56 protein-coding genes, 1 pseudogene and 1 other annotated feature (1 of these 58 running past the window's edge) are annotated in these 57,671 nt (G+C 29.1%); of the genes and pseudogenes, 31 read left to right on the top strand and 26 right to left on the bottom strand.

Annotated elements, in window-relative coordinates; translation table 11 throughout:
• Positions 1 to 97: 97 nt before the first annotated feature.
• From B3N22_RS17015 to B3N22_RS17030, 4 genes are all read right to left on the bottom strand, one after another.
• Complete coding sequence (locus tag B3N22_RS17015; RefSeq protein WP_286908910.1) at positions 98 to 1,240, bottom strand: glycerate kinase; 1,143 nt, start codon at positions 1,238 to 1,240, stop codon at positions 98 to 100.
• 22 nt (positions 1,241 to 1,262) lie between these two features.
• A complete protein-coding gene (locus B3N22_RS17020) occupies positions 1,263 to 1,775 on the bottom strand; it encodes a PTS sugar transporter subunit IIA (RefSeq protein ID WP_286908912.1) in 513 nt (170 codons plus the stop codon).
• 80 nt (positions 1,776 to 1,855) lie between these two features.
• The gene (locus B3N22_RS17025; RefSeq protein WP_286908914.1) at positions 1,856 to 3,178 is read right to left on the bottom strand and encodes a 6-phospho-alpha-glucosidase; all 1,323 of its coding nucleotides are present in this window, start codon (positions 3,176 to 3,178) and stop codon (positions 1,856 to 1,858) included.
• 65 nt (positions 3,179 to 3,243) lie between these two features.
• Positions 3,244 to 4,803 carry a PTS transporter subunit EIIC gene (locus B3N22_RS17030; RefSeq protein ID WP_238904351.1) on the bottom strand — a complete coding sequence of 520 codons (1,560 nt, stop codon included), beginning with the start codon at positions 4,801 to 4,803 and terminating at the stop codon, positions 3,244 to 3,246.
• Between the two features lie 239 nt (positions 4,804 to 5,042).
• Between B3N22_RS17030 and B3N22_RS17035 the strand changes: the two genes are divergently transcribed.
• Positions 5,043 to 5,813 (top strand): MurR/RpiR family transcriptional regulator, encoded by a 771-nt coding sequence (locus B3N22_RS17035; RefSeq protein ID WP_286908917.1) that lies wholly within the window; start codon positions 5,043 to 5,045, stop codon positions 5,811 to 5,813.
• Between the two features lie 11 nt (positions 5,814 to 5,824).
• Here B3N22_RS17035 and yeiL read toward each other — a convergent pair whose 3' ends face one another.
• Positions 5,825 to 6,499 carry a transcriptional regulator YeiL gene (gene yeiL / locus B3N22_RS17040; protein ID WP_286908919.1) on the bottom strand — a complete coding sequence of 225 codons (675 nt, stop codon included), beginning with the start codon at positions 6,497 to 6,499 and terminating at the stop codon, positions 5,825 to 5,827.
• Between the two features lie 134 nt (positions 6,500 to 6,633).
• Here yeiL and B3N22_RS17045 point away from each other — a divergent pair, with 134 nt between their 5' ends.
• Positions 6,634 to 7,056 carry a DMT family transporter gene (locus B3N22_RS17045; RefSeq protein WP_073021126.1) on the top strand — a complete coding sequence of 141 codons (423 nt, stop codon included), beginning with the start codon at positions 6,634 to 6,636 and terminating at the stop codon, positions 7,054 to 7,056.
• A gap of 12 nt (positions 7,057 to 7,068) precedes the next feature.
• Positions 7,069 to 7,524, top strand: a complete 456-nt coding sequence (locus tag B3N22_RS17050; protein ID WP_414632242.1) for a DMT family transporter — start codon at positions 7,069 to 7,071, stop codon at positions 7,522 to 7,524.
• Here B3N22_RS17050 and B3N22_RS17055 read toward each other — a convergent pair.
• The 9 genes from B3N22_RS17055 to B3N22_RS17095 form a co-directional block, all read right to left on the bottom strand.
• Positions 7,516 to 8,610 (bottom strand): GerAB/ArcD/ProY family transporter, encoded by a 1,095-nt coding sequence (locus tag B3N22_RS17055; RefSeq protein ID WP_073021129.1) that lies wholly within the window; start codon positions 8,608 to 8,610, stop codon positions 7,516 to 7,518. The two genes, B3N22_RS17050 and B3N22_RS17055, sit on opposite strands and share 9 nt — an antisense overlap.
• Positions 8,611 to 8,621: 11 nt before the next feature.
• Positions 8,622 to 8,753 (bottom strand): hypothetical protein, encoded by a 132-nt coding sequence (locus B3N22_RS17060; RefSeq protein WP_278335142.1) that lies wholly within the window; start codon positions 8,751 to 8,753, stop codon positions 8,622 to 8,624.
• Between the two features lie 20 nt (positions 8,754 to 8,773).
• Positions 8,774 to 9,952, bottom strand: coding sequence for a Ger(x)C family spore germination protein (locus B3N22_RS17065; RefSeq protein ID WP_286908923.1), 1,179 nt, complete (start codon positions 9,950 to 9,952; stop codon positions 8,774 to 8,776).
• Positions 9,942 to 11,462, bottom strand: a complete 1,521-nt coding sequence (locus B3N22_RS17070) for a spore germination protein (protein ID WP_286908925.1) — start codon at positions 11,460 to 11,462, stop codon at positions 9,942 to 9,944. The genes B3N22_RS17065 and B3N22_RS17070 overlap by 11 nt, the downstream gene beginning before the upstream one ends.
• Positions 11,463 to 11,590: 128 nt before the next feature.
• Entirely contained in the window at positions 11,591 to 12,949 is a 1,359-nt protein-coding gene (locus B3N22_RS17075; RefSeq protein ID WP_286908927.1) for a DUF4179 domain-containing protein, read from the bottom strand.
• Positions 12,942 to 13,496, bottom strand: coding sequence for an RNA polymerase sigma factor (locus B3N22_RS17080; protein ID WP_286908928.1), 555 nt, complete (start codon positions 13,494 to 13,496; stop codon positions 12,942 to 12,944). The genes B3N22_RS17075 and B3N22_RS17080 overlap by 8 nt, the downstream gene beginning before the upstream one ends.
• A 130-nt stretch (positions 13,497 to 13,626) precedes the next feature.
• Positions 13,627 to 14,364 carry an ABC transporter permease gene (locus B3N22_RS17085; RefSeq protein ID WP_286908930.1) on the bottom strand — a complete coding sequence of 246 codons (738 nt, stop codon included), beginning with the start codon at positions 14,362 to 14,364 and terminating at the stop codon, positions 13,627 to 13,629.
• A gap of 2 nt (positions 14,365 to 14,366) precedes the next feature.
• Positions 14,367 to 15,122, bottom strand: a complete 756-nt coding sequence (locus tag B3N22_RS17090) for an ABC transporter permease (protein WP_286908932.1) — start codon at positions 15,120 to 15,122, stop codon at positions 14,367 to 14,369.
• Positions 15,122 to 16,033, bottom strand: a complete 912-nt coding sequence (locus tag B3N22_RS17095) for an ABC transporter ATP-binding protein (protein WP_286908934.1) — start codon at positions 16,031 to 16,033, stop codon at positions 15,122 to 15,124. Before B3N22_RS17095 ends, B3N22_RS17090 begins: the two co-directional genes overlap by 1 nt.
• A gap of 151 nt (positions 16,034 to 16,184) precedes the next feature.
• Here B3N22_RS17095 and B3N22_RS17100 point away from each other — a divergent pair, with 151 nt between their 5' ends.
• The 8 genes from B3N22_RS17100 to B3N22_RS17135 all read left to right on the top strand — a co-directional run bounded on the left by B3N22_RS17100 (position 16,185) and on the right by B3N22_RS17135 (position 25,068).
• Positions 16,185 to 16,898: a response regulator transcription factor gene (locus tag B3N22_RS17100; RefSeq protein WP_073021141.1), complete on the top strand. Its 714-nt coding sequence runs from the start codon at positions 16,185 to 16,187 to the stop codon at positions 16,896 to 16,898.
• Positions 16,898 to 18,307, top strand: a complete 1,410-nt coding sequence (locus B3N22_RS17105) for a sensor histidine kinase (RefSeq protein ID WP_286908936.1) — start codon at positions 16,898 to 16,900, stop codon at positions 18,305 to 18,307. Before B3N22_RS17100 ends, B3N22_RS17105 begins: the two co-directional genes overlap by 1 nt.
• 114 nt (positions 18,308 to 18,421) lie before the next feature.
• Entirely contained in the window at positions 18,422 to 20,347 is a 1,926-nt protein-coding gene (locus B3N22_RS17110; RefSeq protein WP_286908938.1) for a U32 family peptidase, read from the top strand.
• Positions 20,348 to 20,362: 15 nt separating this feature from the next.
• Positions 20,363 to 21,631, top strand: coding sequence for an aspartate aminotransferase family protein (locus B3N22_RS17115; RefSeq protein ID WP_286908941.1), 1,269 nt, complete (start codon positions 20,363 to 20,365; stop codon positions 21,629 to 21,631).
• An 81-nt stretch (positions 21,632 to 21,712) separates the two neighbouring features.
• Positions 21,713 to 22,582: a UbiA-like polyprenyltransferase gene (locus B3N22_RS17120; protein WP_021804076.1), complete on the top strand. Its 870-nt coding sequence runs from the start codon at positions 21,713 to 21,715 to the stop codon at positions 22,580 to 22,582.
• A gap of 20 nt (positions 22,583 to 22,602) precedes the next feature.
• Positions 22,603 to 23,553 (top strand): ABC transporter substrate-binding protein, encoded by a 951-nt coding sequence (locus B3N22_RS17125; RefSeq protein WP_286908943.1) that lies wholly within the window; start codon positions 22,603 to 22,605, stop codon positions 23,551 to 23,553.
• 19 nt (positions 23,554 to 23,572) lie between these two features.
• Positions 23,573 to 24,328, top strand: coding sequence for an ABC transporter ATP-binding protein (locus tag B3N22_RS17130; RefSeq protein WP_286908944.1), 756 nt, complete (start codon positions 23,573 to 23,575; stop codon positions 24,326 to 24,328).
• Positions 24,325 to 25,068 (top strand): ABC transporter permease, encoded by a 744-nt coding sequence (locus B3N22_RS17135; protein ID WP_286908945.1) that lies wholly within the window; start codon positions 24,325 to 24,327, stop codon positions 25,066 to 25,068. Before B3N22_RS17130 ends, B3N22_RS17135 begins: the two co-directional genes overlap by 4 nt.
• 64 nt (positions 25,069 to 25,132) lie before the next feature.
• On the opposite strand, the gene B3N22_RS17140 is transcribed toward B3N22_RS17135, so the two are convergent.
• On the bottom strand, positions 25,133 to 25,300 hold the full coding sequence (locus tag B3N22_RS17140; protein WP_286908946.1) for an aspartyl-phosphate phosphatase Spo0E family protein: 168 nt from the start codon (positions 25,298 to 25,300) through the stop codon (positions 25,133 to 25,135).
• Between the two features lie 155 nt (positions 25,301 to 25,455).
• Between B3N22_RS17140 and B3N22_RS17145 the strand changes: the two genes are divergently transcribed.
• Positions 25,456 to 25,839, top strand: a complete 384-nt coding sequence (locus B3N22_RS17145; RefSeq protein ID WP_073021149.1) for a helix-turn-helix domain-containing protein — start codon at positions 25,456 to 25,458, stop codon at positions 25,837 to 25,839.
• A gap of 81 nt (positions 25,840 to 25,920) precedes the next feature.
• Here the strand turns inward: B3N22_RS17145 and B3N22_RS17150 are convergent, their stop codons facing one another.
• The 4 genes from B3N22_RS17150 to B3N22_RS17165 all read right to left on the bottom strand — a co-directional run bounded on the left by B3N22_RS17150 (position 25,921) and on the right by B3N22_RS17165 (position 29,248).
• Positions 25,921 to 26,403, bottom strand: a complete 483-nt coding sequence (locus B3N22_RS17150) for an Hsp20/alpha crystallin family protein (RefSeq protein WP_073021150.1) — start codon at positions 26,401 to 26,403, stop codon at positions 25,921 to 25,923.
• A gap of 123 nt (positions 26,404 to 26,526) precedes the next feature.
• On the bottom strand, positions 26,527 to 27,804 hold the full coding sequence (gene serS, locus B3N22_RS17155; protein ID WP_286908947.1) for a serine--tRNA ligase: 1,278 nt from the start codon (positions 27,802 to 27,804) through the stop codon (positions 26,527 to 26,529).
• Positions 27,805 to 27,873: 69 nt separating this feature from the next.
• Positions 27,874 to 28,080, bottom strand: a binding site (T-box leader).
• A gap of 62 nt (positions 28,081 to 28,142) precedes the next feature.
• Positions 28,143 to 28,328 carry a capping complex subunit for YIEGIA gene (locus tag B3N22_RS17160; RefSeq protein ID WP_286908948.1) on the bottom strand — a complete coding sequence of 62 codons (186 nt, stop codon included), beginning with the start codon at positions 28,326 to 28,328 and terminating at the stop codon, positions 28,143 to 28,145.
• Positions 28,328 to 29,248 (bottom strand): YIEGIA domain-containing protein, encoded by a 921-nt coding sequence (locus tag B3N22_RS17165; RefSeq protein ID WP_286908949.1) that lies wholly within the window; start codon positions 29,246 to 29,248, stop codon positions 28,328 to 28,330. Before B3N22_RS17165 ends, B3N22_RS17160 begins: the two co-directional genes overlap by 1 nt.
• Positions 29,249 to 29,535: 287 nt before the next feature.
• Between B3N22_RS17165 and B3N22_RS23655 the strand changes: the two are divergent.
• The 4 genes and pseudogenes from B3N22_RS23655 (at position 29,536) to B3N22_RS17180 (ending at position 33,052) form a co-directional block, all read left to right on the top strand.
• Positions 29,536 to 30,662, top strand: a pseudogene (locus tag B3N22_RS23655) (xanthine dehydrogenase family protein molybdopterin-binding subunit).
• A gap of 53 nt (positions 30,663 to 30,715) precedes the next feature.
• Positions 30,716 to 31,765, top strand: coding sequence for a xanthine dehydrogenase family protein molybdopterin-binding subunit (locus B3N22_RS23660; protein WP_349676650.1), 1,050 nt, complete (start codon positions 30,716 to 30,718; stop codon positions 31,763 to 31,765).
• On the top strand, positions 31,762 to 32,595 hold the full coding sequence (locus B3N22_RS17175) for an FAD binding domain-containing protein (RefSeq protein WP_286908950.1): 834 nt from the start codon (positions 31,762 to 31,764) through the stop codon (positions 32,593 to 32,595). The genes B3N22_RS23660 and B3N22_RS17175 overlap by 4 nt, the downstream gene beginning before the upstream one ends.
• Positions 32,588 to 33,052, top strand: coding sequence for a (2Fe-2S)-binding protein (locus B3N22_RS17180; protein ID WP_286908951.1), 465 nt, complete (start codon positions 32,588 to 32,590; stop codon positions 33,050 to 33,052). Before B3N22_RS17175 ends, B3N22_RS17180 begins: the two co-directional genes overlap by 8 nt.
• A gap of 52 nt (positions 33,053 to 33,104) precedes the next feature.
• On the opposite strand, the gene B3N22_RS17185 is transcribed toward B3N22_RS17180, so the two are convergent.
• On the bottom strand, positions 33,105 to 33,374 hold the full coding sequence (locus B3N22_RS17185) for a hypothetical protein (protein ID WP_286908952.1): 270 nt from the start codon (positions 33,372 to 33,374) through the stop codon (positions 33,105 to 33,107).
• A gap of 192 nt (positions 33,375 to 33,566) precedes the next feature.
• Here B3N22_RS17185 and B3N22_RS17190 point away from each other — a divergent pair, with 192 nt between their 5' ends.
• The 6 genes from B3N22_RS17190 to B3N22_RS17215 all read left to right on the top strand — a co-directional run bounded on the left by B3N22_RS17190 (position 33,567) and on the right by B3N22_RS17215 (position 40,765).
• Positions 33,567 to 34,058, top strand: a complete 492-nt coding sequence (locus B3N22_RS17190; RefSeq protein WP_286908953.1) for an RNA polymerase sigma factor — start codon at positions 33,567 to 33,569, stop codon at positions 34,056 to 34,058.
• A complete protein-coding gene (locus tag B3N22_RS17195; protein ID WP_286908954.1) occupies positions 34,051 to 35,190 on the top strand; it encodes an anti sigma factor C-terminal domain-containing protein in 1,140 nt (379 codons plus the stop codon). Before B3N22_RS17190 ends, B3N22_RS17195 begins: the two co-directional genes overlap by 8 nt.
• Before the next feature lie 280 nt (positions 35,191 to 35,470).
• Complete coding sequence (locus B3N22_RS17200) at positions 35,471 to 36,019, top strand: PadR family transcriptional regulator (RefSeq protein ID WP_286908955.1); 549 nt, start codon at positions 35,471 to 35,473, stop codon at positions 36,017 to 36,019.
• Positions 36,020 to 36,284: 265 nt separating this feature from the next.
• Complete coding sequence (locus B3N22_RS17205; protein ID WP_286908956.1) at positions 36,285 to 37,520, top strand: L-lactate MFS transporter; 1,236 nt, start codon at positions 36,285 to 36,287, stop codon at positions 37,518 to 37,520.
• Between the two features lie 235 nt (positions 37,521 to 37,755).
• A complete protein-coding gene (locus tag B3N22_RS17210; protein WP_286908957.1) occupies positions 37,756 to 39,750 on the top strand; it encodes a methyl-accepting chemotaxis protein in 1,995 nt (664 codons plus the stop codon).
• A 259-nt stretch (positions 39,751 to 40,009) separates the two neighbouring features.
• Positions 40,010 to 40,765: a phage replisome organizer N-terminal domain-containing protein gene (locus B3N22_RS17215; RefSeq protein ID WP_286908959.1), complete on the top strand. Its 756-nt coding sequence runs from the start codon at positions 40,010 to 40,012 to the stop codon at positions 40,763 to 40,765.
• A gap of 206 nt (positions 40,766 to 40,971) precedes the next feature.
• On the opposite strand, the gene B3N22_RS17220 is transcribed toward B3N22_RS17215, so the two are convergent.
• From B3N22_RS17220 to B3N22_RS17235, 4 genes are all read right to left on the bottom strand, one after another.
• Positions 40,972 to 42,015, bottom strand: a complete 1,044-nt coding sequence (locus B3N22_RS17220; RefSeq protein ID WP_286908961.1) for a Fic family protein — start codon at positions 42,013 to 42,015, stop codon at positions 40,972 to 40,974.
• Between the two features lie 461 nt (positions 42,016 to 42,476).
• Positions 42,477 to 44,837 (bottom strand): AAA family ATPase, encoded by a 2,361-nt coding sequence (locus B3N22_RS17225; protein WP_286908963.1) that lies wholly within the window; start codon positions 44,835 to 44,837, stop codon positions 42,477 to 42,479.
• Position 44,838: 1 nt separating this feature from the next.
• A complete protein-coding gene (locus B3N22_RS17230; RefSeq protein WP_286908965.1) occupies positions 44,839 to 45,528 on the bottom strand; it encodes an ABC-three component system middle component 1 in 690 nt (229 codons plus the stop codon).
• The gene (locus B3N22_RS17235) at positions 45,521 to 46,939 is read right to left on the bottom strand and encodes an ABC-three component system protein (RefSeq protein WP_286908966.1); all 1,419 of its coding nucleotides are present in this window, start codon (positions 46,937 to 46,939) and stop codon (positions 45,521 to 45,523) included. Before B3N22_RS17235 ends, B3N22_RS17230 begins: the two co-directional genes overlap by 8 nt.
• A gap of 374 nt (positions 46,940 to 47,313) precedes the next feature.
• Here B3N22_RS17235 and B3N22_RS17240 point away from each other — a divergent pair, with 374 nt between their 5' ends.
• The 3 genes from B3N22_RS17240 (at position 47,314) to B3N22_RS17250 (ending at position 49,922) form a co-directional block, all read left to right on the top strand.
• Entirely contained in the window at positions 47,314 to 47,949 is a 636-nt protein-coding gene (locus tag B3N22_RS17240) for a DUF3990 domain-containing protein (protein WP_286908968.1), read from the top strand.
• A complete protein-coding gene (locus B3N22_RS17245) occupies positions 47,930 to 48,151 on the top strand; it encodes a hypothetical protein (protein WP_286908970.1) in 222 nt (73 codons plus the stop codon). The genes B3N22_RS17240 and B3N22_RS17245 overlap by 20 nt, the downstream gene beginning before the upstream one ends.
• A gap of 442 nt (positions 48,152 to 48,593) precedes the next feature.
• Positions 48,594 to 49,922, top strand: a complete 1,329-nt coding sequence (locus B3N22_RS17250; protein ID WP_286908972.1) for a rolling circle replication-associated protein — start codon at positions 48,594 to 48,596, stop codon at positions 49,920 to 49,922.
• A gap of 233 nt (positions 49,923 to 50,155) precedes the next feature.
• Here the strand turns inward: B3N22_RS17250 and B3N22_RS17255 are convergent, their stop codons facing one another.
• Positions 50,156 to 51,010, bottom strand: coding sequence for a hypothetical protein (locus B3N22_RS17255; protein WP_286908974.1), 855 nt, complete (start codon positions 51,008 to 51,010; stop codon positions 50,156 to 50,158).
• Positions 51,011 to 51,428: 418 nt separating this feature from the next.
• Here B3N22_RS17255 and B3N22_RS17260 point away from each other — a divergent pair, with 418 nt between their 5' ends.
• Positions 51,429 to 53,156, top strand: a complete 1,728-nt coding sequence (locus tag B3N22_RS17260) for a P-loop NTPase fold protein (RefSeq protein WP_286908976.1) — start codon at positions 51,429 to 51,431, stop codon at positions 53,154 to 53,156.
• A gap of 152 nt (positions 53,157 to 53,308) precedes the next feature.
• Here the strand turns inward: B3N22_RS17260 and B3N22_RS17265 are convergent, their stop codons facing one another.
• Entirely contained in the window at positions 53,309 to 53,539 is a 231-nt protein-coding gene (locus tag B3N22_RS17265) for a helix-turn-helix domain-containing protein (RefSeq protein WP_286908978.1), read from the bottom strand.
• A 152-nt stretch (positions 53,540 to 53,691) separates the two neighbouring features.
• Here B3N22_RS17265 and B3N22_RS17270 point away from each other — a divergent pair, with 152 nt between their 5' ends.
• The 5 genes from B3N22_RS17270 to B3N22_RS17290 form a co-directional block, all read left to right on the top strand.
• Positions 53,692 to 54,411 (top strand): hypothetical protein, encoded by a 720-nt coding sequence (locus tag B3N22_RS17270; protein WP_286908980.1) that lies wholly within the window; start codon positions 53,692 to 53,694, stop codon positions 54,409 to 54,411.
• A 32-nt stretch (positions 54,412 to 54,443) separates the two neighbouring features.
• Positions 54,444 to 55,520 (top strand): hypothetical protein, encoded by a 1,077-nt coding sequence (locus tag B3N22_RS17275; protein ID WP_286908982.1) that lies wholly within the window; start codon positions 54,444 to 54,446, stop codon positions 55,518 to 55,520.
• Between the two features lie 233 nt (positions 55,521 to 55,753).
• The gene (locus tag B3N22_RS17280) at positions 55,754 to 56,377 is read left to right on the top strand and encodes a recombinase family protein (RefSeq protein WP_286908984.1); all 624 of its coding nucleotides are present in this window, start codon (positions 55,754 to 55,756) and stop codon (positions 56,375 to 56,377) included.
• A gap of 4 nt (positions 56,378 to 56,381) precedes the next feature.
• The gene (locus tag B3N22_RS17285) at positions 56,382 to 56,903 is read left to right on the top strand and encodes a hypothetical protein (RefSeq protein WP_286908986.1); all 522 of its coding nucleotides are present in this window, start codon (positions 56,382 to 56,384) and stop codon (positions 56,901 to 56,903) included.
• A gap of 112 nt (positions 56,904 to 57,015) precedes the next feature.
• A protein-coding gene (locus B3N22_RS17290) for a hypothetical protein (protein ID WP_286908988.1) crosses the window boundary here: on the top strand, positions 57,016 to 57,671 show its 5' portion. It continues 187 nt past the right edge of the window; only the first 656 of its 843 coding nucleotides appear in the window; it begins with the start codon at positions 57,016 to 57,018; the stop codon falls past the right edge of the window.

Genomic DNA, 57,671 nt, shown 5'->3' on the forward strand with positions numbered 1-57,671 from the left:
CATTAACTTAATGACATTGGCATAACATGTCTCTTTTTTTTATTCTTTAGGTATAGTTCATATCTATTAAATGACTTTTATAAAGCTGAAAAAGCTTCTACAGCAATAATGTGTGTAGCTTAACTATTCTCATTATTCTCTCAGCTGTATCTTCTAATAAATTTTCTGCATTTTCCATAGCTTCATCTAAAGTCATAGGTTTATCTACTATTGAAAAAATACTATCTATCCCTTTGTTATAAAGGTCTGATGCATCTTTACCTATTCCTCCAGCTATAGCTATTACTGGTTTACTGTATTTTTTACTCGTCTCCGCTACCCCAAAAGGAGTTTTACCAAATTGAGTTTGATAATCTATCATTCCTTCTCCAGTTATAACCAGGTCACTGTCCTTAATCTTTTCTTCTAAATTTGAGGCCTCTATAACTATATCTATTCCCCTTTTAAGTTCTGCATTTAAAAAGGCTAAAAGTGCAGCTCCAAGTCCACCTGCTGCTCCTGCCCCTGGGTAATTAAGTACTGATATATTAAGATTTTTCTCAAGTAAATTTCCATAATGCTCTAAATACTCATCTAGAACTTTAACCATATCTTCATCTGCCCCCTTTTGAGGTCCAAAAATATGGGAAGCTCCTTTTTCTCCGACAAGAGGATTCTCTACATCACAGGCAGCTATAAATTTACATTCTCTTATTTTTTCATCAAAAGTAGATAAATCTATAGTCTTAAGTTTTATTAATCCTTCTGCTCCTAAAGGTATATCTTTACCATCTTTATCTAGAAGTTTTGCTCCTAATGCCATGGCCATACCAGCTCCACAATCATTTGTAGCACTTCCACCTATTCCAATTATTATATTTCTACAACCACTATTTACTGCATGTTTTATTAACTGTCCTGTGCCATAAGTAGTAGTTTTCATAGGATTTCTTTCTTCCTTTTTTAGTAGTGGTAGGCCTGAGGCCTGAGCCATTTCAATTACTGCTGTTTTATTATCACCTAATATCCCATAAACAGCCTCTATTTCTCTCATTAAAGGGTCATTAACCTTAACTTTAATATATTTTCCTCCTGTAGCTTCTACCAAGGACTCTACAGTTCCTTCTCCCCCATCTGCCATTGGAATCTTAACTGTTTCTATGCTTTTATCAACTTTTTTTATTCCTTTTTCAATGGCATTTGCAACTTCCGTAGCTGATAAACTTCCCTTAAAAGAATCTGGCGCAATAGCTATTTTCATTTTAATCCCACCTTATCACAAACTATTTTTTAATTATAACAGCTACAGCCTGCTCTGCAAGAGAAACTTGTTTGTATTTTTCTACTACAATTTTTTCATCCTCTTTTAGATTAGCTATGACTACTGGAGTGATAATTGATGGAACCTTATCTTTAATTTTTTCTATATTTATTTTTAGTAATTCATCACCTATAGAAACTTTCTGCCCCACTTCAGCTAAAACCTCAAAACCTTCTCCATTTAAGCTAACTGTTTCTAATCCAAAATGTATTATTATTTCATATCCTTCTTTTGATGTAAGCCCAATAGCATGTTTTGTTGGAAATATACTTCCTACTGTTCCTTCTATAGGAGAGACTATTATGCCAATGGTAGGTTTAATTGCAAAGCCATCCCCCATCATTTTCTCTGAAAACACTGGATCTGGAACTTCTGTTATAGAAACCAGCTCACCCTCTAGTGGTGCTGCTAAAATTAGCTTAGGCTTAGCTTGAGGTTCTTTATTAGAAAATATATTTTTTATAGTCTTAAACATTTTAAAATCCTCCTTTTTAAATAAGGAAAAAATCCAGCATAGCTGAATTTTTTCCTTCATTGTACATTCTAAACTATCTATTACTTAAGTTCTGGCCAATATCCATTATTAGCTTCGATTAAAGCATCTAATACTTGTCTTGCTTTTTTAGCAGAGACTATAGTTCTGTTTAAAGTTAATGCTTGTAAAGCCTTGTCATAAGATTCTTCAAAATAAGCATCTACTGCAAGTTTTTCATAAGCTAATTGAGATTCCATTAAACCTTTGTAGAAAGTTCCTATTTTTCCTACAGCTAGAGGACGTGGTCCATTTGAAGTCATAACTGCTGCTACTTCTACCATTGCATCATCTTGAATATTAGATATTATTCCGTTATTCTCAATAATTACAATATATATGCGTTGTTTGTTGTATGCTATAGATTCTGCTAGTTCTATTATAAACTCACTATGAGCATCATTGTGCACAAGCACTGAACCCTCAGAAGTCCCAACTTCTGCTACTCTCTTGCACTCTTCAAATATTCTCTTTTCTCTTCCATTCATAACCTCATTTGCACGAGTATAATTAGGATCTAAATGTGATACTTTATAGTCTGGATAATAATAGTATTGTAAATAAGTGTTTGGTAGGTATTCTGGAAAATCGTCTAACATATCTTTAACCATTCCATAAGTATCTAACCAAGACTTGTCTCTTTGCTCTGCATCTACTGGTTTAAAGCCATTTTCTCTTATAGTGTCTCTTAATTTAGGTAATAAATCATTTCCTTGTCCATCATAAAGATTAGTAAACCAGCCAAAATGATTAAGCCCAAAGTATACTGGTTCAAACTGACTATCATTCATTCCTAATATTCTTCCGTAAGATCTTAATAAGTTTACAGGCTGATCGCATATGTTTAGAATTCTCTTATCATCATGGAACACTCTATTAGTAGCTTCTGCAACTATAGCCGCTGGATTTGTGTAGTTTAATATCCATGCATTTGGAGAATATTTACGTATATCCTTTATAGTCTTTATCATATCTCTTATAGACCTAAGGCCATATGCAAATCCTCCTGGACCACATGTTTCTTGTCCTAATACCCCAAGACTTAGTGGAATTTTTTCATCTAGCTCACGCATCTTATATCCACCAGTTCTCATTTGCATAAACACAAAATCTACATCTAAATAAGCCTCTTCAACCTTTGTAGTGTAGCTAAAATCTAGTTCTGGGTAATTTTCTTTAAATAATATCCTTGCAAACTCACCTATAGTTGCTTGACGTTCTTCATTTACATCAAACATAACTAGTTTCTTTAGAGGAAAGCTATCCTTCATTTTGCATAAACTTTGTAGAAGTCCTGGTGTCCAAGTACTACCTCCACCTACTATTGTTATATTAAATTTCTTCATTATGAAATCCTCCTATGCTTCTAAAACTATATTATTTGTGTTGCTGTATTTATGTTAAAATTTAATTATGACTTTCTCTTAAGCTCTTTTGCTACTGAAGCTTTTATACTTGAAACTGAAGGTCCATATATTACTTGAATATCTGTTTCACTTGGTTTTATAACCCCAGCAGCTCCAGTTCTCTTAAATCCACTCTCTTCAACTAAACTCATATCTTTAACTACTACACGAAGTCTAGTAAAGCAATTGTTAACTGTCTCTATATTGTCTTTTCCACCTAAATACTTAATTATTTCTATAGCTTTTCCATCAAAATCACTATTGTCTAAAACTAAATTTTCTTCGTCAAGTTCTATATCATCTTCTCTACCTGGAGTTTTTAAGTTCATCTTTAATATTACGAACTTGAAAGTAAAGTAATATATAAATGCATAAGCTATCCCTATTAATAATGTTATAAACCATTTGGTGTTAGGTTGAAGCATACCGAAAACTACTAAATCAATAGCGCCTCCTTGAGTATTACCTATTGCAACTCCTAAAATATGATTTAACATAAAGGATATTCCTGATAGTACTGAATGAATTCCATATAATACTGGTGCAACAAATAAGAAAGAGAATTCTAGTGGTTCAGTTATTCCTGTAACCAGTGATGCTAAAGCTCCTGCTGTAAGTATTCCTTTTATTCTATTTCTATTTACAGGATTTGCAGTTCTATACATTGCAAGGGCTGCCGCTGGTAAACCAAACATCATTATTGGTATTTTTCCTTGTGCTAAAAAACGTGTTGCTTCAGTTGAAAATGATGTAGTATTAGGATCAGCAAGCTGAGCATAAAAAATATTTAGCGCTCCTGCTATAGAGTTTCCTCCTATAACCATTTCTCCACCAACAGGTGTAAATCTAAACATTGCATTTAATATATGATGTAACCCAAATGGTATAAGAAGTCTTTCAAGTAATCCAAATAAGAAGGTTCCAAAGTATCCTAACCTAGCTATTGTATATCCTAACCCTTGAATTCCAGCTCCTATTGGAGGCCATATTACTGGAATAAGCAATCCAACTACTGTAAATGCTAAAGTTGTTATAATTGGTACAAAACGTGTTCCTCCAAAGAATCCTATGTAGTCAGGAAGTTTTATTGTATAGAACTTATTATGAAGCTCTGCCACAATTATCCCTACGATTATTCCTCCAAAAACACCTAGCTCTATTGATTGAATACCTAAAGTCATTCCTTGACCAGCTGATCTTAAATTTTCTGCTGTTGCTAAGGTTTTGCTACTTATAAGAAATGCATTTATTGTTATGTGCATTACTATATATCCAATAAATCCTGAAAATCCAGCTACAGCTGTTTCATCCTTTGCAAGACCTATAGCTAAAGAAATAGCAAAAAGTACTGGTAAGTTACTAAAAAGTACTCCTGTTATTGCTTTTGTAAATACAAATATTAATTGTAATATTTCATTGCCTAAGAAAGGCATTTTTGCTATAACATTAGGATTTGAAAATGCTGAACTGATTCCTAGGAATATACCTGCAAAAGATATCAATGCTATAGGAAGCATAAAGGCTTTACCTAGGCGCTGAAAATAATTATTCATCTTTTTTAACATTTGAGATCCTCCTCTTAATTCATATTGTTTTGAATCTAGTTATTAAATATAATTTGTTATAAATCCCTTTAATTTGTCGACAAATTTATTGATTAATTATATTATATATATGATAACGTATTTAAGAAACCGTTTCAGACCATTCAGTAATTATGTTCAAAGGTTGAATTTTTTTCACTTTCTGAAATTTTTTTCACCACTTTTTCTTTTATCGTTAATTATTGAAACGAGGTGTTATTTTGAATTTTTTTAATTATATTGAAAAAACAAGAGTAAATTTAAATAAAAATGAAAATGAACTGTTGCAGTATTTTATAGAAAACGCAAGCTCTGTTAAAAGCATGAAAATTCAAGACGTATCAAAAAAGACCTTCGTTTCTACAGCTGCAATAATAAGATTTTGTAAAAAGCTAGGCTTTAGCGGCTATTCAGAATTTAAAAATACTTTATATCATACTGTGGAAAACCAAGAAGATAATAATAAACTTCAAAGTCCTAAAAATATTGGATCACACTTTGATATATTTGATGATATATTGAAAACTAAAAACCTTATTAATAATTCGGTTATTGACGAAATAGTAGATTTAATCTATGAAAGTAATAGATTAGAGTTTTATGGGGAAGGTTCCTCAAGAATAGTTTGTGAAGATATGACTAGACGATTTAGATTGGTGGAAAAACAAGCATATTATTATGATGATACAAGTCTTATGTATTTATCCGCATCTAATTTAAACTCAAAAGATTTAGCATTTTGTATATCTATGTCTGGAGAAACATCTCAAATCGTTAAAGCTGCAAATATTGCTAAAACAAAAAAAGCTACTGTAATATCAGTAACCACTATGAGCAATAATACTTTATCTAACATTGCTCACAAGCCTCTATTTGTATGCTCTACTAGATATTCAGTCGGAGAGATGAACTTTGTTTCAAGAATTCCTGCTACTACTGTATTAGAATATATATTTAATAAATACCTTCATAAATACTCTAATCCTCAGTAAAAAGCGGAGATTTACTCATATAAATCTTCCGCAAGCCCTCTTAATACATCTTCATCTATAATTTCATAATAATTTTTCTTCTTTCTTATTATTGATTTACTACATAAAGAGTTTAGGGTTCTTAATAAATGTCTATAACTAGATCCTAAAAGCTCTGCAGTTTCTGTAAGATTTTCTTTAAAGGTGTTTTTTTCTTTATTAGATAATATATAACTAGCCACTCTATTTTCTAAAGGGTACAATAAATTAATTGAACTATACTTACTTAACCTTGTAAGTTTTTCAGCCAAACCATCACATATAAATCTTAAAAACTTACTATCTTCAATGGAGTATTTTCTTATATGTTCAAAAGCTATTCCAACACAGTAGGTTTCTTCAATAGCTTGAACACTACAGTCAGCTTTATTAAAGTACATAAATTCAACATCACCTATTACCTTAAATGGTGTATAAAAACACAATAACAGAGACTTTCCATTGCTCATTACAGTGTAAACTTTAGCTTTTCCACTAACAAAAAAATATAAATACTCTAAATCCTCTTGTACTCTACATATATGCTCACCTTTATTAAACTTAAATAAATGCATATAGGGTTTCATATCATTACTGAAAACCTCGTCTATTTGATATTTATTTATATAGTTTTCTAAAATCTTCTTATCAATAATCTTTTCTCCCATATATTAACTCCACCCTCAATTTTACTCCAATAATAACATTAAAATTATAGCATAAATTCATATGACATATGTCATAATATCATTTATCTAATCTATGATAAATTTATATTAATCGTAGAAAAAGGAGAAATGTTATGTATAAAATATATTCTGCTCTAATAGGTATTTTAATTACTATAATGATTGTTTTTAACGGAAAACTCTCTTCCTCTTTGGGTAATTATACTGCTATTATAATAATTCATCTCACTGGACTTATTGCAATGATTATTTGGGTTATAGTAAAAAAACAAAAAATATCTTTTGATAAAAACATTCCACTTTATATCTATAGTGCCGGTTTAATAGGAATTTTTACTGTTTTATTTACAAATATGAGTTTTAATTATTTAGGAGCTTCTCTAACTCTTTCTTTAGGCCTCTTGGGTCAATCTGTAGCTTCAATACTTATAGATCATTATGGTTTTCTTGGAGCTGAAGTTGTTAAATTTAATAAACAAAAGCTTATTGGATTAATTGCTATTTCTTTAGGTATTTTTATAATGAGCGTATATTAAGGGGGATTATCTATGATTTTAATTATAATATTATCTATACTAGCTGGTGCCTCTACGGTAATTGCTAGAAATATAAACTCTTCTTTAGCAGAAAAAATAGGACTAGTTCAAGGAACCTTTTATAACTATGTCACTGGACTTGCTGGAGGAATTCTTGTTTTCCTTATAAGCAGAGAATTTATAAATTTTTCTACTGACACCTTAAAATCTGTACCCTTTTGGGCATATTTAGGTGGATTAGTCGGTGTACTGGTTGTATCTTCATCAAATATAGTTACTCCCAAGGTTCCAGCTTTTTATCTAACCCTATTAATGTTTATAGGACAACTTTTTTCAGGAATGGCTGTTGATTACTTTAAAGACGGATTGTTGTCTAAAGGTAAGTTGATTGGTGGTATTCTTATATTAATAGGTCTTACCTATAACTTGTTTGTTGATAAAAAAGCATCAGAAGAAGAATTAGTTTAACTGACTAATTCTTCTTTTTATTATTGTTATAATTAATAAAAGTATAGGAAGTATATAAAACAATGGTAGCCACAAAGTAAATGGTATTATTTTAGTTCCAACTTCTAGGTGTTCCGCTGCCGATGTTGACATATTTAACGACATATATAAAACTAAAGCGCATATTGGAATAATAAATTTTCTATAATTTTTAGAATAGGTTAGTATTTGAATAGACTTCAAAGCACAATATAAATGAATATATAACTTAAAGAAAAGCGTAGTTAAAAAATATAAAACATTTATGGCATCCAAATTTTCAATAAAATGACCTACATTTATTACCCTTACTAGTCTATACATAGGAAAAATGGAGCTAGAAAATGTTGTTTCTCCAAAAACTGATACAGCTATAATATCTAAAAGCGCTATAAATAGTCCAGCTATAGTTATCCCTTTTATTGTGCTTTTAAATATATTACTAGAATCTTTTACTATAGGCCAAATCATTGCAAATTCTATACTTTGCCCAAATGTTTGAGTAATTCCTAAGGGAAATACTGCATCTTTAATATCTTCCCACCCTTTTCCAAAGAAAGGTTTAATATATTGATAATTTATAACATCTGATTGTGCTAGTAGTATAATTTCAATTATTGATAATATAGCCATTATGGGGAAAAATAATTGTGAAATCCTCGCAACAGTTTTTATTCCACTAAATAGTGCATACATTATTACTAAAATAAATATCAATTCAACTACAAACATAGGCGTTTTAGGTAAAATAGTTGTGGGTATTAATATCTGTAAATCACTTAAAGCTCTTCCACCATCATAAATAAATTCTAGGGCATATATCCATGCTATTGGTGTTCCTATAAAAAAGCCTAATTGAGCTGGATACCATTCAATTAATGTTAGTCCAGAATTAAGTTTCATTAGGGTGTAATATACAATGTTAATTAAAATGCCGATTAATGTGGATAAAAGAACAGATGCCCAAGCAGCTCTACCTGCATGAGTAGAAAAACCAAATATAATTGTACTACCTATTTCAAATAACAGCAGCATTGAGAATAATTGCTTACTTGATATCTCTTCCATAACAAAACTCCTTATTCAATATATTTTCTTATAAGCCAAGAAAATACAGACAACAAAATTCCCAGAATTAAAATAAATATAGGCATTATTTCAGGATAGTCTAACATGTATTCTGATTTCCAAGGAAATAAATATTTACTCATATTCTCTTACCCTCCATTTATTAATTACTTTTTTCCATTATTGATTTATTATCAAAACCAGTTCCCTTTATCTTCACCTTAGAATTTACATTAATATTAATAGTTTTCCATAACTCATCCCAATTATCTTTATATAATGAATGCCACTGCTTTGGATATTTTCCATGTATTATAGTTCCAAAACCAAAAACATCTACCCCGCAGTTATGTTTTACATATTTGATTGTGTCATTTACCAAGTTTTCAATGTCTTTAGAATATAAGTTCTCTATGTAGTGTATATTTTTAACTTCACTAAAATCTAATCCTGCACTACTGTCTATAATATTTGCCTCCATAAAAACATCTATTTCTATAGATATCTCTCCATTATCAATGGTGGGTGTAACCCTCGTTTTTACTTTAGTAATTTCTCCTGATACCTTGCCTGATTTTTTTAACTTATCAGCATTAACACATATATAATTTTGACGAAGCTTATTTTTTACTATCATGATACCTTTAAGCTCTTTAATCCCTATAAACTTAATCAATTTATCTTCATTAAACACAGCTCCACCTATAACCCCAACTGTCTTCTCGTTGTTTTCACAAGAATCTCCTATAATATCATACTCTCCAACAACACAAATACAAGGCTGAATACCGCTTTCATTTATCATATAAATAAAATCCTTTATATACATTTTAGTCGCTGTATTTAAATCTCTGAGCTTATCAATCTTTTTAACTGAATTATACTCTAAATAGCTCTTCAAACTTAGAGCATCTATTGCTTTTCCTTTTGAAAAAGTTATAAAAGCTTTCATAGGTATCTCAGGCATACGTGGAAAAAAATCTAAAACCTCTTCTAATCCATTTTTAGCCATTTCTTCTCCAATTATTATACCCTCAAGCTGTGAAAAAACTAATTTCCTTGACAATTTTTTTGATATCTTACTGCATATATCAACCATACCTTCTCCCTTTTCTGATATCAAAATAAATTCATCCAGTGGAGAGCTACTTAAATTAGACCCTGAACTCTTATTAGCTTTAGGATAGGTTGATAGCAAAGTCAATTTTATTTGTCCATCCTCTAGCTTATCAATTCCTACTCCAGAGACTATAAAGACAAAATCAAGTTCTTGTTGATCCCAACAACCCGTTAAAGTGAATGAAATTATAATAGCTACAATGAAAATCCTCTTAATCTTCATTCTTTTTATTTCCTCCTTCACTTATTCTTGAAACATCTTTTTTTGCAATAAATGAAGGTCTTTTTTTCATCAACCACCATGGAGCTCTAAAGAACACATCTTTTAATGATTTTGAATCAAGGGGTGCTAAAGGTGATAAATATGGAACCCCAAAAGACTCAAGTTTAGCCATATGTATCAGCATAATCAAAATCCCCATAAAGACCCCATATAAACCAAATGCTCCAGCTAAAATCATGAAACTAAATCTTAATACTCTGATCGATAACCCTAAATTATATTGAGGAATAATAAATGAAGAAATACCTGTCACTGAAACTACTATAACCATTGATGCAGAAACAATTCCTGCCTGCACTGCTGCCTGACCAATAATTAAAGCCCCAACTATACTTACCGTCTGACTAGTCGTCCTGGGCAGCCTTACTCCCGCCTCTCTCAAAGCTTCAAAAAATATCTCCATGACAATTGCTTCAACAAATACAGGAAAAGGAACATCTTCTCTTGATGCCCAAATATTTAGAAGCAACGCTTTTGGAAGCATCCCGGGGTGAAATGTTAACACAGCTATATAAATCGATGGTAGAAATAAAGCTGTAGTTAAAGCTAAATATCGTATTATCCTAATCATTGCACTAGGAATATATCTTTCATAATAATCTTCACTTGACTGTATAAACTGAATAAATGTTTGTGGAGCTATAAGTACTATTGGTGTATTATCAACAATTATTCCAACTTGACCTTCTAGTAAGCATGCAACTAATCTATCTGGTCTTTCAGTATATCCAATTTGAGAAAATATTGAATATCTATTATCTTCAATAAGCTCTTCTATATATCCGCTCTCTAAAATACCATCAATATCAATTTTTAAAATTCTTTTCTTTATTTCATCTATTAAATGTTCCTCTGCAATTCCATCAATATATGTGATTATAACGTTAGTTTTTGTAAGCTTACCTACCTCCATTTTATTTACTTTCAATCTAGGAGTCTTTAATCTTCTTCTTATTAACGTTATGTTGGTCTCAATAAATTCTGTAAATCCTTCCCTTGGTCCTCTTGTTGCAGGTTCAGTAACAGGTTCCTCTATATTTCTTGTTTTAAAATTACAAACATCTATTATAAAACCTTCATCAATTTTATCTACTAATAAAATGACTTTCCCACATAAGACATTATTAAGTATGTCTTTAATCAATGAAGTAGTTTTAATATCTGAAACCAAAATCTCTTGTTTTATATGGTTTTTAAGAAGCGTATTTTCTTTTTCACTATAATCATGTGCAAATTTATTTAACGGCTTTAATATATATGAATTAATTTCTTCATTGTCACTAAAACCAACTAGAAAAAATATAATAGCTGAATACTTATCGTTAATCATAAACTCTCTAAATATAATATCATTATTTAATAACCCTTCTAATTTTTTATTTTCAGCTAACCCATAATATTTTTCTAAATCATCTATATTTTCTTTTTTCTTCCTTGATAATTTAGACATAATATACCTCCACACTAAAATATTTACACTGGTTATAGTTTTTTCCGCAAAGCAAATAATATACTGGATATATGTGGGGTGCTGTAATATAAAAAGGCAACCTAAATAGGTCGCCTTTACCGTTCATATTATTTTAAATCTACTTTTATTTTCTGATCTTCTAATAACTTCATATTTCCAGTATAAATTACTGATAATTTCGCATATTTCGAGAAATCCTCAACATCCTTATACGATGTATAAGTAGTAGTATATACCCCCGTTGTTCTATCGACAAAATGCTCTAGTACCCTATCATTATAAATAACTTCATTACCCTCTTTATCATAAAACTTAAATTCATCTGATAATGGAACTATCCCGCTTTTTCTAAATTTAACCTTTATCTGATTGTTAGAAAATATAATATCATCTATTATTATACTTCCATACTCATTTATTTTGATAGTTAAAGGAAGGTTTTTAATATCAATCTTTTCACTATCTGTAGCTCTTCCTATATTAGAATCTATTGGTATTATATTAATGTAATCTGTGTCTTTGTCTATCCCTATAAATTCAAAACTGTTTGTAATTTTACCCCCATCTGTCCCTATAAAGCCTTGACTAAAAGCGGCTGTACGGTTTCCTTTTGAGTCCTCAATTGCAAAGCTATTAAATGAATAAGAATCCTCATCTGTATATTCTGTTATAACAATCTGATTTCCTAATGGAGAAAATACTACCTTATCTATATTGAGATTATTATTTTTAACTCCATTATTTACAACAGTAGCTTTATTAGGAGTAATTATTCTACTAGCTGCTACTGTTTTACTTTTATCTATTGATGTCTTTATACTCCAGTTGCCTTCTGTTTTTAAAACTCTATCTGTAGATATCTCTATATTAAACTTACTATCTATTTTTTCTTGAGATATATCAAATCTACTTATCCCTCTCAATACCTTATTGGATTCAAGATATGCTTCTCCAACATTATTTGATCCTCCATTTACAGTTTCTTTTCCATTTATTTTATATCCTAACGAAGGCTGAGCCTCAAAAGCTGACAAATAATCCTCATACTCTGACCTAGGTATATCTTCTTTACTTTCAGCAGTATAAAAAATATTTAAAAAGTTATCATCTGCTACTATGTTGTCTATAGTAAGTTTAATCCCCTTATCTTCGGCACTTATTCCTATAGAATTATTAAACTCTAGAAAGGCACTTGCTTCTCCTACATACTCGGAGTTTTTATTTATATTAAAGTATTCTATAACATTGCTAACTGCTGCCTTAACCGAAGAAGAGTTAAACGCTAATAAAATTGTTAAAGTCACCACTGCAGCTACGGCTATTTTTCTATAACTTCTACTATTCACTCTCTTAGGTTCGCTAGGTAATTCATCAATAAGTTCACTTAATTTATCATCTAATGTCTTAGGCACTGCCCAATCTTCTTTATTAATTTTATTTTTAATAAGTTCGTCAAAACTACTCATTATATCCACCCCATTCACTATTTTCTAAAAGTTTTTTAAGTTTCTCTTTTGATCTACTGAGCCTTGATTTAACTGTCCCATTAGATATTTCTAAAACTTCGCTTATACTTTTTATACTCATATCTTCATAATAAAATAAGGTCAATATTACTCTTGAGTCTTTGTCCAACTTGTTTATATAATCAATCATATCACCTTTATGGTTGTCTTCATAAGTTATATCATAAACACCCATATCATCTTGAAGATCCACCCTTTTTTTCTTGTTTAATAGACTATAGCACTCATTTACAAGTATTCTCATAATCCATGCCTTAAAATTGTTTTTATCCTTCAGTTTGTTTAAGTTTTTAAATGCCTTGAGAACTGATTCACTTACTGAATCTTCAACATCATATTCATTTCTTAATATCCCCTTAGCAACCCTGTATAGAGACACTTTATAAGTTTCAATAAGTGCTGCAAACTCTTCCTTGTCTATTTCTTTCGTTTTTTCTCTTTTAAGTCCCATATTATAAATACTTATTACGTTCTCCCCTACTTTCAAATTATTCACCTCCTACACTACTAAGATAAACTCATATGTATAAAGGTTCCATTTTTGCATCAAGTTCATTATAAAACAAAAAGAACCGTTATACACGGCTCCATTTATCTTATACTTTTATATCACTTACCTAAGCTACTACATCTATCCTTTTCATTTTTCTTATTGTAACTCTGCTAATTAAAACAATATAAAAAAGATTTACCATAAAAAAGATTATCCACTGGATTCCTGAAATACTTTGCTGGCTTATTATTCCCATACCAATAGATAATAATGAGTAAGGAAAAATCATACCTAGCTTTACTACGTATAATCCAAGACCTATAAAAGAAAAACATAAGCCAATACCTATAGGAACAGCAAAACTCTTCATTCTAATTGATAAAGCTAGCTGAATTGTACTTATTGTTAAAGATGCTAAACATCCACGTATAAACCATCCATATATCTCTATAGGTAAAGGACTGTTAAGACCTATAAGCTTCCCACTAAGGTAATATAGTGCAAAAAATAATCCTTGAATAAAGAAAGTTATTATTCCTGCCATAATAAGTTTTGACAAAAAAACATTACCTATAGGTATAGGCGTAGTCATTGTCATGTTCCAATTTCTATTTAAATGTTCTAATCTACATAAGTAGGCGCAACATATACCAATCAAAATAGGTAAAAAGAACTCTCCATAAAATAAGCCTACTTGAGACCACAAACTATACCACTCTTTTTGTAAAACTCCTATATTCATAGAAAAGTTTGCACATCCAATTAACACACTTATACTTGGTAATGCAACCATTACAATCCATATATGCGAATGCTTTATTTTTATAAATTCTGCTATAATACTGTTTTTTAAACTTCTCACATTTACACCTCCTGACTCTCTATATACATACTTCCTAAGAAATAAATGATTATTCCCATCATAGCTATTATTGCTAATAATGAAGCTGAAGCTCCTATGTTTCGAACTGCAAAACTCATTTTCTCATTTTCATAAACTTGGATAATAGGGCTTAATCCACTATAGTAAGACCATATAAATATTCTTCTTATAATTATAGGAAATAAATCTGCTGATAGTCCTATAAATCCGCCAATCATCCCAACACATAATGAAAAAGCTTGATTACTAATAGCCATAGATACCCATTGCTGTAAAGCTATTATTACAGCATTTACTATAAATATGCCTATGAAATATCTAATTAGTAAAGGTATAGGTAGCGGTTGTGTAAAACCACTCTTTTTCCCATAAATAGCTACAGCAAAAACTTGAATAAGAGCTGCATAACTCATGATTATACATGAACATATATATTTAGCTTTGTAGATATCTCCTCTCTTTAGTGAAACAGATAATAACATTTTCCATGTATTCCCCTTATTCTCCATATCACAAATCCTAGATACTACAATAGCGCAAAGTATAGGTAAAAAAAGCCCATTCATTGATGATAACATAGCAATTACAGGTTCCCACCCCGCTGTTTTAGGATTACGCGCAAAGGACATACTTGCTGCCATAAAGGCCCAGGCTATCTCCCCTAACATAAACATTGTAATCATACTAAATAAATGTTTATGTCTTAATTTATAAAATTCTAAACTAATAGCTTTCATTATAAGCTCTGCTCCTTTCCAGTAAGACTAAGAAAAATGTTTTCTAAACTTTTCTTATGTTCCTCTATACGCAATACACCAATATCATGATTAGTTAATTCTTTATTTATTTGAACTACTTGTCTATCAATAATATCCCTAAGCATTAAAAAATTGCCTTCTTGAGTATTTACAATCCCTCTTCTGACTAATATATCCTTAGCTAATCTATTATTATCTGTCTTAATTGCTATAGTTGACTTACTTTTCATCTTAAGCTCATCCATTTCTCCTTGAAAAAGCATTTTTCCGTTATTTATTATACCTACAGATGTGGCTATTTGTTCAATTTCAGAAAGAAGATGACTGGATATTAAAACAGTGATTCCATATCTTCTTGGCAAAGTTTGAATTAGCTCTCTAATTTCACTAATACCAGCAGGATCAAGTCCATTTGTAGGTTCATCTAATATTAGTAATTTAGGAAATGCTAAAAGTGCCATAGCTATCCCTAATCTTTGCTTCATTCCAAGTGAATAATGAGAAACCTTTTTATCCTTTTGATTTTCTAATCTTACTATTCTTAATGCTTCCGCTACATTCTTATCCGGAACTTCTCTTAATCGCTGCATCACCCTTATATTCTCTATTCCACTAAGATGTCCATAGTATGAAGGTGATTCAATTAAAGAGCCTACCTCTTTTAAAATACTACTTCTATTACTCTCAAATTCTTGATCGAAAATCTTAAAAGTTCCACTTGTTGGTTTAACTAATCCTAAAAGCATCTTTAAAGTTGTCGATTTACCAGCTCCATTAGGCCCTAAGAAACCATAAATATCTCCTTTTTTTACGAATAAATCAATATCCTTAACTCTATAGATATCACCATATTTTTTAGATAGTTTACTTGTAGAAACAATGTTATTCATTATTTACTCCATCCTTCCTAATGTTTTTATAGGTTAAGTATATATATCTTATATTTCTTTAATCTAACATCAACATTACGCTAACCTTAAATAATTACCAAGAATGTTTATAACATCTTATAACTGATATACTATTTTTAGGTGATTTAATATGAATGATTTAAAAAACAAAAAGTTACTTATCGTTGATGATGAGTTTGAGATAAGAAATATGCTTCATGGTTTCTTACGTAAAAATGGATTCAATAGAATATATGAAGCATCTAATTGTTCGGAGGCTTTAAAGATATTTTATGAAATAAGTCCCGATATTGCTGTTTTAGATATAATGCTCCCTGATGGAGATGGATTTTCTCTTTTATCAACTATTCGTAAAACTTCAAGTATACCTGTAGTTTTTCTGTCAGCAAAAGGAGAGGATGAGGATCGTTTATTAGGACTTGGTCTGGGAGCTGATGATTACATAGTTAAGCCATTTTTACCACGTGAATTAGTTTTAAGATTAACATCAATTCTACGAAGAGTTTATTCTCCAATTGTTCAAGAAAAGAAACCTATTTTTGAATTAGGAAATCATAAAATAGACTTAGAGAGTGGAATTGTATCATATGATGATAAAGAATGTCCTTTTACCGCAAAAGAGCTTATTTTATTAAATAAATTCTACGAAAATAAAAATCGTATCGTTACTAATGATGCCCTTTGCCAAGTTACCTGGGGTGATGATTATTATGGATATGAAAATACCTTAGCAGTTCATATACGTAGAATTCGTGAAAAGATTGAATCCAATCCCTCAGACCCCAAATATCTAGTTACAGTTAGAGGTTTAGGCTATAAGCTTTTAATAAAGGAGAATTCTTAATGGAGGGTGCTATAAAAATTTTAAAGAGATTTATTGGGTCAACAATATTTATTGTTATATTTATATTGTTACTTAACTTTTTTTTGCTTTTTATCTGGTTATCTAAAGGTATGAACTCAGGTCACTCTCCTTCAATTGTAGTAGAAGAAATATCAAAGGATATATACAAAACAAATAATGATTTTTATTTATCCACACCCTCAAAAGAACTTTTAGATAAAAATTCTGCTTGGGCAATGTTACTTAATAATAGCGGGGAAATATTATGGAGTTATGCTCTCCCTACTGAAACTATTAAAAATTATTCAATAACTGATGTAGCTAAATTCTCTCGAGGTTATCTTATGGATTATCCAGTCTTTGTTTGGGAAAATAATTACGGTCTAATGGTAGTAGGATACCCAAAAGATACCATAGCTAAATATCAGCATGTTCTTCCCTTTAACTGGATAAAAGATCTTCCTTTTAGAATCTTACTTCTAATCATGGGTAATATTTTTTTAATACTGATTTTATCATTATTAATAGGTTCAAAACTAATTACATCTATTCGTCCTCTTACTAAGGCTATAAAATCTTTGGAGGAAGATAAAAATGTATTTATAGAACCAAAAGGTGTTTTATCTAATCTTGCTGAAAGTATAAACCATGCTTCCTCATTATTAAGTGATAAAAACTCAGCTCTAAAATCTAGAGATGAAGCAAGATCTAACTGGATTGCAGGTATTTCTCATGATATACGTACTCCATTATCCATAATTCTAGGATATGCCAATGACTTAGAAGAAAATTATAATCTTTCAACTGAACAAAGATTGCAAGCAGGCATTATTCGTAAACAAGCTGAAAAATTAGGTGCTTTAGTTAGCGATTTAAATCTTGTTTCTATGCTAGAATATGAAATGCAGCCACTAAATAAAAAAATAGTCAGATTATCTTCCTTGGTGAGATATGTAGTATCAGATTTTTTAAATAATGATTTAAATGAAAAATTCATTCTAGAAATAGATGAACTTGATGATAAATCAACTATAAAGGGAGATGAACGTCTATTGATTCGTGCTATTACAAATCTTATACAAAATAGTATTCATCATAATGAAGACGGCTGTCATATTCATCTAAAAGTCTCTTGTGATTCAATTTGTAACATAGCATCTCTTTCTATATACGATAACGGAAAAGGAGTTAACAGAGACTCTTTAAATGACTTACTTGAACTTCCTTTTTCATCTAAAAGAAAACATCAGATTCACAATGGTCATGGACTTGGCTTACCCATGGTTTCAAGAATTATAAAAGCTCATGATGGTATATTAACTTTATCAAGCGATATAGAAGAAGGCTTCTATTCAAAAATAGAACTTCCTTTAATAAATTCTTATAGTGGAAATTTACAAGAAAGATAGTTTTATTTTTAAACTATCTTTTGTTTATATTCCATTAATTTTGATTTGTGATAATATTATCTATATGATTATTTTATAAAATATAACTAATGAGGCATTTATATAGGAGGAAAAATGGCAAGATATTTTAATGGTAAAAAAGTAGAATTACTAGCTCCAGCAGGAAATATGGAGATTTTTAAAAGTGTGGTAAATGCAAATTGTGATGCCATCTATCTAGGTGGGAAATCACTTAACATGAGAATGATGAGAAAAGGATATAATTTCTCAAACGAAGAGATTAAAGAAGCCTTAGATTTAGCTCATGAACAAGATAAAAAAATCTATATAACAGTGAATAATATGATGAATGATTCCGAAGTTGATGAAGCTATCGAATACTTAAGGTACTTAAATGATATTAAAGTAGATGGATTAATAGTTCAGGATCTAGGTATTCTTCAAATTTGTAAAGAACATAATTTCAACAATTTTGAGATACATTCTTCTGTTATGATGAACGTTCATAATATAGAATTTGTAAATGCTCTTAAAGATCTTGGAGTTACAAGAGTCGTATTATCAAGGGAAATGGATTTAAAAACTGCTAAAGCTCTTCAAATTGCAACTGGAGTAGAAACTGAATATTTCATGCATGGAGATATGTGCACTGTAAATGGTGCTAATTGTTATTATAGCTCTGTAGTTTTAGGTAATAGCTCTAATAGAGGAAGATGTTTTAAACCTTGCAGATGGGCTTATACTATAAAAAAAGATGGATACGCTTACCCCTCAGAATACCCTTTAGCTGCAAAGGATATGTATATGTATGAACATATTCCTGAACTTATTGAGGCAAACATAACTTCATTTAAAGTTGAAGGACGTATGAGAGATACAGATTTTATTGTTAATTTAATAAACACTTATGGTGAAGCCATTGATCGTTACATAGAAGATCCATTAAGTTTTAATCGAAAAAAACATGCTCAAGAATTATTTGAAGGCAGAAAACGTGATTTTACTACTGCCTACGCCTTTTCAAAACCTGGTTTAGATTTCATAAATACTCGCTATGAAGGTACTGGAAAATTCTACTCTACCGGAAAAGTATTTTCTTCCCCAACAGAAGAGCCTGAAATTACTGACACTTCTATTGAGAAAGTTTTATCTGAATTAAATATTCCTGATTCTAAGTCTAACCTGAAACATAATTTATCTGTAAAGGTAAATAGCTTTGAACAAGCTAAGCTTGCTATAGAAAAAAATGTAGATAGGATTTATTTGCCTAGTGAAGTTCTTCTTCCTGATGAATTCATTAATTTAGATGAACTTAACACTTTGATAACTATAAAAAACTCTACTAAGATTTATTTGGAACTACCTCAAATGATGAATGAACTTCAATTTGATATTATAGATCAATATTTAAGCAAACATGGTCACCTATTTGATGGATTACTAGTTTCTAACTTAGGTGCTATAAAGAAGTATGCACATAAGTATAAAACTATTTCAAATTATAACTTAAACATTTATAACCATAAGGCTCTAGAATTCTATAAAAATCTTGGAGTTAATGAATTTACCTTATCCATTGAGACAAGAAATAATGAACTTGGTTCTTTTATTACCTCTACCAAAGAGCCATTAGAGATGATTGTTCACGGCCCAATAAAGGTAATGTATTTAGATCATAATTTATACGACAATATAGATAGTCTAAAACCTATAGAAAAAGCAGATAATTCTTATGTAAATAATAGTGTATTAGTACTTATGACAGATAAAGGCGAAAACCCAGTATATATAGATCAAAATGGGAAAAATCATTTATTTACTGCCAAGGAACTATGTTTATTACCTATTTTAGAAGGAATAAATAACTCTGTAAGCTTACGTATTGAAGGAGAAACATACTCAACCCAAGAACTTGAGAGTGTAATTGATGTTTATAAAAAAGCTATAGAAGACACTAGTAAATCTAAAGATTTATTTAATGAATTAGAAACACTTAGAGCAGGTTTCACTCTTGGTGCCTTAAACTTTAAAGCTATTTAGAAGGGAGATTATATTATGACTTTTATAGGACCTCAAAAGATATTAGAAAAAAGAAGAGAGTACTTTTTTCCAGCTACTGCACACTTTTATAAAAATCCACCACAAATAACAGCTGGAAATATGCAATATTTATTTGATGAAAACAATAAAAAATATACTGACTTTTTCTCTGGTGTATCGGTTATGAATTGTGGTCATTCGAATCCAGAAATACTTAAGTCAACAATAGAGCAGTTAAATACTCTTCAGCATACAACAACGCTGTATTTAACTCAACCTATGGTAGACCTAGCTGAAAAACTTTCTGAGATATTCCCAGGAAATATTAAAAGAACTTTCTTTTGTGCTACTGGTTCAGAAGCTAATGAAGGTGCTATGGCCTTAGCAAGACTACATACTAAAAAAAATGGATTTATAGCTTTAAATGGAGGATTACACGGTAGAACTCACTTAGCATTAAGTGTCACAGGAATACCAATGTGGAGATTAGATGATAACCTAGTTAAAGAGAATATCTTCTTTATAGAAAGACCTTATTCCCCTGATACAAGTTATGAGGAAGCCATGGAAAAGTCTTTAACTCAATTGGAACAAGTGCTAAAGAAAAACGGAGATAAAATAGCTGCCATGATGCTTGAACCACTTCAAGGAAATGGCGGCATAATTCTATATCCCTTTGATTATGTAAGTAAAGTCAAAAGCCTTTTAGAAAAATATAATGTTTTACTAATTGTTGACGAAGTTCAAACTGGATATGGAAGAACAGGAAAGATGTTCTGTATAGAACACTATAACGTAGTTCCAGACATAATTGTAACTGCGAAAGCTCTAGGTAACGGCATTCCTATATCAACATTTTCTACTACAGATGAGATAGCTAAGTCTTTTGATAGACCTTCTGCTTCAACTTTAGGAGGAAATCCAGTGGCTGCTTATACAGCATTAAGTGTGCTTAATTATATTGAGAAGAATTCCTTAGTTAAAAAGTCCGAGGAACTGGGTTTTTATTTGAAGTCAAAGTTAGAAGAACTATCATCTCCAGTTATTAAAGAAATTAGAGGTATTGGTCTTATGCTAGGAATACAAACTCAATCAAGCAATAACCTTACTTCTGCAGAGATCACAGACATTATATTAGAAGAAATGAAGGACTCTGGATTCTTTATTGGGAAAAATGGTTTAAATAGAGATGTTATAGCCTTCCAGCCTCCTTTAGTTATAACAAAGGAAGATATACACAATATGTTATTTGCTTTGAAAAACATTCTCAAAAAATTTGATTAACTAGTTACATTCATACTTTAGTTGTGCTATACTTTCATTTGTGAAAATTTACGTAGCATAATTGCCGAAAGGAGCATTAAAATGGTACTTAATAAAGCTATAAAAAAAGCCCATGATTATGGAGTATTAGTTATGTTTTCACATACAATATTCTCTTTATCCTTCGCATTAATATCCATGTTGCTTGCAAGTAAGGGACTTCCTTCTCCCTACGTTATATTTTGGATATTAGTAGCCTTCATGGGAGCTAGAACTGGTGCAAATGCTATTAATAGAGTTATAGATGCTGAAATAGACAAGAAAAATCCACGTACAGCTACTAGACAATTACCTCAAGGACTTATGAAAAAGAAAGAGGTAATATTATTTTCTTCTCTATGTTTTTTAGTAATGATTATAGGGGCTTATATGCTAAATCCTCTATGCTTAATACTTTCACCTATAGCACTATTTTTATTAATTATATATTCATATACTAAACGCTTTACTTGGGCTTGCCACTTGGTTTTAGGCATAACCTCAGCAGCTGCCCCTGTTGGAGCTTGGCTTGCAGTTACAGGAAAAATATCTTGGCTTCCTCTTTTTATTGGAGCAGCTAACACATTATGGGTTGCTGGTTTTGACATAATATATGGATCTCAAGATTATGACTTCGATACAGCTAACGGAATTAATTCCATTCCTGCAAGATTCGGAGTTAAAAATGCCCTACATATTGCAGCTTTTTTCCATGCTATAACATTAGTAATATTAATCATAGTAGGATTATTAAGTCCACAACTTGGTTTAATATACTTTATTGGTATAGGAATCATTTCAGTTTTATTTATTTTAGAACACAGAATGGTTTCCCCAACTAATTTATCAAATGTTAAATTAGCTTCTTATAGCATAAATCAATTAATAAGTATTGTATTTTTAATCTTTGGCGTTATTGACGCATTAATTTAAAAAAATAGGAGAATTAGAAAATGACTAAACTAAAAAAATTATTAACTATATTAACCTCAGCAGCTGTATTATTATCGCTTACAGCTTGTTCAAAAACTGAAGAAACTAAAACACCTGAAAAACAAAGTTTAACTTTTGGAATGATGGGTTCTATAGACTCAGTACCTTTCGTAATTGCTAAAGAAAAAGGTCTTTTTGAAAAAGCAGGTGTTGATGTAACAATTGAAACCTTTAAAAACTCAAAAGACAGAGATGCAGCTTTTCAAGCTGGAAGCTTAGATGGAGTAATATGTGATGAAGTAGCTATATCCCTTTATCAAAATGCTGACTTTGATGTTAAAATAACTGGAATTACAGATGGTGATTTTATGCTTGTAGCTGGAGCTAAATCTGGAATAAAGTCCTTAAGCGATCTTAAAGAAAAAAGTGTAGCTATATCAGAAAAAACTTCAATAGAATACACTCTAGATAAGATATTAGAGAAAAATTCTATGAATCCTAAAGATGTAAAAAAATCAGTAGTTCCCGCTATACCAACTAGACTTGAGATGCTTAATAATGGTAACGTAGATGCTGCTTTACTTCCAGAACCATTCTCTTCAATGGCAATAAATAGTGGTGGAATTCTACTAGGAAGCGCTAGTAACTTAGCTTCATACCCTTCAGTATCTGCTTTCACTCAAAAAGCTATAGATGATAAATCTAGTGAAATACAAGCTTTCTACAAGGCATATAATGAAGCTGTTGAATATATAAATAGCACATCTGTTACTGAATATGAAGACTTAATTATAAAAACAGTTGGTTATCCAGAAGATATGAAAGGTAAAATTAAATTACCTACTTTTAGAAAAAATATGCTTCCTAAAGATGAAGAAGTTCAAGAAGCTATAAATTGGTGCAAGGATAATAACTTAATTACTAAAAACTTAACTCCTAAAGATGTTACAAATAATATAGGCGTTAAATAAATTTCTATGGAGGTCTCTTATGCTAAATATAAATAATCTTACAGTTAATTATAAATCAAATAATCAAATAATTAATGCATTAGGACCTATAAATATGACTATAGCAGAAGGGGATATCTATGCTATCATAGGCCCTTCTGGCTGTGGTAAATCCACTCTACTTAATGTCCTTAGTGGTATCATTAAAAGTTCTACCGGGGATGTTCTTTTGAATGATAAATCACTAAACCCAAAGACTCATAATATAGGACTTATTCCTCAAAATTTTGGACTTCTGCCTTGGAAAAGTGTACAAAAAAATTGCCTATTATCTCTTAAAATAAAAGGAGTAAAAATTGACTCCTCTTTAACTGAAAGAATAGAGCATATTCAAACTAAACTAGGCATAAATGAGCTAAAAGATAGGTATCCTAATGAATTAAGTGGTGGTCAAAAACAAAGAGTTGCCATAGCAAGAGCTTTTATAATGAATCCAGATATACTGCTTATGGACGAGCCATTTTCTGCACTTGATGCTTTAACTCGTGAAGAAGCTCAAGAACTTTTCATAAACATATGGAATCAATATAAGCTTACAACCTTATTTATAACTCATAACATAGAAGAAGCCATATATATGGGAAAAAAGATAGTTATAATGTCTCATTGTCCTGGAACTATAGTTGAAATTATTGATAATCCATTATTTAATACAGAGAACCTACGAGAGGATGAAAGATATTTAAAACTATCTTCATACTTAAGAAGCATTATAAAAAGAGGTTGGAAAATATGAAAATTAGAAAAAAACTATTAGTATTCATACAAGGATTCATTACCTTTAATTTGTTATGGTATCTTTTTTCACTAAAAGTTAATATGAAAATTCTTCCCCGCCCTACTGAAGTATACTTAAATATGTTCAAGTTATCTAATCAAGAGCTTTATAAACATGTTTTCGTTAGTCTCTATAGGGTTTCAAGTGGAATTATAATTTCCTTAATTATAGGATCATTGATTGGATTACTTATGGCTTACTCTAAAATGTGGAATAAAATTTTAAACCCATTGGTTTATTTCACCTACCCCATTCCAAAAACTGCTCTACTTCCTATAGTAATGCTGTTATATGGATTAGGAGATAAATCAAAAATTATTATTATAGTTCTTATTTTGGTATTCCAAATTATTGTGGCAGTAAGAGATGCAGCTCTTAATATACCCTATGAAACCTATAATCCTATACGAAGCCTTGGTGCCTCAAAACTTCAAATATTTTCTCACATAACATTACCAGCTATATTGCCAGAGCTACTTACAACCTTAAGATTATCTATAGGAACAGCACTCTCAATATTGTTTTTTGCAGAAGGTTATGGAACCAAATATGGAATAGGTTATTATATATTAGATGCATGGAGCAGAATCAGTTATTTGGAAATGTACACAGGAATAATAATCCTTGGTCTATTGGGATTTGTTTTGTTTATGTTAATAGATATACTTGAAGAAAGTTTATTTAAATGGAAATCTTAATAATTAGATGAGCATATTAATAAGCTTAATATGCTTATTCTTATTATAGATCAGGAAATATGTACTACAACTCATCTTTATCTTTATCATTATTCTTCTCTTTATTATTAATAAACTCCGCTATTAACTTGTCTAGTTCAACGCTTGTCTTTAATATTTCATTATAATCAGCATTTTCATTTATCAGCGAATGTAATTCATCTCTTAATTCGCTTATTTCTCTTTTAATCATCAACTCTCCTCCACCTTAGCTTTAACTATCAGTAAATATTTAACATATATAATTTTACTGAACTACTATGCTATTTGCAAACAAAATATAATAGCTCTCTGCTTATTTATCTAATTAATTTTTATGTATAGAGTTATCTTGAGGAGTGAACTAAATTGAAGAATGAATTACTAAATATAGATAATAAAGCCATCGGGCATAGAATAAGAACTGAGCGAGAAGCATTAAGCCTGACTAGAGAGAAATTTGCTGAGATTGTTGACTTTTCACCCTTATATATTGGACAACTTGAACGTGGGGAAAGACAGATGAGCCTTATCGCTTTAGTTAAAATATCTAATTGTCTCCATATATCTACTGACTATTTGATATATGGAAATAAATACACTGATACTGCTAATGTGATTTTAAGAGAAGATTTAGCGAATTACTCTGTACAGAGTAAAAACTTAATATATGACTTAATTAATAAATGTTCCACTAAAGAACTACATTTAATTGAGGACATTATAAAATTAATACTACCTTACATAAAATAATAGCTTAATCTAGCCTTTTATTATCTTTAACAAAAAACCTCCTATGCACCCTATTTTTTTTGCAAAGGAGGTTTTTTTATTTCACTCAACTTCATAACTATCTACATCTACTATTATTGGAGTTTCCTCTTCCTCATATTTTTTTATCATCTTTTTCTTAGGTAAAGTTAATAGAAGTATACTTCTATCAAATGCTGCACCTATCTTGCTTTTATCTATCTCTTCTATATTGAAAGTTTTAATTAAATTACCGCCAGTCTCAACTATACTCATCATTACATTCAACCCATTACTATATACTTGTCTTCTTCTGATAGTTAAAATAGCTCTATTCCTTTCAAAATCTATACTTATATCTTTAGGTGAAACCCCTGGTAAATACCCTTTTAATAGATAATAATCTCCATGATCTTTCATCTCAACACTATAATCCTGCTCCCTTGGTCTTTCATTAACTAAACTACTCGCTAAGACTTGATTAATCATATTATTAAAAAATGTATCAGTAAACATACCACTGAAAATATTAATTCCGTTAAGCATAAAAGGAAACATTCTAAACATATATGCCATCCTTTCTAAAATATACTTTTACTATATAAGTATTAATATTTTCCTATTTTTGACACTGCTTTACCAAATAAATATAGCGCATTGAATTAAATAAATTCAATGCGCTAATATATACTATTTAATTACTTCATTATTACCCATATATGGTCTTAATGCTACAGGAATATTTATAGAGCCATCTTCATTTAAGTTATTCTCTAAAAATGCAATTAGCATTCTTGGAGGAGCCACTACTGTATTATTTAAAGTATGTGCAAAATATTTACCATCTTTTCCATCTACACGAATCTTTAAACGACGAGCTTGTGCATCACCTAAATTGGAGCAGCTTCCAACTTCAAAGTATTTCTTTTGTCTAGGAGACCAAGCTTCAACGTCAACTGACTTAACTTTCAAATCTGCTAAATCACCTGAACAACATTCTAATGTTCTTACTGGAATATCTAAAGAACGGAATAAATCTACAGTATCTCTCCATAATTTATCGTACCATTCCATGCTTTCTTCTGGTTTGCATACAACAATCATCTCTTGCTTTTCAAATTGATGAATTCTATATACGCCTCTTTCCTCTATACCATGAGCTCCTTTTTCTTTTCTAAAACAAGGAGAATAACTAGTTAACGTTTGTGGAAGTGAAGTTTCAGGCAATATAGTATCTATGAACTTTCCAATCATAGAATGTTCACTTGTTCCGATTAAATATAAATCTTCGCCTTCTATCTTATACATCATAGCTTCCATCTCTGCGAAACTCATAACCCCAGTTACAACTTCACTACGAATCATAAATGGAGGAATACAGTATGTGAAGCCCCTATCTATCATGAAGTCTCTAGCATAAGAAATTACTGCTGAATGTAGTCTTGCAATATTACCCATTAAGTAGTAGAAACCATTCCCAGCTACCTTTCTAGCACTATCTAAATCTATTCCTTGTAATTTTTCCATTATCTCTGTGTGATATGGAATCTCAAACTCTGGTACAAATGGATCACCATAACGTTGAACTTCAACATTTTCACTGTCATCTTTACCTATTGGTACACTTGGATCAATTATATTTGGAATTACTAGCATAATATTTCTTACTTTTTCTTCTAACTCAGCTTCTTTTGCTTCTAACTCAGCCAACTTTTCAGATTGCTCAGTAACCTTTTTCTTCATTTCTTCGGCTTCATCTCTTTTTCCTTGAGCCATTAATCCACCTATTTGTTTAGAAAATTTATTTCTATCAGCTCTTAGTCCATCGGCTATTACCTTTGCCCCTCTAAGCTCTGCATCTAACGCAATAACCTCATCTACTAATGGAAGTTTGTTATCTTGGAATTTATTCCTTATATTTTGTTTAACTAACTCTGGATTTTCTCTAACAAATTTTAAATCTAACATTTTTTATCCTCCTGATACATTTAATATAAATTGAAATAAAAAAAACCATCCCATATATAAAAATATATATATTGGGACGGAGATATCCGCGTTGCCACCCAACTTGCTAGTCTATAAAGCAACTAGCCACTCGACAATAGTACAATAAAGAGTACAAACCTTTCGATTCATCACCGACAGCTCCAAAAGTGGAAAGATTTAACCTTTCACCGATTCACACCAACCATCGGCTCTCTTAAGAAATTTATAAATCGTAGCTTTTATAATCACTGTTTTCCATATATAACTATTATGTACTAATTATATATGCATTTATTCCGTTCTTCAAGATTTTTCTTTTATTTCTTTATAACTATGCAATCACCATTTGAAAGCTTTAATATATATGCTACAAAAGCCTCCGCAAGGGCTTCAGATATATCTGATAATTCATTTTCATCTTTTGCTAATAAAGATAACGGATTTCCTCCTAAGTATCTCTCCTTATCAAGAGTAACATATGCAATAATATTATTACTGTCCATTACTTACCCTCCTTTTTTATATTAAGAAGTTTAGAATTTTTCTTCACAGTCTCTAGTAAGGGAGTTAATAATATTGTCTCTTTTAATAACTCAAAGCTTTTAATTACAGGAACAACGACAATAATTAACTTTCCACTATTTATATCCTGCACACTATATATTTTTCTCTGTCCTAATCTTCTTGTTACCTCAAAGAGAATTGCCTGCCTCTGTCCTGGATTCATTATGGGAATTTGATAATGCTCGTGATTAGGTTCTATACAAGCAGCTATTCCATCTTTCACAAACCACTCCTTTGCCTCATCTCTACCCATTATGTTAGAAACAAACATACCATTAACATATAAAGTTGAATTTTTAACTTCTATTTTTCCTTCTGTTACAGTTGCTATATCTTCCAACCTATGACTTTTCGTAAATATTTTAATCATATAAAAAACTAAAAGTCCTACAATTGAAGATAGGATAATTTCTATAACCGTAGGAGTATTAGTATAACTTTGAATAATTTTGATCGTAATCCCTGTAGCCAATGATACTATTAAGGCTATATAATTCCTAGATTCAAATGTCTTTGAAATACCATCTATATAAGCTTCTCCTCGACTTGTATATTCCTGGCCTTCTAGATCTAGAAGACTTTCTCTCTCAACTTTTCTAACATCTCTAAAATGTTGTACTCCTAAAGCTAAAAAAGTTACAGCAGTAAACTGCTCCTGAACTATTGCAGGTACAATAAATGCTCCTATTGCAGAAGCTAGTGCCCCTGTCACTATATGTATTAAATATGCATTTGGATAATTAGGATATTGTCTATAGTCTATTTGAATCATAAATATCCTTGCTAAGGTTCCTATTAATGTAGCTGTTGTAATAAGGGTTAATAGCTCATATGAAATAGTTCCATTCTCATTTGGCATAAAAAAACTCCTAACTATGTTTTATTTATAAAAATTCTAAAATAGGCTTAATTCCTACTCTATTATATTTTCTAAAATCACCGGTTTTATACTCTCTGCTATTTAATGTATTAAATCCTTTAAGTATAAATTAATCTATCTGGACTAATAATAAACATTAGAGTAAATATTGTGAAAAGGAGGAAAGTTTCATGAGCTGGATTCTTGAACAAAGCGTTCATCGTAAAGATGCACTAGAGAAAGTAACTGGTGCAGCTAAATATACCGCTGATTATTCAAGCAAAGATATGCTTCATATAAAACTCATAACAAGCCCCTATGCACACGCGAAAATAAAAAATATAAATTCTTCAAAAGCATTAGAGATACCTGGTGTACGTACGATTATATTAGGTCAGCCTTTTCCATTAACCGGAGAAGAAATTAAAGATAGACCTCTTATTGCTTATGAAAAAGTAAGATATCACGGGGAACCAGTTGCTGCAGTGGTTGCTGATACTGAACTTCAAGCAAAAATAGCTTGTGATCTTATTGAAGTTATATACGAACCTTTACCTGTTGTAAACTCTCCTAAAGATGCACTTTTGCCGAATTCAGTCTTGGTACATGAAAACTTGGGGGTGTATGAGAAGATAGAGCACGTTTATCCTGAAGCAAATAGTAATATTGCAAACCGTGTTAAAATTCGAAAAGGCAACCCAAATGAAGCTTTTAGTCAAAGTGATGTAACCATAAGTTCAAACTTTTCGTTTGCTCAATCAGATCATATCTCTATGGAAACAAGATGTGTTATTGCAGAAACTCATCCTGATGGGAGTGTTATATTTACATCATCCACTCAAGCCCCATATATTATAAAAAATTGATGAGTGACTATTTTGGTCTTGATGAAGGAAAAGTAATAGTTAAAACTCCATTTGTAGGTGGAGGATTCGGAGGAAAGGCTGCTGTTCAGTTAGAACTCATTGCGTATATGGCTACTATAGCTGTTGGTGGTAGACCTGTGAAGTTAATGCTGACTCGTGAAGAGGATATGATATCATCTCCAGTTCATATTGGTTTAGATGCAAATATAAAGCTTGGAGCCACAAAAGATGGAAAACTTACATCTGCAGAAATTACATATATGTTTGATACTGGTGCATACTCTGATAAAGGTACTACTATAAGCAGAGCTGCAGGAGCCACATGTATAGGCCCCTATAATATAGATAATATTTGGTGTGACTCTATGTGTGTTTACACAAACCATCCTTATGTTACAGCATATAGGGGGTTTGGTCACTCTGAGATTTTATTTGTCTTTGAAAGAGCAATGGATATGCTTGCAAAAAAACTTAAAATGGATCCCTTAGATCTTAGAAAAAAAATTCAATTAAGCCAGGTGATACAACCCCAACTCAAATACTCCTAAACAGAAGTACTGTTGGAGACCTGCCTACTTGCATTGAAAGTTTAAAGCAAAGTATGAATTGGTCAGAAGGTCAAATTATTTATGTAGATGATAGAAAGATTAGAACAAAAGGGATAAGCTGTGTTTGGAAAACTTCAACTATCGGAAGTGAATCTGGTTCTGGTGTTATATTAACATTTAATGGTGATGGCAGTATAAATGTTAACTGTGGCATAGTTGAAATAGGCATGGGAACAAAAACCATACTCGCTCAAATACTAGCTGAAAAATTAAAAATGGATATAAATAAAATACATGTAAAAATGGATGTTGATACGCAAACTTCTCCTTCCCATTGGAAGACAGTTGCAAGTAGAGGAACTCTCATGGCGGGAAGAGCATTATTAAAAGCAGCAGATGATCTAATTTATCAGCTAAAAGATATAGCATCTAGAATACTTATGTGCTCACAAGATGATCTAGATATAGGAAATGAAATGATTTATGTTAAAGATGAACCTGATATATTTATAACAGTTAAAGATGTATGTTGCGGTTATAAATACCCTAATGGTTACGGGATAGGAGGTCAAATAATTGGTAGAGGATACTACACTTTAAGACACCTAACTCATCTAGATTATAATACTGGCGTAGGTAAACCAGGTCCAGAATTTACAGTTGGAGCACAAGGTGTTGAAATAGAGTTCGATATAAGAGACTATACATACAAAATTTTAAGAGCTTATTCTATTATAGATGCAGGTAAGATTTTAAATTTAAAACTAGCTGAGGGTCAAATCATAGGTGCAATGGATATGGGATTAAACTTAGGAAGCAGTGAGACTCTATTATTTGATGATAATGGCATTGTACTCAATAATAGACTTCGTACATACACTCCTTATAGATACGGTGAACATCCAGAGTATATTGTACAGTTTATTGAAACCCCCCATATTGATAGTGCTTATGGCGCTCGAGGACTTGGAGAGCATGGTCTTATAGGCATGCCTGCGGCCTTAGCAAATGCATTATCAGTCGCTTCCGGCATAGAATTAACTAAACTTCCCATAACTCCCGAACTAATATGGAGTGAAAAGAATGGAGTGAATAAAAGTTGATTAGTTACAATTTTGAATACCACAAACCTAAATCACTTAATGAAGCTATATCCTTATTTCAAGATTTAGATAAAAATAAAAAGTCTCCAATATATTTTTCAGGTGGTACAGAAATTATTACTTTAGGAAGGGTTAATAAAATTAATACAGGTGCTGTCATTGACATTAAAGAAATTCCCGATTGTTTATTGTTAAGAAAAGATAAAGGAATAATTACTTTAGGTGCTTCCCAAACCTTGAATAAAATTAAAGAGTCACAATATTTTCCCTTCCTAGGCAAATCCATAGTTGAGATAGCTGACCATACAGCAAGGAATAAAATTACCCTTGGCGGAAATATATGTTCAAATATTAAATATAGAGAAACAATTTTACCTCTATTATTAACTGATAGCAAAGTGTTAATTGCTGGTCCAAAAGGTTTAAAACTATCTCCAATAGAAAATGTTTTTAATAAAAATTTGAATTTAGATAGGGGCGAACTTTTAGCTCAAATAGTTATAGAAGAAAAAGAGCTTGAATCTCTTTCTCTTTGCATAAAGAAACGAAAACACTGGGATGTTGGTTATCCTTTAGTAACAGTATCAGCTAATAAAAAAGATAACTTTATAAGATTTGCCTTTAGCGGTTTATGTGCCTATCCTTTTCGTAGCAAAGAAATGGAAGAAAATTTAAATGACAGGTATCTATCTCAAGATGAAAAAATAGAAAAAGCAATAAATAATATACCTGATACTGTGTTAAATGATGTTCATGGCTCAGATGGTTATAGAAAATTTGTTCTTAAAAATACTTTAATAGATATTTTAAGGAGTGTAGAGAATGAATAAATCAGAAATTATTTTAAACGTTAATGATGAGGAGAGAATAGTCTACGTACGCCACTCTGATACATTATTGGAGGTTCTTCGTGAAGAATTAGGTTTAACTGGGGCTAAACCTGGATGCTTAAATGGTGATTGCGGAGCTTGTACTGTAGATATCGATGGAGAGTCTATAAAGTCATGCCTGATGTTAGCCATAGAAGCTGTAGGAAAGAAAATTATCACCGTTGAAGGACTTAAAAACACCGCTCTTAAAACTGAGTTTATTAAAAATTTTGCCTTTCAATGCGGTTACTGTACTCCAGGATTTCTTATGAATTGTAATTCACTCATTAATAACTATCCAAAAGCAAATGATACTGAAATAAAAGACTGTCTAGAATCTAATATCTGTCGTTGTACTGGATATAAAGAAATTCAAGATGTAATAAAATCACTAATTCCCACAGATTCCACTACATAGAATTCATATTAAATACGTTAAATAGACACCTATTTTTCAGGTGTCTATTTTATTACTCATTTCCTAATTGAATGGCTTGTTGAACTTGTTGAAGAGCCTGCTGCAACAATTGTTGTACATGATGGAATTGTTGTTTCTGAGCAGGGGTTGCTGTATTTCTAGCATCCTCTAATTTTTTTGTTGCCTCTTGTAATTGAGATTGTGTATCTATAACCGCCTGTGGATTTGCAACTTGTGTGGCTTGTTTAATTGAATATAATGCTTTTTGGATTGTTTCCTCCACTAACTGAGCCGCTTGTTGAGTTTGTTGATTTTGTTGCATCTTGTAAACTCCTCCTAATAAGATTTCTGTTATATAATATAATTCCAACTTTAAACTATTATTATACTAAATAGGACAACTTGCCTTATTATATAAATTAGAACACTTTATTTTTATACAATAGTGCGATAATTGGCTAGATAAATCGTATATATAATGACAGACTTTAAATAAAAGTATGGAGGTGACTGATTGAAGAGGGACTCATTTATTAAAATTTATAAAGAATATTTTCCTTATGTATATAGATACCTTTATGGACTTACCTATAGCCACCAAACAGCAGAAGACTTGACTCAAGAATCTTTTGTTAAGGCTTTAAGTATTCTTCAAATTTCTAATGAAAGCATAAAATCCTGGCTTCTCACAGTGGCTCATAACCTCTACGTAGACTATGTTAAAAAAAATAGTAGATTAAGCTTTCATGAAGATAACTTTTTAAATAAAATAAACATACAAGATTTTACAGACAAGTTAATGCTTAAGGAAAGTGTCAACTCTGCTTTTATATTAATAAAACAACTTCCAGAGAATCAACGACAGGTAGTGCTGTTATGCCTAGTAAACGAGTTATCTTATCATCAAGCATCAGAAATTTTAGGTATAAGCGTTTCAGCAGTTACTAATTTAATCTACAGAGCCAGAAAAACACTTAGAGAATTAAGGAGGGAAATTGATGAATAGCGAATTCCAAGAAAAACTCAAGTTATATAAAGAAGGTAAATTAAATAAAGAAGAAGTTTCTGAAATACAATCCTCTATTGATAAATTCATTGCTATATCAGATTATCTTAATAGTGATGAAAAGGATTTTTTTGAAGAACTTAAACAGCAAAATATATCTGAAGGTAATATAACAGATAAATCATTAAAACTTAGAATAAATTTAAGAATTATACTAATAACCGCATTTTCATCTATTTGTGTTTTTTTATTTTTTATATTTCTATATTTTACTTCATCTAAAATAATTACATCTTTGTTTGGATTAGACTATAAGGAGTTATATGTAAAAAGAGAGATTATAGTTCAATTTGCAGAGATGTTTCAACCTCAATATAAATCAAATCGTAGCGGAGTTAGCTCATCACTTTTTGCACAACAAAATATCGATATCTCTCTTGAAAATACTATCGGAAACACTAAAATAGATGAAATGGATTTAAATGTAAAATACAGTTTTGGTGAGCCTTCTAAATCAAAAGAAACAACGGCACCTCAACTAATATTTCAAGAATTCACTCCTTTTTTTGATCATGAATCTGATCCAAAAGCTGGTTTTAATGTACTTGAAAATGCTCCTCAAGGAACTAAAGCAAAAATATTTATACAATTTAATAAACCCTTAACCGCTGAAGAAATAAAAGAATCTTTTGTTGATAAGCTTGACTCTACAGATGCCGATATGTCAACCTTTGATATCTCACCTATAGCTGTATTTAACTCAAACTTTGTATTAGCAAATCCTTCTTATTTTCTACGTACAACAGTCTTTCCATATGACAATAAGAATGCAAAACAACTAGAGAATAACAGAGGAAAACAAACTCAATATGAAAATATGGATAACGAAGCTCATAAAGAATCTCTTATAGGAAATCTATCTCTTATAAAGAACAATCTAAGCCTTCTGAGGTCTATGTACTATCAGGATATGTTTGAAAATATTAATATTGACGATTTAATTAAAGAAACTGAAGATAAAGGTGCTGAATATGCTGGTATGTATATATCTGCTGACAGTAAAGATCTATTAAAACTTAAAGATAGTTCTTTTATTCACTGGGTTGGAGTTCAGAATATAGTTATCTGGTGAATTTAAGCATTTGATCAAAGTGTAAAAGATTATTTGTGAGATATCCTTAACCTATTAATAATCGAATAACTTTATTAAAAACATCATAATAATTATTTATGTGATATAATATACAGGTAATAATTTTACTGTTTACAAGATAAGAAATACTAAACTAAAGATTCGAATTTGATAAAGGTGTTACCAAAACAGTAACACCTTTATATTGCTATAAAAATATAAAAATTATTTCTAGATAATCAAATATGAAAAATAATTTTTAAAGTAATGGAGGATAAATATGAGAGTTCTTAAACACGCTATTTTAGGTCTACTAGATAGAGGCGAAATGAGCGGTTATGATATTATGACTGAATTCAAAGATAAAGAAATCAGACACTTTTGGAGTGCAAAGCATAGTCAAATATATCCAGAATTAAAAAAATTAACAGATGAAGGTCTAATAGAATTCAAAATAGAAATACAAGGCGAAAAATTAGAAAAGAAAGTTTATTCAATTACTGATGCGGGGAAAAAAGAGTTAAATAAATGGTTAAGTACACTAGAGCAAGAATTTATTACTTTAAAAGATGAGTTTATGTTAAAGGCTTATTTTATTTCATCTATACCCAAAGATGAGGCTAGAGAACAATTTTTAAATGAGTTAGAAAAACATAAAAAGAGGCTATCTTTTTTAGAAGAGGAGTTTGAAAAACTAAAGGTAGTTATAGGTGATGAAATTACATATGAGTCAAAAGAGTTTGGAAATTACTTAGTTTTAACCAATGCTCTAAAACGGGAAAATAGATACTGTGAATGGTTAGAAGACTCCTTACAATTGATGAAATAAATCATTTAAATTAATATCATTTTTATAAAAGCAATTAGTTTTAGCTAATTGTTTTTTTTTTAACAAAAATATATTGATTTAGATCAAAATATATGATATTTTATACATGTAAATAGTGACATGTATAAAATTCCTATGTATTCATAGTCTCTTGTTTTATATATTACTATTTGTGAGAAATATATACAAAAATATTTGTTAAAAATATAATTATAGAGCAAATAAAATTACAAAAATATACATAAAAAAGGGAGAATGATTAGTAATGGTAGATAAAAAGATTAATCGTAATTTAGTTCTTTTAGCATCTGTAATGGTAAATTTATGTGTAGGTGCAGTTTATGCTTTTAGTGTACTTGCAGGACCACTTGGTGAAAAGTTTGGATGGTCTAAGGCGGTAGTAATGACAGCTTTTACTATAAACGCAGCAATATCACCAATTCCAATGATTTTAGGTGGAAAACTATTAGACAGAGGGTTAGCAAAACTATCTATTATAGGTGGTGGAGCACTGTTTGGTTTAGGATTTATGCTAACAGGTTTTGTGAAAGAACCTATACATCTATACTTAGCATATGGAGTACTTGGAGGTTTAGGACAAGGTATAGCATATTCAGGTACTATAGGTAATACTGTTAAACTATTCCCAGATAAGAAGGGATTAGCGACTGGTATAGTTACAGCAGGTTTTGGTGGAGCTACAATTCTAGCCGCTCCAATAGCTAATAACTTAATTCAAAATAGCGGAGTTTTATCAACATTTAAAATCATGGGAATAGCGTATATGGTGATTACAGTAGTTTTTGGTCTACTTATAACAGCTACCCCAGCAGGCTATAAACCAGAAGGCTGGAATCCACCAACTCCTAGTTCAGCTAATGGATCAAATGTAAATATCAATTGGATAGATATGATAAAAACTTCAAAATTCTATATAATTGCATCTATGTTTACAATTGGAGCTTTATCAGGAATGATGATAACATCTAATGCTTCAATTATTGGACAAACAATGTTTGGATTATCAGCAGCGGTAGCAGCATTATATGTAAGTCTATACTCATTAAGTAACTGTATGGGCCGTATATTCTGGGGAGCTGTTTCCGATAAACTTGGTCGTTACAATGCATTAATTTGTATATATACTGTTGTAGCTGCTATGTTACTAGTTCTTGCTACAACACACTCTGTAGTTGGATTTGCAATTGGATTAATAGGAATAGGTTTATGTTTTGGTGGAACCTTAGGTATTTTCCCTTCAATAGTAGCTGAAAAATTTGGTATGAAATATTATGGAGTAAATTATGGAATCACATTTATAGGATACTCCGCAGCAGCATTTTTCGGACCTAAAATAGCAGTTCAAGTTGCTGGTGCTAATAATGGTAGCTTTACAAATGCATTTTATATAGCATTAGCACTTAGCTTAGTAGGTATAGCATTAACAATATTATTTATAAGAATAGAAAAAAAATCAGCAAATAAAAAACTTGCAGCATAAGTTGTTACATCAATGTTTTAAGGTTAGATTATCTTAGTATGAAAAAGAGCTAATAAGACTTCGAAAGTGGTTTTATTAGCTTTTTTATGATTATATTAACAAATTTGTTAAAGTTTATATTATTATCAGTCGAATATACTTATATAATGTAAATTTTACAGATAAAAGCTGATTATAAATTATAACTAAAGATGGCTAACCATCTTTAAATACATATATCTAAAAAGGAGATATTATGAAAAGTTTAAAATCAAAATTAATGGTATTATTCGGATCATTAGTTTGTGTTGTGTGTATAGGATTAGGTATAATTTCTTTTATTAACTCATCAAATGCTCTAAAATCTAACTTAAATAACACTATGCCTAGAATTGCTGAGCAAACAGCTAGTAATATTCAAAGTAAGCTTCAAGGAGAATTAAATACACTAGAAGCTATTGCTGCAAGATCAGATATAAAAGATCCAAACAATTCAATAGATAATAAAATATCAATTCTTACAGATGAATCTAAAAGAATTGGAAGCATTAGTATGGGTATTGTTGATATTAATGGAAATTCAATCCTTACCGATGGTTCAAAATCAAACTTTAATGAGAGGTCATATTTTAAACAAGCACTGGAAGGCAAAGCTAGTGTATCCGACCCAATAGTTAGCAAAACAGACGGTATGATAATCGTTGTATATGCAGTTCCAATTAAAAATAATAATAAAGTTGTAGGAGTACTTGTTCAAGCTAGAGATGGTAATTATTTAAGTGATATGACTGATGAAGTAAAAGTTGGGAAAACAGGCACTGCATTTATGCTAAATAAAAACGGAACTTCTATTGCAAATAGTAATAGAGATTTAGTTATACAAATGTCAAACATAATAGAAGAGTCAAAAAAAAATTCCAATTTTCAAGCCTTAGCTGATGTACATAAAAAAATGCTTGCAAAAGAAGCTGGCCTAGGTGAGTATGAATACGGTGGAGAAGAAAAATATGTTGGGTATGCTCCAGTAGGCGGAACTGATTGGTCCGTAGGAATCTCTGTAACTCAAAATGAAATATTATCAGAATTAAATAGTTTAAAAACTTTAGTTATACTAACGTCAATAATATTTATTGTAATAGCGTTTATCATAATTTACATAATCTCTAATGCTTTATCAAAAGGAATAAAATCAGCTTCAAATCATCTGAGATTATTATCAGACGGAAATTTATCTGTGGAAGTTCCTACTAAGTATTTGAATTCAAAAGATGAAATTGGGGTTATGATTAATTCTATGAAATCAATGCAGGCTTCACTAAGAACGATGATTAAAAAAATTAAAGACAATTCCCTAACTATTAATACTCAATCAGAAAACTTATCTGCCATTTCAGAAGAGATATCAAGCGTATCTGAAAGTTCTGTACAATCAACAGCTGAAATAGCTCAGGGTATAAATACTCAATCTCAAGATTTAATGCAAATGACAGAAATTCTAAATGAGTTTGGTAATAAGCTATCAGAGATGCTTGGAGAAATAAAAGTTGTAGACTCAAATTCTAGAGAAATAAGTATAATGGCTAATGATAGTAGTACTGAAATGAATGGATTAAATCACTCAGTAAAAAATATAAGCAATTCATTTAAGGCTTTTAATTCAAAAATAATGGATCTTGGAAAAGATATAAATGAGATAAATGAGATTACAAATATGATCAATAGTGTTGCAGAACAAACTAATTTATTAGCACTAAATGCAGCTATTGAGGCAGCTAGAGCTGGTGAGGCAGGCAGAGGGTTCACAGTAGTCTCTGAGGAAATAAGAAAACTTGCTGAACAATCAAAGGCTTCATCAGAAAACATTAGTAATTTAATAAATGTAATATCAAATAATACATCTATTATAGTACAAGAAGCTGTAACAATGGATGGTGAGATGATTAATCAAGCTGGAATTATTGACAAGACTATAGTTTCCTTTAAGCGAATAATACAAGCTGTGGATGAGGTAATTCCTAAAATAGAAATAGTTAAAAGTTCAGCTGATAATATAGATAACGATAAGGATATTATTCTAAATAGAATAAATACATTATCATCAATCTCAGAGGAAATTTCAGGGTCATCTGAGGAAATCTCAGCATCCTCTGAGGAGCTTAATGCCTCCATAGAAGAAGTAGCCTCCTCCGCTCAAGACCTTAGTAATATGACTAATAAAATGATAGAGGAAGTTAATAGATTTAAAGTTTAAATTATTATTTATAGAAAAAGACGATTTACTACTTGTAAGCCGTCTTTTTTTTATAGAACCAATACTTAATCCAATACGGAGATTGAAAAGTTATTGATGGAGCTTGCAAATTTATTTATTTTTTAAAAAATTACTATAATACCCGCTAATTATTTCAATTATTGTATATATATTAATTGTAAGGATTTCTTCTATCTTAATTTGCAGTGCAAAGACAAGAAAAGTTTCCTTTTACAAAAATATTAGGAGGGTGAAAAACATGAAAGAGAGAAAATATGTAAAATTAAGAGTAGATATGTATGAGGATACTAAATTTAAAATAATTGATATGAAGCCGGAAAGAGATGTTATTTATTATATCTGGAGCAGAATTTTGCTGTTAGCAGGTAAAGTTAATTTGGAGGGGGAGCTATATCTTTCTAAGAGTATACCATATACTATGGAGACATTCTCAATAGAGTTTAATAGAGATATTGCTCAAATTAAATTGGCATTAGATATATTTATAGAATTAGAAATGCTTGAACTTACTTTAGATAATGTTTATAAGGTGAGAAACTTTGCTAAACATCAAAATATCAAGGTGAAAGAAAAAGAAATATCTAAGAATAAAGAATCTGAGGTTAAGGATAATCCAACGTTAAGTGAAAACTTAACCCCTGAAATCCTTGATACAAAAGATAATAAGTTAGAGAATAAAACAAGTGAAAACAAATCATCCATTAGTGAGGATGTTACTGGATTAAATTTAGATATTATTAATGAAAGTAAAGATACTGCTACATTAACAAATAGTAAAGATAATAATATTAAAGGAAATAGTACCCTTAAAGATACCCAACTATTATTTGATACTATGAAAAGCAAAAAGAAAACTAGAAAAAAGAAAGATACCGTAGTAGATATTATTGATACAGATGAAGGGTTTATAGATGAGGATATAAGTAATTTTATCGATGTTTATATACCTTTAGATAATGATGATAGCATCGTTTCAAAGTGGAGCTTTGGGTAAAAGGGGGCAATAATTTCAGTTGTTTTATAATAAAAACATTTGCCTTTTTATAAAATGCTTTATAAATAAAGCATTACTTGTGATATAGTTTTTACACAAAAATAGCCTTAACCAAGTAAATTCTATAGTTAAGGCCAAAACTTGCGCTTATCTATGATATCATTTGAGAGCGAAACTTTTCCATTTTAATTATATACCTCTTATCCCTATAGCCTTTTCCATTTAGAATTTCTTCCCCTGCCTACAACCTCTATTTTCTTTTCAACTCTCAGCTTTTCAAATACTCTATTTATAGTGGCTTCTCCCACATCAGGACATACAGTTCTTATTTCATTCTTAGTAAAGTAGCCTAACTTTCCTTCTATAGCCATTTCTATTCTTTCGCTCTTACTTCCCCTAGTATTGTCAATACATCCTACTCTATCCTCTAATTCCTTATATGCCTTTATAATAACTCCAAGAAAATATTCAAACCATATATATAAATTATTTTTCCCATCATGCCATAACATTGATGATTTATGCAATGCTTCGTAATAGGTTTCTTTGCTATCCTCGATAATTTTTTCTAAACTAATAAATCTTCCAACCTCAAAACCACTTTGATACAAAAGTAAAAGTGTTATTAATCTAGACATTCTTCCATTTCCATCATTAAAGGGATGAATGCAAAGAAAATCTAATATAAATGTGGCAATTAAAACTAATGGATCTACCTCTTCTTTCACAAACTCTTTTCTATATTCTTCGCACAGTTTCTCCATATATATTGTGGTACTAAAAGCATCTACAGGCTTAAATCTTATATATTTAGTTCCATTAGGCAATACTTCTTCAATCACATTATCAGTATTTTTATAGCTTCCACCCTTAGCTGATGAAAACTTATATAAATCTCTATGCAATTGTAACAATACAGATGATTTTACAGGTATAGCATCAAAAGCATTATGAACAGTATTTAATACATCTCTATAACCAGCTATTTCACTTTCACTTCTATCCCTTGGCTCTATTTTATTATCCATTATTTCACGCAATCTTTTATTCGACGTATAAATACCTTCTATTCTATTAGATGATTCTGCACTTTGTATAATTGCTACATCTTTAAGTGTTTTTAATATTTGAGGAGATTGTTTTTTATACAAATCTTGCTTCCCCTTATATTCATTTATAGTAGTTAACATTCTCACTATATTCATTGGTAATGCTAAGTTATTTAATTTATTATTTTCAAAAGAAATCATTATGTATTCTCCCTCATTTATATTATTCTTTATTCTTTATTCTTTATTCTTTATTCTTTATTCTTTATTCTTTATTCTTATCATTTTATCATAAATATAATCATTTTTACTAAAACGATCATGTTTTTTATTAAAACATTATATTAAAATATAATAAACCTTATCATTTATCCATAAATAATAAGGTTTATTCCTAATATGAATTATTATTAAACTTTCACTTTATTAAATTATAAAAGGAAACTCGACTCACATTCGTTCGCTGAGTAAGTTCGAGATACCAAATATAAAATTTGGGCCCTCACTTATGGTACGGTTCTCCGTAACGGGTATAACGTAGACCTCCTTGAAAATAGAAAAAGGAGTACCTATAGTTCATATTACTCTAAGTACTCCTCTTCTTTGTCACAGCGTTATAATATATATTTAACTTTATATTTATTACTGTTAATTAAAATTTTTTATTGAACTTTTAATTCTTCTTTTACATTATATCTTATTGTCTTTAGATTGAATTTTTCAAACTTATATCTAATATATCTTGAAATACGTTCATCATGCGTAGAAAGTATTATTTGAGATTTTCCGAATTCATTTCTTAACAACTCTACAAATGATGTCATATTTATATCGTCCATACTTTGAAGTGGATCATCAATTAATAAAGCATTAAAACTATTATTAGAAAATACTTTATTTAAAGACAGCATAATGGATAATATTACCCCTGACAATTGACCCGAACTAAATTTATTAAGTAAGTCATGTTTAGACTCATTACTATTAACAAATTTCAATCTTATTTGTTGTTCCCCACTTTCACTTCTTATAAATACTCCTAATCCGCATTGATAATCCTGTATTATTTTCCCACTATATATGTAGAGAGGTATTTGAAGTATTTTGATAATATTATTTGAGTAATTATCAATACATTTTTTATATACTGAAGCTATATCTTTACATTTATTATATTCATCGTCCAATCTCAAATATTTCTTTTTTAGTAATTCTTTTTCTTTTATCTTTTTACTTCGTTTAATGTTTTCTTGCCCACTACATATGTTGTCTATATATAATTTTTTATTAATTATATCTGTAATAGTTAAACTTCTAACTCTTTCAATCTTGCTGTCAAAAATATTAGAAAAAGTTATATCAACTTCTTTCTTATTAATAAGAATCTCTTCATTTTCTAATTTTCTTTTTTTAGACTTTAATTCTTCCTTCAATAAATTTAAATTATTTTCTTCTTTTTCCTTCGTATATTTTTTTCTCTCCAATGCATATTTTTTTAAATCTATATTATTTTCATTACAAAACCGATTAAAATTATTTATCCTTACCTCATTTAAATTGGCTAAATCCAACAACTTCTTATAATCTCTGTCTATATCTTTCTCATTTATTTCTTTTTCTAAAAATTCTATTATTGGAGTTATAAATTCTTCCTTAGTTTTTTTAATTAATTGGTCTAAACTCTTATTACTATTATCAAGTTGATTAGAGAAATATTCTTCTTTCTCCAGTATCTTATCTGTTAATTTAGTGTCTAATTTAGTATAATCATATCCACATAACGGGCATATATCTTGTTCTTTATTTTTTAAATTATACTTTTCATATTCATTTTCTAGATTTTTTCTGATAGAATTAATATTTATTATTAATGAATCCAAGTGGCTTGCATTCTTATTACTCGTCTCAATATTCGAAATATCATCATAAAATTTATCTATATCAAATTCCTTTTTCAAATCGCTTTTTAATTCATTATCTTCTTGTAAGATTTCTTGTATAGATTCATAATTATCCGATTTTAAAAATTTAACAAATCTCTTATACGAATCACATAGCTTTATATCTTTCATTATTTGGCTATACTCTGCCAATTCTTCCTTAAGTATAAAACCTCCTCTTAATACATCTTCTTGCCTTGTATTCAATGCAAAATCTATTCTATTATTATACAGAATTGATTCGTAATCTTTTAAATTTTCTCTTAATAATTTTATTCTATCTAATTCCATTATTGATTTCTGAAAAGTATCATAATCTAATTGCAATAGTTGATTATCCCATATAATACTTTTGTCTTCTATAAGTCTTTTATATTCTACATCGATAACATCTTTAACTTTTATTTCATTTATTTCCTTATTCAGCTTAGCAATTTCTCCGCCTTCTCCATTTGTTCCACCAATTTCTTTTCTTTTTGAATTAAGTTTATCTCTTAACTTAAGTATTCTACTTTGTTCCTTACATTCTTTCTCCATATTAAATAGAGTATTTAATATTTCTTTTCTTTTATATTCATTCTCCTTTAAAAAAAATAATGTTTCTTCTTGTTGTATATAATACATTAAATTATAAATATCTTCATTAGGATATAACCCCAATATATCATTTATATACTCTTGTGTAATTTCTTCTCCTTCATATTCTTCAAAATTATTCAACTTATATGCATTAAATCTATCTTTTAACTCACTTATCTTTCCTATATTCGCAGGATCCTCTATTATTCTTTCTACTATAAACTTCTCTCCAACTTCATTAATAAATTCGCCTTTCAATATAATAGGCTTATTTTTATTGTATGCGTATACTACTGGCTTATCACCATCCTTATACTCTGAATTAAAAGCTTGATCTAAATTTCTACTTCCTTTTACTAATATTTCTATTGCATCAAATATACTAGTCTTTCCATATCCATTCGGTCCATCTAATACAACTAAATCACATTTAGAAAAATTAATTATTTTCTTATCTTCAATTAACTTAAAATTATTAATTTCTAATCTATTAATGGAATACACTTTATTCACTCTCCTTTATCTCTAAAAGCATCCTTTCTATATAACCATCAATATCATTTTCATCTAAAGATATAACCTTTTTATGATAATCTAATTTATCGTCCTTTACTTTCTCTTGTATCTCTTTAATTCCTTCTATAATACTCTCTCCCAAATTAGTTATTTCTTTTTTATTAAATATATCTCTACAAGACAAATGTGGAATCTTTATGTATATCTTCAAAATTAAGCTATAATATGATATCTCATTACTTACTTTAAATTTTTCAAATTTATCTGTATCATTAAGGTTTTTCGCCATAAAATTTATTATATTATCATATTCTTTTAATTTATTATAAAAACTATTAACTTCATCATTTAAATAAGTAATTACATATTTCTTAAAAAAATATTTATCTTCTTCTAAATCTAGAATTTCTTCTTGAATATTCTTCTTTTCACTATTTTCATTTAATTTAATCAATATAATAAATGAAGTGTTCTTTTTTATTTCATTTCCATTTTCTAACCCAGTTATATGATCATATAAATTATCTTGGTCTTCATATATTTTTTCTTTAAATTCCTTAATGCTATCATAACTTTTATAGACATAAAACATACGTTTTTTATTATTACTTGCAAAATTATTTTCTTGGTCTATACTAAATTCCGTTAGTTTGAGTAAATCACTTATAATATTAATCATTATTTATTTCCTCCCTTATCTTTTCAATATCTTTAAACCTAATTTGATTAACTAAATAACACTTATCGTTATATTCTTCTTGTTCTTTTGCAAGTATATTATCAACTTCATCCACATCATTTATTGATTCTAGTATATTTTCACTAACTAAATTTTCAGTTATGAACACATTATATTCAAATAATTCATTTAATAAAAAATCATTATTATTTATTGTTTTCTTATATCTTTCAATTGCACTTTTCTTTAGTCTATCTGAAAGTAAATTTATTGTAGTTGGTAAATAACTTACTCCCCCTTTATCATACTTAACGACAGTCTCACTAATAAATAACTCCTTTTCTATATGGCTAATAATTGTTTCATACAAAAAATATAATCCCTCTTCTTTTACAAAGTTTCTTCCATCATACTCCCAATCTTTAATTAAAACATGTGGATTAAATTTCATTATTATTTTTTCCAAATCATCAAGATCAATATTTAATAAATGTTCAATTACTTTATATATTTTGCATTCATAATATTCTACGCTGCATCTTTCTTTCATATCACAAAAATCACTGCAATAATTATCTATGCTAATGCTACAATAAATATCTTTTATTTTTGATAGATGAAATAATCTATCCCTATCTAAATAACTCATATCTAATATATTTTTTATTTCTTCTACTGCAAAATATTCCTTTACCTCACCTGCATGTCTTTTTTTTACATACTCGTCCATGTAACATATTAGTTTATTATATGCCACATCAATATTTCCAAGCTTTTCATTCTGATTTGTATATAATAAGTATTCTTTTATTTCATTCTCTATATATACCTTTATGCCCCCTAAGGTACAGAATTTATCATCTTTTGCTCCATACTTACAGAGTATTATACTGTTAATCTTGTTACTCTCATCATATTTTGATTGATTATATTTAATTTCATCTTTTATTTTATCTATTTTTTCATCCTTTTCCTTAATAGCTTTAGCATCTGTTAACTTGCTTTTTTCTTCTTCTATTAAATTAATTGCAGCAATATCTTTCTCAACTTTAGATTTATATAAATCTTTGTACTTTTCTTCACTCCAATCTTTGATATTAACTATAGTATGCAAAAATATATCGGCATTTGGACTTTTTATCTTTTCGTCATATAGCTTATCTATTGCTTCTAGATAATTATTCATATAAATGTCAAATTTTCTTGCTTTTACTTGATGAAAAGATATATACTCATTTTCCTTTTTTATAGCTAAGTCTTCACGGTGTTCTACTTCAATGAAATATTTTCCTACATTCATACCAGTTGGATTCTTAACACATTTATTAATTAGTTGTAATGCGATATAAATAGTTATCTTCCCCTGATACTGATATCCACTCCAACTAGAACTAGCATCACATACACTCATTTTTCTACCTCCTTTTATATATATTTACATTTTATACTAATTTATAGGTAATTTATATAAAAGTATCTGATTATTTTATATAATAAAAAAACTATCAACCGTATTTATATTTAAAATATGGTTAATAGTGCTATAAACAAACAATATGAATATTTATCCAATTTAAGTGAATTTTTTACTCCTTTACTTATGGTACGGTTCACCGTAACTTTTTTAAACCAAACGATTTTTATATTGAATTAAGATTATGCTGTAAATAATTTAAATTATTGTATTTACCGTTTATTATGTTAATAAATGGACAATACTATTTTATATATGCTATAATTAAATTCATTAAAACATGCTTGACATTTAAAATGAGGTTTAATTATATGGGTGATAAATTTTTAAAATATTTAAATAAAGATAGATGGTACCATGCTACTACTCTCGCTGGTTGGAAAAATATTTGTAGCCAAGGTATCTTAGTTGATTATAATAAAGGTAATGAATTAGATTTTGGTTACGCTTTTTATGTAACCCCAGACAAAAAGCAAGCAGAATATTTCATAACAAAGTTATTACAGTATCAAGCAATAGAACCTAATTTAGGATTACCTACAAAAGATATAGAGGATACTAGAATTCCAGTTGTCATAGAATTTGAATTTTCTCCTATTGAATGGTTTAATGATAAAAAATATAAATTTAGAATATTAGATAAGTATGATGATGAATTTGCTAAATTTGTTTATCATAATAGAACTAAAAATGTTGATGGTACTTCTCATCATAACTTTGACTTTATATTTGGTGTTATGAGCGATAGCAATCCTATAATTTTATTACAAAAACTTAAAAATGGTGAAATAACTGAAGAAAATGTACTAGAAGGATTAAAAAAAACTACTAGTAGTAAACAATTATCTATACACAATCAAAAAATTTGTGATATAATTAAAGTAATAAATGTGTATTCAGTAAATACTGGAAAGGAGTTGGATATAAATGATTACTATAACAAATAAAGACCTAGAAACATTAAAAAATGAACTATCTGAAACGTTATTTAAACTTTCATTTGGGAAATTAAATTATACGCAAGCAAACAATATTGCAAATACTGCTATTGATAATATTGATTTTGAGAATTCGGCTCTAGTTCATAAAGGTGTTAATTGGTACGCTAAACAAATACTTGAAGTTATTGATTTTGAAAAAATTGCTTAGTATTAATATATAAAAGACATGTATATCATGTCTTTTTATTTTTTATAAATTTATGCTTGCTTTTTTCTTATAAATGCTATATAATATATAAAACATAATTTTTTAGAAATAATAAGAGATAAAATAGAGATTTTTTTATATAAAAAGAAGGAGAAATTAGATATAAACTTGTTTTAAACAGGTTTAATTCTAGTTTCTCCTTTTTTTGTTTTATTTTAAGGCATAAAAAAAGAACTTTGCTACTCTACCAAAGCCAACAAAGTTCTAATCAAATTACTTTTTTCGATACAGAAATTTTAACATAAGACAAAGCACAATGCAAGTTTTATATAAAAAATTATAAAAAAGAATATGGTTAGAATGTTGTTTAAGCGAGGCTATGTAGCAAAGGGAATATGCTAATAGTCTCTTTTTTATCTCCAAAATAAAAGGGGGGATAAGAATGATAGCAGAAAACCTATTAAAACAAGAGTTTACACTAGTAAAAAATAAATTGGAATTAGTTAATAACACTACAACTACAAAAGAAAAAATACATACAAGCGAAAAAGAAATGGCTATAACAAATTTACAAATAGTATTAAACAGAGCGGATAATACTGTATTTATAAAGGATTATATACAATCTGCAGATTTGAAAGTATACGATAAAGTTAAGAATAGAAAAAAGAAGGAAAGCAAGGATACTGTAGAAGTTATTAGCAGAAATATAGATGGGAATAACACTACTATAACAATAGAAACAAAAAAGAAAAATGAACTTACCGCAGAAGAATTGGAAGAAATAAAGGTTAAGAAACAAAAAGCAGGAAGATTGTATACTTTAAAAAAGGCTCTTTCCGATTTTGAAAATATTAATGCTCTTAATACAGAAGTAAGTAAAACTGTTACTTTCGTTACAGTAACAACAAGATATGCAGTGTACGATAGAAAGGACATGACAAATATAATGAATAATTACTTTAAAATTTTGAACTATGCTCTATTTAAAAGCAAGATTAATAAATTAAGATATGTGTATTTTATAGAAGAACATAAAGATAAAACTCTACATGTACATGGGGTTATTTACGATTGCCCTTATTTAGAGTACGAGATACAACATAAACGAGCAAACAAGATGATAGATAACTACGCTAAAAAACATAATTTACAGTTAAAAGAGGCAAAGAAAGAAAAAAATAGTGATAGCAATATAAGAATAAAAAACTTTCTAAAGTTTACTGATAATAAAAAAGATTTAGTACAAATTAAGGAGTATATTGCTAAGTACATAAGTAAAGAAATAAAAAATACAATAAAGGAAGAAACCTATACAAAATCTAAAAAAGTTAGAGAAATGACAAGACATAGATTGGTGAACTACTCTAAAGAAGCATTGAAACTAGACAAGCCTTATAAATTTAACCTCTATCTCTTTAGCAGACAAAAAGAAGATTTCTTTAATAGTATAGATAATTTAGTAGAAGTTACTGGAGAGGAATATAAAACAGAAACTATTATTAGGGATAATAAAACCTTTGCTTATAATTTATACAATAAAACTGCTAAGATTTTAGACATAGAAGAAATAATAAGAATAGTATGTAAACAAGTTGCTATTACTGCAAGCAATGTAAGTAAAAAAGCAGAAAAGATATTAAAAGACAAAACTGCATTTAACTATAAAAAATTATATTTAAGTATTAATTGCTATAAATATAATTTGGATTTTAATAATGTTCTTAATAGTATAGGAATATATGAAGAACTAGATTTATTAAATTTATAAATATTATTTTAAGGAGGTAAAATTTTTTCAGACTTATGATCCATAGGTTTTTTTGTGTTGTAGTTAAATTTATAGCTATAAGTTTACTTATAGCAAAGGGGAGAAAAAATTTTACAAGTAAAGAAAAAAAGAAGAAGAAAAATGAAATCTCCTTCCCCCTTCCCCCTTCTCCCTTGTTTACTTGTTAATGGGTAAGTCCTATTTAGACGAGAATTTATATATAAATTCTGAAATTAAAAACTATTCAATATTGAAGTTTGTTTATTGGTCAAATTATCAATATCTTTTATATGTTGTTCTATAGTTGAAGCAGACTCCAAAGTGAGTTTACTTACTTCCCATATGTAATTTTCATTTGATAGTGCTTTAGAAATAAAAGTGTTTGATAAAATAGTAGGTGTACATTTTCTTCCTATTATTGGCTTTATTAAATTACTTATGTATGTGCTTACTGTGTTTTCATTCAATTTAACTACCCTATCTAATTTTTTCTCATCAGATATACTTGTACAATATTCATGAACGAGTAATTGCAATTCGGCTTTTAATGGTAGTTTTACTTCCATTTCATCTTTCCATATAGTTAGTTTGTATACTCCATCTTCATATATAAACTGATTATTTCTCAGTGGCGCAATATATTGTCTACTCAATCCAGTAAAAAGAAATAAACCTAATATTAAACGCTCCTCTAAATTATTATTCCTGCACACAATAAAGTTTTTCAGTTTATCATACTCATCTTTTTTCAATATCTCTTTTGATTTTCTTTCATATATAGGTTTAGTAACTTGACTTATAATCTCATTTGTTTTCTTTTTTAAATAGGTATATTCAAAAAAACGCTTCAATGCACTATAATGATTTAATTTCTCTGCATTACTATAATTTAAATCTCTCAAGTATATATCCACATCAAAATATGTTAGAGCATTTAATGGTTTATCCTTATTAATTGTAGTATCCATATATTCTGAAAAGAATTTATTAATCCTACTCTTATAAAAAATTAAACTTTTTCCTTTAATTTCATAAGTCTCTACCATTTCATTGATAAGTGTCTCTACTTCTGAAAGATATGTATACATAAATATTCCCCCTAAGATTAATTAAATTTTTAATTATTTAAATATAACATATCATATATAATACATATATTCCATATGTAACCAATATAAATATTGATAATAAAAAAATAATTAATTAAATTCTACTTTTCCAGCAACCTTACATATTTCAAAACCTAACCTTAAATTAGTTTATTTATCAAAGGAATAATTTAATATTTCTAAAAAATACATATATACCCCAGTAAATACAATGGTTACACGTATTACTTGCACAATTATTTATAATTTTTATTTTGTAGAGCGGATTTATATCTGCTCTATTTTCATATAAAGAACTTTTTAATTTAGTTCAATACATAAATTTTTTGAAGGATTATTTCCAAATATGTAGAAATTATTTAAATTGAGAATATTATTAAACTTTAGGAGAAAATATATGGATTATAAAAAAGTGCTATCTATAACAAAAAAAATATTCAATGAAAATTCTCAAGAAAATTTATGTATATTTATTGATGGAGAATGGGGAATTGGAAAAACCTATACTATAGATAAATTCCAAGAGGAAAATAAAGAAGAGTTTGAACTAATAAGAATTTCTTTATTTGGTAAAGAAAATTTAAAACAAATTGAAAATGGTTTATTAATGCAAATACTACCTATATTTAAAAAAGGTAGTAGTATTGAGGTAAATTCCAAAGTGAAAATATTTGGTAATGCATTAAAAGATTTACTTAGTCAATCTACTGGAATTGATTTGGATTTTAATAGATATATTAGTAATGTATCTATTGAAGATATCGATAGTGAAGATAATGACAAGAAAATTATTATTTGTATAGATGATTTAGAAAGAAAATCTTCTAGAATTCCTATGAAAGATATAATGGGGTTAGTAGAAAGAGCAACATCAAAGTATAATGTTATTTTGGTTGGAAGTAGTGTTAATTTTAGTTCTAACGATGCTTTAGTTTTTAATTCATTTAAAGAAAAATTAGTTGATTTTGAATTTGTGGTTGATAAATTAAATCAAAAAACTTTAGAAAGTGTAGCAATGTATAAACTTTGTGGGATTTATGAAAAAGATTTAAATAATATTATAAAAATTTTTAGAACACCCTTAACAGAAGAAAATGTTCAACAGAATAATTTAAGACTATTTAAAAAGTATGTGGATTTAATATATAGATTTAATAAAGAAATTAATCTGTTACGTAGTATTGGCGAATATACATTTGATTGTAATAGTTTTAAATTAGATGATAACTTGATTAGATTGTGTAATTATGTTATACGCAAAAACTTTTTGCAAGATGAATTAATAAAGGAAAAGTTAATTCGTAGTACTAATTACTATCAAGAGCAAATGATAAATGTAATAGAAAATATTTATAAATACGAAGAATATAATAATCAAATAATAAAAGATTATTTTGAGGATTTCACAGAGATTCAACAAGACATGAAGAAACTTAGAACTCCATATAAGTTATCAGAAAATCAATTTAATATTCTTATTTCTAAAATAAATAAAAATATACAAGAAGAAAATATAGATTATTTTCTTAATCAAAGATATTTGATATCGCTATATGACTTATTAGTAGATTTAGCAGATATTGATGCTTATGAAAATAAAATTCGTAATATTTTAAGTAAATTGTATAAATATGATGCAAATTCTCCAGAGATTTTTACTGAGTCAGAATGGGTAACATATGACTATTACACACATGAAAGAATTTTTAATGTAGATTGGCTTATTGAATATGTAAACGAAAAAAATATGCAACAATATAGAGAAAATATTCTAAGTCAACTAGATATATTAATAGATAACAATAATTTGGAAGAAGTTTTAGAGAGATTAAATAAAATTCAAGAACTAGATAACCAATATTTTGAAAAACTGTTCGATTGGGCTTTTGAAAAATTAAATGATAAATATGAAGAGAGTCTTTGGAATATAATTTTAAGAATAATAAATCTAGCCGATTATAAAATTTTGGAAGAATATTTAAAGTCTAGAAAGAGTTCTTCAGAAAGGGCTATAGAAAAAATTAGATTAAAAGAATTAGATTATATAGCATCTGAGATAATCTATAATGAAAAGTCGATAGAGATTAACATGCCGAATTATGATGGTATATATGAGGACTCATAATGAGAAATTCTTACACAATAAATAGAATTGTAAGTAATATAAAAACTAAATATTAATTTCATTCGGTTAATTTTATTCTAAAGAAAAAGATAGAATAATAAAACATGAAAGTAGGATAAAGCCTACTTTCTTTTGTTTTTCAAATATAATTTCTAATGAATTTCTAATAAGTTTTCTACATCTAAGAAAAAAACACTTAATTTTATATTGAAGTGATTACACAACTTATGCAATATATTTACAGTTACTTTCGTCTCTCCTCGCTCTATTTTTCCTACATAGGTTCTGTCTAATCCTACTTTGAAAGCAAGTTCTTCTTGGCTTAATTGCTCTAAAACTCTATATTTTTTTAAAATTATACCTACCGATTCCTCAAAACTCATAATATTCCCCTCCCTATTTAATTCTTTATTGAAGGAGTATTATTGTCGACTGACTATAAACATCTTAAAGATGAATATAATCATCTTTTTTACTGACAATTACCAATTCAAGTGTTATAATTTCTATTGAGATTCAAAAAAGGGGGATAGATATGAGTAAACATAAAATTTTAGTAATATTATTAGTCGCATCTACTACTCTATCTTTTATAGCGTGCAATAAGGAAAAGAAAGATACTGTTAAAGAAGATGCTAAAGAAGTTATGGAAACAATTACAAATGAAGATGAAGAAGCAGGCAATGTAGAAGAATATTCTAAAGAAACAGAAGATAAAAAAGAAGAAAATAACGAAGTTGCTACTACTAACAATAGTAGTGCTAATAATAAAGAAGAAAGCAAGACTATTGCTAGTAATACTAATAGCAATTCTACAAGTAACAACATACAACAACCAAATAATAACAATAATAACAATAATAACGAAAAACAAGAAATCCCTACTCAACAACCTACTCCTACTCCACAGCCAACTCCCTCTACCCCTACAAAAACGTATAAGGTAAGAGGAGATTTAGTAAATACAGTATTTTCTGTTGTTAATAACTATACAAGTACTAATTTAAATAAGAAATTGACTTTAAGTGGTAATTATAATTTTATAGGAGAACAATACATCGCTTATAGAATAGGACAAGGGGATAACCCTACTGCGGTAAATGTTAAATATACTTATGCAGAAACAGATAATATTAATATGGTTAAAGAAATACCAGCGGTAATAGGAGATAGATATAGTGGAGGGAATGAATGTAGTGTAGTTGTTATAGAAAATAGTGGTATGTATTCTATAGTTTTTGTATCTAAGTATTAAAAATATTACATAGAGATTAAGGGGGATAAAAAATGATAAGAAGTAAAAAGGTTATAACAGTACTGTTAAGTTTAATGTTGGGTACAAGCATTTTAATAGGGTGCGGAAAAAAAGAAAGTATTGAGGATTCTAATAAAATTGAATCTAAAGAAATTACTTCGGCAGAGCAGTTACCAACTGCTGAAACAAAAGTTGAATATTTAGGGTATAAAACAAGCATAGAAAAGAAACCAGAAGATTTTAATAATTATAAGGAAATATGCGATTTCGTTGATAGTTTTAACAAATCTTTAGTAGATATTGATTATACAGACGAAAGTACATTTTTTGATTTTAGAAATTTTGGTAGTACTGATTATGTTAATAGTTTAAGTAATGTAAATAATGATAATGAGATTGCAGATATAAAAGATAAGAAAATACAAGTTCAGTATATAAAAACTAATATTGACTCTATTGTATTTAACTCTTATGCAGATACTTATTTCATAGATTCTACCATATTCTCTTACGCAAAAAATAACCCATCTGTGAGTGAACAAGAAAAGTATTATCAGTCTAAATTATATCTTTATATAACAAGAGAAAATGGTAAATTAACTGTACTCAAGTACAACGGATTTTCTGATGTCCGAGCAGAAGAAGTTCCAACATCGCCAGTTATATATATGTTAGATTCAGATAAGACCAAAAGTAATTATGTTAAGGAAAAAAATTTAGATAAATTTTCTGACCTTGATAATGCAAAGAAAACTACAGAAGAATTCTTTGAGGTTTTCTATTTAATGAATTCAAATAATTTGAATGACCGCAAAAATAAATTATTAAAATTTGCTTCTAATGATTTTATAGAAACTATCAATAAACTAATGGCTACCCAAGAAAATCTTATGAGAAAAGAAGAATATGTAACTGAGTTTAAAAGCATAGATTATAAAGTAATAAACTACCTTCAGTTTAATAACTCATATGTTCTATCAATCGATGTTACCTATACTCACAACGGCTCTGTAGTTAGAACGCCATTTATGATAAATTTAATAAAAGAAGATGATAGTTGGAAAATAGATAAGCAAACCTATATAGGTGAAAATCTTCCTATAACTTAAATAGAAATAAGATACTCACATGAGTATCTTATTTAATATAGCGTTGCACTTGGGTATACCTAAACTTTCTTTGCAATAATCTTCTCTATAGTATTGCATATAAACATTTTTAAACACCCTAAAGAAATATTGCAAAAAACTTGACTCTATTGCAAGTACATGTTAGCATGCACATGTAGAAAATATTTGTAATTTAATACAAAATAGTAAATATACAGAAAGAAGGTGGTAGCATGTACTTTGCATACTGTAGAGTTAGTAGTAAAACACAAAATTTGCAAAAGCAAATAGAAAATATAGAAAACTACTGCAAGAAAAATAATATAAACATAGATAAATGGTTTCTAGATAAAGAGAGCGGAAAAGATTTTAACAGAACAGAATATTTAAAAATGAAAGAGCAAATAAGAAAAGAAGATATTGTTATATGCGTCGAATTAGATAGGTTTGGAAGAAATAAGGATATGATAAAGGAAGAATGGCACTATATAACAAAACAAATAGGTGCAGATATTATATTAACAGACATGGAAATATTAAATAGTGCCAATAAAAGCGATTTGGAAAGGCAACTTATAAACGATATTGTTTTTAATCTTTATTCCTATATGGCAGAAAAGGAAAGAATTAAGACTAAAGAAAGGCAAAAAGATGGCATTGCTATTGCTAAAAAAGCGGGTAAATACAAAGGTAGACAACCTATAAAGTTAAATAGAGAGCAATTTGCAAGAGTTTATGCCGAATGGAAAAGAGGCTTAATAACCGCTAAAAGGGCTATGGAATTGCTGGGGATAAAGGCAAACACATTTTATAGAAATGTAAAAAATTTTGAAGAAGAAAATAATTTAAGGGGGTAATAAAATGAGAAAAATAATTATGTTATTAACAACTATATGTATAAGTGCTACTCTATTTGGAGCCTGTGGAGGAAATAAAAAAGAGGTTAAAACTACAAATGATAAACCTGTTGTTACAGATACAAAACAAGAAAATGGATTAACAAAAGAAGAAGAAGTACAAGCGAAAGAGATAACAGAAACCTTTGCAAAATCTATGTTTAGATGCGATTTTAATACAGAAACCGAGGAAAGTGTAAAAGAGTTTACTAACTTCTTAACTGAAGAAGGTAAAAAAGGGTTTGACGATAATTTTGTTAAAACGCAATTGCAGGAAATTAAAGATAAACAGCAAATAGTAACTATAAAATCGGTTAATATAGATAGCATTACAAAAGAAGGAACTACTATTACCGCTATTTATACTGTTAATACTTATGTAGATAATAGTATAGAGGAGGAATTTAATAAAAAAGATGATACAACAAAATGTACGTTAACTCTAAATAAAGACTTTAAAATTTTTAAGTTTGAAAATGGAATTTAATAAAAATAGGATACTATTTTAGTATCTTATTTTTATGTAAAAAATTTGATTTTCCTTTCTTTATCTTATACCATGCATGTATGTGAAAAAATAAAGAAAGGACGTGATTTAAATGGAAAATAGAAAATTGAAAAGATTTTTAACTACATTGTTAGTTTTAAATATGTTTATTAGTGCGACCGCTTTAGCAACTCCTCCTGCTAAAGATTACAAACTTACAGGAGAAGAAGGAGAAACAACGAAAACAGAGGATAAAGACAAAGATGGTAATAAAACCACTACTCCTAGTAATAACAACGCTCCTAAACCTGCAACGGTAAATATTAATGTTAGCACTTGGAACGGCTATAATATGCATTATAAAAGCGGATTAGGACACTACGTAATAGACAATATAGATAATAGAAGGTACAGGTATAATGCAACACAAGAAACTGCGGAGTTTAAAAAGGAAATAAAAATCCGAAACTACGCTTGGACTGTGGACTTTAAACAAACAAAAGAAAGTACTTATAGTAGGGAAAATAACTTTACAACTCCGTCTAACACTACTACATTTACAGCCCCTAGGGCAGGTTATTACTATGTAACTGCAGTTCCTGTTGTTTGGGATACCTTTGGAAAATACACAAGAACCCTCTATCTTGCAGGCGAAGGACGAAACGGAGATACAATTTTAGATGTAAAGACCTCTAAAGGCGTTACTGCAACATATAGCCAAACAAGGCAATCTGAAGATTATCCCCAAACTTGGCTTAAGAGAAATTG

Source organism: Clostridium sp. UBA1652 (assembly GCF_002320975.1).
Taxonomy (GTDB): Bacteria; Bacillota; Clostridia; order Clostridiales; family Clostridiaceae; genus Clostridium_T; species Clostridium_T intestinale.

Excerpts from the sequence above, each read along its gene's own strand:
- B3N22_RS17015 (WP_286908910.1), bottom strand. The coding sequence starts at position 1,240 with ATGAAAATAGCTATTGCGCCAGATTCTTTTAAGGGAAGTTTATCAGCT.
- B3N22_RS17020 (WP_286908912.1), bottom strand. The coding sequence starts at position 1,775 with ATGTTTAAGACTATAAAAAATATATTTTCTAATAAAGAACCTCAAGCT.
- B3N22_RS17025 (WP_286908914.1), bottom strand. The coding sequence starts at position 3,178 with ATGAAGAAATTTAATATAACAATAGTAGGTGGAGGTAGTACTTGGACA.
- B3N22_RS17030 (WP_238904351.1), bottom strand. The coding sequence starts at position 4,803 with ATGTTAAAAAAGATGAATAATTATTTTCAGCGCCTAGGTAAAGCCTTT.
- yeiL (WP_286908919.1), bottom strand. The coding sequence starts at position 6,499 with ATGGGAGAAAAGATTATTGATAAGAAGATTTTAGAAAACTATATAAAT.
- B3N22_RS17045 (WP_073021126.1), top strand. The coding sequence starts at position 6,634 with ATGTATAAAATATATTCTGCTCTAATAGGTATTTTAATTACTATAATG.
- B3N22_RS17050 (WP_414632242.1), top strand. The coding sequence starts at position 7,069 with ATGATTTTAATTATAATATTATCTATACTAGCTGGTGCCTCTACGGTA.
- B3N22_RS17055 (WP_073021129.1), bottom strand. The coding sequence starts at position 8,610 with ATGGAAGAGATATCAAGTAAGCAATTATTCTCAATGCTGCTGTTATTT.
- B3N22_RS17060 (WP_278335142.1), bottom strand. The coding sequence starts at position 8,753 with ATGAGTAAATATTTATTTCCTTGGAAATCAGAATACATGTTAGACTAT.
- B3N22_RS17065 (WP_286908923.1), bottom strand. The coding sequence starts at position 9,952 with ATGAAGATTAAGAGGATTTTCATTGTAGCTATTATAATTTCATTCACT.
- B3N22_RS17070 (WP_286908925.1), bottom strand. The coding sequence starts at position 11,462 with ATGTCTAAATTATCAAGGAAGAAAAAAGAAAATATAGATGATTTAGAA.
- B3N22_RS17075 (WP_286908927.1), bottom strand. The coding sequence starts at position 12,949 with ATGAGTAGTTTTGACGAACTTATTAAAAATAAAATTAATAAAGAAGAT.
- B3N22_RS17090 (WP_286908932.1), bottom strand. The coding sequence starts at position 15,122 with ATGAAAGCTATTAGTTTAGAATTTTATAAATTAAGACATAAACATTTA.
- B3N22_RS17095 (WP_286908934.1), bottom strand. The coding sequence starts at position 16,033 with ATGAATAACATTGTTTCTACAAGTAAACTATCTAAAAAATATGGTGAT.
- B3N22_RS17100 (WP_073021141.1), top strand. The coding sequence starts at position 16,185 with ATGAATGATTTAAAAAACAAAAAGTTACTTATCGTTGATGATGAGTTT.
- B3N22_RS17105 (WP_286908936.1), top strand. The coding sequence starts at position 16,898 with ATGGAGGGTGCTATAAAAATTTTAAAGAGATTTATTGGGTCAACAATA.
- B3N22_RS17110 (WP_286908938.1), top strand. The coding sequence starts at position 18,422 with ATGGCAAGATATTTTAATGGTAAAAAAGTAGAATTACTAGCTCCAGCA.
- B3N22_RS17115 (WP_286908941.1), top strand. The coding sequence starts at position 20,363 with ATGACTTTTATAGGACCTCAAAAGATATTAGAAAAAAGAAGAGAGTAC.
- B3N22_RS17120 (WP_021804076.1), top strand. The coding sequence starts at position 21,713 with ATGGTACTTAATAAAGCTATAAAAAAAGCCCATGATTATGGAGTATTA.
- B3N22_RS17125 (WP_286908943.1), top strand. The coding sequence starts at position 22,603 with ATGACTAAACTAAAAAAATTATTAACTATATTAACCTCAGCAGCTGTA.
- B3N22_RS17130 (WP_286908944.1), top strand. The coding sequence starts at position 23,573 with ATGCTAAATATAAATAATCTTACAGTTAATTATAAATCAAATAATCAA.
- B3N22_RS17135 (WP_286908945.1), top strand. The coding sequence starts at position 24,325 with ATGAAAATTAGAAAAAAACTATTAGTATTCATACAAGGATTCATTACC.
- B3N22_RS17140 (WP_286908946.1), bottom strand. The coding sequence starts at position 25,300 with ATGATTAAAAGAGAAATAAGCGAATTAAGAGATGAATTACATTCGCTG.
- B3N22_RS17150 (WP_073021150.1), bottom strand. The coding sequence starts at position 26,403 with ATGTTTAGAATGTTTCCTTTTATGCTTAACGGAATTAATATTTTCAGT.
- serS (WP_286908947.1), bottom strand. The coding sequence starts at position 27,804 with ATGTTAGATTTAAAATTTGTTAGAGAAAATCCAGAGTTAGTTAAACAA.
- B3N22_RS17160 (WP_286908948.1), bottom strand. The coding sequence starts at position 28,328 with ATGGACAGTAATAATATTATTGCATATGTTACTCTTGATAAGGAGAGA.
- B3N22_RS17165 (WP_286908949.1), bottom strand. The coding sequence starts at position 29,248 with ATGCCAAATGAGAATGGAACTATTTCATATGAGCTATTAACCCTTATT.
- B3N22_RS23660 (WP_349676650.1), top strand. The coding sequence starts at position 30,716 with ATGAATTGGTCAGAAGGTCAAATTATTTATGTAGATGATAGAAAGATT.
- B3N22_RS17180 (WP_286908951.1), top strand. The coding sequence starts at position 32,588 with ATGAATAAATCAGAAATTATTTTAAACGTTAATGATGAGGAGAGAATA.
- B3N22_RS17185 (WP_286908952.1), bottom strand. The coding sequence starts at position 33,374 with ATGCAACAAAATCAACAAACTCAACAAGCGGCTCAGTTAGTGGAGGAA.
- B3N22_RS17195 (WP_286908954.1), top strand. The coding sequence starts at position 34,051 with ATGAATAGCGAATTCCAAGAAAAACTCAAGTTATATAAAGAAGGTAAA.
- B3N22_RS17200 (WP_286908955.1), top strand. The coding sequence starts at position 35,471 with ATGAGAGTTCTTAAACACGCTATTTTAGGTCTACTAGATAGAGGCGAA.
- B3N22_RS17205 (WP_286908956.1), top strand. The coding sequence starts at position 36,285 with ATGGTAGATAAAAAGATTAATCGTAATTTAGTTCTTTTAGCATCTGTA.
- B3N22_RS17210 (WP_286908957.1), top strand. The coding sequence starts at position 37,756 with ATGAAAAGTTTAAAATCAAAATTAATGGTATTATTCGGATCATTAGTT.
- B3N22_RS17215 (WP_286908959.1), top strand. The coding sequence starts at position 40,010 with ATGAAAGAGAGAAAATATGTAAAATTAAGAGTAGATATGTATGAGGAT.
- B3N22_RS17220 (WP_286908961.1), bottom strand. The coding sequence starts at position 42,015 with ATGATTTCTTTTGAAAATAATAAATTAAATAACTTAGCATTACCAATG.
- B3N22_RS17230 (WP_286908965.1), bottom strand. The coding sequence starts at position 45,528 with ATGATTAATATTATAAGTGATTTACTCAAACTAACGGAATTTAGTATA.
- B3N22_RS17235 (WP_286908966.1), bottom strand. The coding sequence starts at position 46,939 with ATGAGTGTATGTGATGCTAGTTCTAGTTGGAGTGGATATCAGTATCAG.
- B3N22_RS17240 (WP_286908968.1), top strand. The coding sequence starts at position 47,314 with ATGGGTGATAAATTTTTAAAATATTTAAATAAAGATAGATGGTACCAT.
- B3N22_RS17245 (WP_286908970.1), top strand. The coding sequence starts at position 47,930 with ATGATTACTATAACAAATAAAGACCTAGAAACATTAAAAAATGAACTA.
- B3N22_RS17250 (WP_286908972.1), top strand. The coding sequence starts at position 48,594 with ATGATAGCAGAAAACCTATTAAAACAAGAGTTTACACTAGTAAAAAAT.
- B3N22_RS17255 (WP_286908974.1), bottom strand. The coding sequence starts at position 51,010 with ATGTATACATATCTTTCAGAAGTAGAGACACTTATCAATGAAATGGTA.
- B3N22_RS17260 (WP_286908976.1), top strand. The coding sequence starts at position 51,429 with ATGGATTATAAAAAAGTGCTATCTATAACAAAAAAAATATTCAATGAA.
- B3N22_RS17265 (WP_286908978.1), bottom strand. The coding sequence starts at position 53,539 with ATGAGTTTTGAGGAATCGGTAGGTATAATTTTAAAAAAATATAGAGTT.
- B3N22_RS17270 (WP_286908980.1), top strand. The coding sequence starts at position 53,692 with ATGAGTAAACATAAAATTTTAGTAATATTATTAGTCGCATCTACTACT.
- B3N22_RS17275 (WP_286908982.1), top strand. The coding sequence starts at position 54,444 with ATGATAAGAAGTAAAAAGGTTATAACAGTACTGTTAAGTTTAATGTTG.
- B3N22_RS17280 (WP_286908984.1), top strand. The coding sequence starts at position 55,754 with ATGTACTTTGCATACTGTAGAGTTAGTAGTAAAACACAAAATTTGCAA.
- B3N22_RS17285 (WP_286908986.1), top strand. The coding sequence starts at position 56,382 with ATGAGAAAAATAATTATGTTATTAACAACTATATGTATAAGTGCTACT.